The organism is Ruegeria sp. HKCCA4633, assembly GCF_013034605.1.
Classification (GTDB): domain Bacteria; phylum Pseudomonadota; class Alphaproteobacteria; order Rhodobacterales; family Rhodobacteraceae; genus Ruegeria.
In genome coordinates this window covers 681,955-739,625 of record NZ_WQGJ01000001.1, presented here as the reverse complement: position 1 = coordinate 739,625, position 57,671 = coordinate 681,955, and the positions used below count along the sequence as shown (strand labels likewise).

Here is a 57,671-nt window from a genome sequence, read left to right as displayed (position 1 = left end):
TCAGGCGTTAATCCGCAGTGCCGCCAAAACCATCCAAAATGATACAAGATACACATTGGAAGATTACATCGGTCGTTCGGCAGGTAGTAAGGTCAAACTCCACGAACAGATTGCCGCCAATGATGTTCAGGTTCGGTGGAAGCAAGAACTCGGTAAAGTCATCCGCAACGTGATCAAGGTTGGTGGTCACGGTGGTGAAATTATGGACTTTGAAACGCGACTTTATACGTTATCCGCTGTGGGCAAAGTTCTGGAAGGTCACGAGGTACGAGATCAAAAGATTGACGATATCAAAGATAAGGAACGTCCTATCTACGCCTTTGTCGGGGAGATGACACCTACCGATCTGAACGGGATTGACCCCAGAACTTTCAACGATGGAAGTATGTCCAGATACCTTTGGGGCATGGCAAAGGTAAGACCAACTTATAACGACGAAGAAAATCCGGACTACGACAACAGTTTGGATATTCAGGCAGTCGCCGGTTTGTTTGAATACACCATGACGGTTCAAAGTGATTATTATCGAGTTCCTTGGGGTCCAGATGCGAGAGAGTGGTACCTGAACCGTCGCCGTCTTTGTAACAAGAAAAGTGATGAGTGGTGGAACGCCGGAAACGAGATCGGCGCAAGTTGTATGAACAGATATGTTGAGAACTTGATAAGGGTTGCCACTATTGCCGCTGTTTGCCGTCACCAACATGATCCCCAGAACCAAGAACTCGCGGTGTTGGTAGAAGATCTAAGATGGGCAAGCACAGTTGTGGATTACAGCGTCGAGAGTGTTAAAGAACTGACTGGTTCCATTGGACAGATGAACGACGCCGAGCGTGTCAAACGTGTAATCACCATGTTACGGATTTGGATTAAAACAGACGGAAGTAGTCCAAGAGTAAGACGTCCAGTATTTAAGACATATGCCGACGACAATATGCGGTTCTACTTTCCATTCGGTTACATCTCTACAGACGGTGGAACTAAACATTTTCCGGACAAACGTGATGTGACACGGGTTTTAAACGACATGATAGCGTCCGGTTTGATTGTGGAAGTAAACCCAGAACGAAACCTCAAGTGGAGGCAGTTTTACTTTGATCCAGTTATTTTGGAGTAATAGAGTTTCTGGTTTTTCCGGTGCTTTCTGTTGATGGCTTACCAGAACAGAATAGTGTGGAAATATAATGGTTTAGTAGTAATAAACACACACTTCTGGTACATTACTTCTTCTCTCTACTTTTACTCCTTTGGTGGGGTGGGTACCCCGTACCAGAACACCAGAACACCAGAAAATCTCTTTAGTGTTTTAGTTGGGATAGACTGGAACAAAACGCCCCAGAAGTAAGCAACTGTGCTTGATGAAATAGGTGGAAAGTTGCGCTTGCAGCCATCAACTTTTTTTGTTGAGCCGATGCTTTTTGGTGTGGGACGGTAACATAACAAATGGAAACCTAACTCACACAGCTTGATAAATGCCTCGGCAGGGGGAGGGACAAAAAACGCCAACACAGCCTGCTGACCGTGCCTCCATGGATTTGAAAGTGAAAACCGAAATATCACAACCGAAAATAGTCTCGAGCAGCGACCACTTCAGCTGGCCAACTGTGCTCGTATCAGTTTCCGCTCAAACTACTGAGGAAAGGGTAAAACTAGATGAGTAATGTCTTTGGTTTTAGCGATGATCAAGAGGAACGTTCAAACGCCAATACGGTTTTTGAAGCAGGGAGGCCGCTTCCTAGCCCCGTGTACGAAGAGTATGCTCGGGTTCAACTTCAAATTCCCTACCGCTACAGAGGCAAACGCAACATCATCAATCTTTGTGTTCAGTACGCACGCATTGTGCACCAATTGGATGACGTGTCTGCTTTGCTTGCACGGTCAGGTTTTACCACGGTCACTAAATCCGGTAGCGTGAAAGTTCATCCCTTGGTTCAAGCCCAGTTGCAGTTGATTAAGCAGCTGCAATCTCTAGCGACATCACTTCGATTGAATATTTACGAAGACAATGCCAAATTGACATTGGCTGAAAGCAAAAACAAAGCCGTCAGAGAAGCCCAATCAACAGATGCACACGGTCTATTGGCACTCGGACCAAAACAGATCAATTGACTTCCAGTTCGACCAGTCGCGGGCGAAACGGTCTGCAAACGACATCGGGAAACGTCTGCTATGACGTACAGTCAGGACATCTAACAAAATCATCTCAGATGACCGCGTTGACCCGCCGCGCCTCTGGGTTTGAACTCGGAACTCTGCTAAGTCCCCAAGAGCAGCGCAACAAAGGTGCACATCATGAAAATCCATCGAGCCGGGGACCGACCTTCACAATTTCCCGGCAATGAGTATTTCACCGGTACGGTCCGCTTTGATCCCGTTGTGACCGGGAATGATCCCTCCCCGGTTAAGATCCTTGCGGTGACTTTTGAGCCCGGTTCACGGACAGCCTGGCACACGCACCCTGCCGGTCAAACGCTTCATGTTTTGTCTGGCTTGGGCCTGGCTGGGTCTGAAGGGCAGCCAGTGCGTCTGTTGCGCCCCGGCGATACGGTGTGGTTCGCGCCAGGAGAGCGGCATTGGCACGGCGCGTCGCCAGACTGCGCGATGACCCATCTGGCTGTGCAGACGTCTGTCGACGGCAAGACTGCGGATTGGATGGAGCATGTCTCAGACGAGGACTATAGCGCAGCGCGCGCGGAATGAAGCGAGTCAGACGGGTCGTTCGTTCACCACTTTCACCGCACGTCCGTTTTGTTCGCAGAGTAGTCAATCCGGCCATCTTCAACGGACGACCGCTCTGAGCCCTAAGTTCAAATTTCTGCACCGTGCATCAATGCCGAAAGTGCAGAAGAAAGCTGTCGTTGAGTGTTATATTCAAACCGCACCTTCTTCACTTTTTAGGTTGTGCTTTTGCTCCCAAGGGGTGTCTCATACAAATTGTAATGTGATCATTGGATCTTAGCCGTGTTCGACGCGTCGACATACCTCGCGATAACATCGATTGCAGTCATCGGCACTGTTCACGTCTTCTGCGTGTCTTTTTACCGGAGATTCCCCGCCCTAGCAGGCTGGCTTTCTGATTTTTCATCAGGGATCGGACTTGGCTATGCTTTTCTTTTCCTGCTGCCAAAAATTGGTGAATTGTCCACCGGTTTAGCTGCAAGCGGGAAATGGGAAAACTCGCTGTTCGGTTATTCGCTCCTAGGATTTCTCATTTACTACTTGCTGGAGGCCAGTCGCGACGTAGGGGCCGACAACAAGTTGTCGCTTGGCTTGGACACAGTGGCCCTCGGGACCTATAACTGCTTGCTTGCCATTACCGTCATGCAAACGACGGGAACATCACCTGAGCTGTACGCTGTTGGAACGTTGGCCTATTCATTGCATTTGTTTGGGGTGAATATCTTTCTCTATAAGACCCACCCCGGACACATGTCTGGATGGCTACGCGCATACTTTGTCGCGTCGCTTGCGGTCGGCATATTGATCGGTCTCAACGCAGACAAAAGTAGCATGATCTATTCAATTTCGACTGGGTTAACAGGGGGTGTGATAATAGCCCTGTCTCTTCGGGTTAAACTACCCAGCCTTTCGGCAGTGAATACAAAAGCTCTGTTGATTGGTGTGGTGTTTGCTGCGGTCGCAGTCGAGGTCACCCGGTACTAACCCGACGACACTGTTAAGTCTTTCCGTAGTATAAGCCGAGCCATTTGGCTCAGCTTACTAGATTTAGATAATCTGAAATTCATTTACTCAAAGTCTCTGCAATACCTTTCATCACAACCATAGAGTCCAGGTACATAGGTGTATTTTGAACGTCTGGCTGGCTTGATAGCTTCACCATAACCACATTGGCTTTTTGGTTCACATACAACAGCTGCCCATAGACACCAATGCCGTAAAACGCACCTTTTTCTCTGTCTTTCACCCAAACTTGATTACGGTAGTGGAAGCCTTCAAACACCTCCGCGTATGCGCTTTTCTCATAAGCTGCGATAACGTCATCATTTGCTTGAATCGTGTCAGCTATCCAATCTGGAGGAATAACTTGAGTGTCGTTAACCTTTCCGTTGTCCAGCATCATTATGCCAAATCGCAATAGGTCACGAGAGCTGGTAAATAACCCACCACTCGTTTGCACAATCCTTTTGGGTCCTAGTTCGCTATATGCAGGGTCCTGAGCACCGATGTCCTGCCACAACTCGGCCAGTACATCCAGATAGCTTTCTCCAGTCGCCGACTCGATAACCATACCCAGCAGCGCAGATAGCACTGAACGGTAACTATAAACTTCACCGTCTTCTACCAAGGTCTCGCGATCACTAAGAGAGATCATGTACTCCTTAACGCCAGACTCTGTATCACAAATTTCAACTTTTTCAGAGAGGTCCTGACCAAACGCACAGAACAGATCACCGGCGTCGTCTAAGTAGCCGCTAGAAGCATCTTTCCAATCAACAGCAGCGGTCATATCAAGTAGGTGTCTAACCGTTGTATTTTTGAATGCTGGGCCTTCCAACTCTGGCAGGTATTCGGTGATCAGCTTTTTGGGATCTAATTCTCCCGCCTCAACCGCCAGCCCTGCTGCCATACCCAACACTGTCTTGGTGATCGAGTGAATGCGGTGAGGCGTATCAGCTCTCATGCCATTGAAGTACTTTTCAGCGACCAATTTGCCATCGTGATAAATCAAAAAGCTATCGGTATGTGTTTGATGCAACCAATCGTTGATATTCTGTTCTTCATTATTGCTAGCTGTGAAAACAAAAGTCTCAAGCTCAGTTGGGTATGCCGCTTTTTCCAAAGTACGTACCCAATCTGACGGTGGAACTCGTGCCAATTCGCCAAAAACATTTATGCCTTCAAATATCCAAGGGCTTCTATCTACAGACTCAACGGTTTCATCCCAGAAATAACCAGCCTCTGCGCTTGCTGGTTGTGTAGAAGCAGTAAATACCGCACCGGAGGCCAAAAGAGCGATAGCAATAGCGGAGGTCACTAACGGCTTGTTTGCATGACTTTTCATTTTTGGGGATCTCCGAAGGATTGGGCAATCTCCAAGCAACCCAGCCATGCTTCAGCTCTGGTGTCTAGCCCCTTGTGCCTGGACCACGGAGCGGTCAGACGACTGCGAACTACTCTACGATAGGACAGCTTAGTAGTCGCAAGCGGTTGTGGGCTGATAAAATTGCGCTGGTCGCCTCATGCAATGCCCTCTTGGTCCGCATCTGTGAGGATGTAAAGCCGCCAATCGATCAGAGGCGTCCAGCAACTCCGGTACTTTCACTTCCAGTCCATCTGATCTCGCGTCGTTCGCCACTTGGCGAATTGCATACAATCTCAGAAGCGCCATTGCTGCTTCAGCAATGTTGCAGTGGACGTCAAAGGGGTCAAAGCTATCGTTTGCCACCGTGACAAGAGATCCAATAGCGGTCCTGCCGACTTGTTTGTGTGGTTGTTTTTTAACGAGGGGGTACACGGTTGGATCTAAGGGGTGAGCCCGCTGCCAAGTCTTAATGTAATGGCTTCGTGGCTCACCTCGCATTCGAATACAGTGAAAGCTAAACGTCTCGTACACTGGATGTGCGAGGCTGGTTAACTTTCTCCCGGTACAGGTGGTTTTACCCCCCCCTGTCCGGTGTACCCACCCCCAAAAACCAGTTGAGGTACCCTGTACCCCCTAAAATCGGGGTGTTTTAACCGAAAACGGCGGTTGTTTACCTAAAAATAGCTGGGACGGGTTCTAGGTATTGGTCTTTTCTGGGTGGACATTGCCATCAGCGGCAACCGGAAACCCGTTTTTGCAATTCGTACAACGCGAGCGTGTATCGCTCAGAAGTGTCAAGCGATACAGCTTATTCTCTGCTACTTCACATTGCGGGCAATAGGGTAATCCGACTGGCCTGCCGTCTTTATCATCGTATTTGTAGCCATTGATGGTGATCAAAGACCCTTGCAACTCAGCGTGCTCGGTCAGTTCTTTGATTTTCTGGTCACGCTCTTTCAGTTCCATGTGCGCGTCACTTAGAGCCATCTTTACGTCAGCAAGATTTCCGTAAAGGTCCGCCATCTGCGCCTTGAGCTCATTCTTATCGTAGGCGTGGTTGGTGTCCCGAATTGCTTTGATTACCTCTAATGAGCCAGTAAGTGCGGATATGGTGGCTGCAATGTCTACCAAGTCAAATCTCCATTTGTGTCTTAGCTTGATACTTAAGCAGTTCGAGGCAGCAAGCAATGACGCAAAACGCTATTTTTGCCCGGATAATCTCGCCTAACGCCTGTTCCGTCTTCCCAGGCGCGAGTTAATAAAAGCGGTTCCATTTTAATACCCGTAACTTCAGTCAATTGAATGTGTGGTTCAATGATTGATGTGATCCTGTTTTTTCCTGTCTAGGGACGGGGCTTTCGCCCCAACCTGTTTTTACAGTACCGCTTTGATCGCTTGGACGGCTTCCGGTCGTAGGGTCCACAACCATTTGCCGTCTGCGTCGCGGTCGCAAGCGCCCAACATTACCGACGACCAGAATGGGACGTCGTCTTCAAACCTGCGCGGTGGTTCATCCATCCCGAGGACGTCGCAGATTTCGTGGCACATTTTGCCGAAGGTGCTGTTGACTGTGCCGTAATCTGTGTCTTTCCATTTGTGGGCGTAGGTTTCGACTTTTTCGCCAGGGAATGCCACCATGACTTGCAGCAACTGCTTGCGGTCTTTGGTGAGGTTGATGCCCGACAAACCGTGTACGAGGTCGATGAATTTCATTTTGAGTTTCCTTTCTTGGGACGTCGGTTAAGCCCGACCCGTTACTGTGAAAGAGATATCCAAGCCATCGACAACAACATCGGTGACGTTGAAGACGTAGGCATTGTTACGACCGTTAGTCTGCCCGACGTAACCGTTGGAGGCATGACTATCAGGGGCGTCGATCTGGAAGATGCATTTGCCGGTTGCCTGAAGTGCAGCAACCTGTTTAGCAAACAAAGCCGGAGCGACCCGAGAGGCGTGCAAGTAAGTCATCGGCGTACCGGGTTTGATGTACTGTTTGTGGAAGACCGGTAGAGTGCCGTGTCCGGTAACATCAGCAGTCCACGAATTTCGGGTTCGATGTACATCATAGCTAGTCGGTTTCATTTGTTTGCGTCCTAATCCAAGTGCTTTCCTCTTACACAAAACATATCAGTCTCTTCTCTCTGGGTTACTCAGTCTAAACCCCAAAAAAAGAAGAGTTTTTATTGTTTTGTTGCGGGTGTTTTTTGTCTGAAAGTGACGTAAGTCTTCCGTAGGATTTTCGCTTGTGATTTCCTGCCAAAATTTCACGCAATCAACTTCGATTTGACGTCATTTAACAGTTGGAACGCTTCACTTTTCTTGTCAGCGGAAGGGTTACTGTCTGGGTGGCATAGACCCTAACCTTTTTTGAGTTGAATTGGTCGGGGTGAAGTTGATCTATCAGATCCTCATTTGGATCAGGGGTAATTGGGGTCCGGGGTTTCGTAACATCGCCCTTTCCAAGAAGTATTCCAGTGGGGGTATTTTCAGGGACGGAAACTCGACCTCTGCGATCATGGAACCGTCTTTCTGTAAGGTGGTCTTTCGAAGGAGGTACCCTTTTCCGGTCAACCTGATCTGTAACCGTCGGTTGATCCTGCGTCTCAGGGGGTCGTTTTCTTGGACCTTTTTCTTATACCAGTCCCGGAACTTCTTCTTCATCTCACGGAAGTATTTTGTAATAGGGGCTAACCGTCCCGGAATGATCCCGTCTTCACGATACCGTTCCAGAGCCAGATCATCCAAAAGTTGGTCCACTCGAAGTTCGTGGTTACGAATCTTGAGTTCCGTGATTTTCACCTTGGATCGTTCGATCTTTTGGTCGCGATCTTTCTTCCGGAGTTCGTATTCTTCACCAACCGGATCCCCGATCAAACCAACCTGATCCGGTCGAATGTCGGGGTCTGGTATATGGCGTTCAACTGGTTCCGGATCGTCTTCCAACGGTACTGAGATCGGGTTGTCGGTGATCGTCACCTTTACCCCGGTGATACGTTCGATCTCATTCAACATGTCTGGGATCAGGGATAGTTGTTCTGGACTACCCCTTATTTCTACGACCGTTTTTAACGGTTGATATGTTGTACCGTCGTTGGACATTTGTAACATTATTATAACGTTTTAAACGTTTCAAAACAACACAAAAACTGTATTATTAGAATGACTTAGATTACAACGGCGGTGGGGGAGTAGGTCTTGAAAACCGTTGGGCGTGAGAGCGTCCCCAGGGTTCGAATCCCTGTCTCCCCGCCACTCATACCTGTCTCACTTCAGCTGTATTTTCTAATCCGGAATTGTGCCGCAATTTCCGCGAGTTGGCGCATGCGCTTTCAATCAGAGACGAAGCAAACCGTACATTCAGAGGACAATTCAGGCGCCAGTCTCAGTGTCGCATCTTAGCGGGGTCGCTTTGGGCTGGATTTCCCTGATAACCTGCAATTTACAGGGAATTTTCGCAAACCGGGACTGACTTCCGTCATTTCTTCTATCAGAACTGTATGTTTTTCAGAGGTTAATGCTGCAAATTCCCTAAAAGGTGGAACAGGGAATTTTCTCGTGGGAACAGGGAATTGTGCCGACGGATCAGGGAGGGCGAACCCTGTATCAGGGAAGCAGGATCTGGAGCTATCAAAAGCCGAACAGGCGTTCCTGTTCGGACCAATCAAGTGGGTGGGTCTTGCTGACCAGACGCTTGAGTGTGAGTTCGGGCGGCTGGGTCCCGTCGAGAATCGCCGTTTGAATCTTTGGTGAGAGAAAGGCGAGCTGAGCACGGGTGCGGATGAAGGCGTCAGGGACGCTTTCGCGGCGGGCAATCTCCATCAGTTGAACTCCGGCCTTCAGATCACGGGCCCAGCCATGTGCGCGGATCAGCATGGACCGGAGGTGGGGATCAGGTTGGGGTGCCATGTCTCCGGCGATGACCTTGGCCTCGACGCCGCGGCGGCGCAGATCGAAAGATGCGGTGACGTGGGTGAGATCCGGGTGCAGATGATCGGCCGCGATGCCAAGTGCGCTTGCCAGAGTTTTGGGGTTAAATTCGAGGTCGATCTGTCCTCGTGCAAGTTTGCCTTTGGCCAGAAGAGCAGCGCCGATCTGACAGCCATGGCCTAGAAGCCGGGTTACTAAATCCGCAACTGAAGTCTGAACTGCCTCGGCTGACCCGGCCTCCGGCTGCGCCAGTACTTGGTGCGCCACGGCGGCGTCTTGCAAATGTCTGACGATGACATCAATGACCGCGTTTTCCAGCGCAGGGCCGGGCAGTCGCCAGCTAGAGATATCCTTGCCGCCTGAGATCAGTCGATTGGAGATATAGTAGCGCAACCGTCGGCCTTTGCGCGTGGTGTGGGTCGGCGTCAACCGATCACCAGTTTCGTCATACAGCAGACCGGTGAGCCAGGCCCCGGGGTCAGTGGAGTGTTGGCGCGCATCGGAGTCGCCGCGTGCCCGCGAGCGGTTGGAGGCCTGTCGCATTTTTTCCTGCACCCGGTCCCAGATGTCCTGATCGATGATCGCCGGATGTTGTCCGTCCCAGATCTTATCCTTGTGGCGGATTTTTCCGAGATAGACCGGATTGCGCAGCAGGTAATAGATTTGACCCCGTGACAGCGGACAATCCCCCTTCACACTGCCATCTGTCCGAACAACCCGTTTTGACCACAGGTCTTCTGCCGTTGCCCGTTCTTCTACTTTGCGCAGGCAACCAAGCTCGTCATAAAGCCCAAAGAGATGCCGGACCGTTCTGGCCTCCTCTTCATTCACCACCAGCGTTCTTGCCTTCGGATCGGGGTGGCGATCATAGCCCAGGGGCACATTGCCACCCATCCAAAGCCCCTTCTTCTTCGACGCTGCAATCTTGTCGCGAATACGTTCGGCGGTGACTTCCCGTTCAAACTGAGCAAAGGACAACAGCACATTCAGCGTTAACCGGCCCATGGAAGATGAGGTATTGAAGGACTGAGTGACAGACACAAAAGAACAGTTTGCCTGTTCCAGCCGTTCGACCAGCTTAGAGAAGTCGGCAAGCGACCGGGTCAGCCGGTCAATCTTGTAGACCACCACCATGTCAATACGCCCGGCATCGATCTCTTCAAGAAGGCGCTGAAGGGCGGGGCGTTCGAGTGTACCGCCGGACAGACCGCCGTCATCGTAGCGCCCGGGTAGTAGGGTCCAGCCTTCGTGTCGCTGGCTGGCGACATAGGCTGCGCAGGCCTCATATTGCGCGTCCAGCGAATTGAAGTCCTGATCCAGACCATCTTCTGAGGACTTGCGCGTGTAGATGGCGCATCGGATTTTACGGCGCGGGCTCATTTGGCCGCCTTGCCGGTGAGCCCAAAGAAACGCGGCCCTGACCAATGCGCGCCGGTAATCTCTCTGGCGATGGCGGAGAGCGAGCGATAGGACCGACCGTTCCAAGTGAAACCGTCCTCTGTGGCGTCGACTACATGTGTCACGCCATTCCACTCACGCAGCAGGCGCCCACCGGGTTTTAGGGCAGGGCATGTAGGCTGGGGTTTCTTCCCAGAGCCCTTTTCCAGCGTGGCTTTGACTTGCCGGGGTAGCCTGCCATGACGGCGGGACTGCATCTCAAAGGCGATAAAGCGGCGCAGGAAGGGTTGGCTGAGCATGGCGGGGGCTGGTTGATCAAACAGTTGCTGCCAAAGCGTGACCAGATCCGATCGTCCCATGACGGCCAGATCGGCAACATCGCTAGTCTTGGTCATGACTCTTCTCCTGTTCCCACCGTCAGGTGATAGGTGGAAGAACCATCTGGTTTGTCGGATGCCCGCCTTTCAATTGTGACGCCTTTTTTCTGCAGGCCGCTGAGAGCCGCTCGGACCGAATGAGGCTGCCACCCCGTTGCTTTGCAGAGCGCCTCAAGGCTGGCGCCGCTCGGGCGACGCAACAAAGCTTGAACCTTGTCAATTTTGGTTTGCTTCCGTTTGGACATGAACTGTCTCCTTTGATCTTGGGTCAGCGAGATGCCGAACCCCGGTACCGAGGAGCGCCCGAATGGCTCGGGCGTGGGTTTAGTGATGCGTGGTTGACGGCAACAGTCCAGCTCTTTCTGAAACGATTACTGGAGGCGTGTGTTTTGAAGGGCGTCGATGCCGTACCCCCGATTATTCGTCAACAATCTTAATTGGTTACTTTTAGTTTGGGGGGTTGCGTCTCGTATTGATGGCACCTACATTCGACCTAATCGCCCGGACTATCAGGGCGGGAAACTGCTCCCGCAGGCAGCACTCATTGGAAACACAGGTTTCCGCAGAGAGCATTCAAAGGAGCAACGTCTCGGATCGTTTGGTCCGGGGAGTTGCGATTTGTGCTCTCTCCGATTTTCCAACGCGATCCCTCCATCTCGACGTCCGCGCGGCGTCACGCAAAAGGAGGCGGTTATGCCTGCCAACAAAACACAAAGTGACGCTCTGGCGTCCAATACGCCGATCTGGATGGCGGAGAAAGTCATCCAATTGAAGATCAGCCAGATCAAGCCCTACGCCAACAACAACCGCGTGCACGCGGCCAAGAATATCGACAAGCTTAAGGCATCGGTGGCCCAGTTTGGCTTTGTCACTCCGATCCTCGTGGATGCTGAGGGTACCATCATCGCGGGTCATGGCCGCTGTGAGGCCGCTAAGGCCCTGGGGTTGAATTCCGTACCGACTGTTGTCGCGGATCACTTGTCAGATGCAGAAGTTCGTGCTTTGCGCATTGCGGATAACAAGCTGGCGGAATTGTCCGACTGGAACGAAGCGGCCCTTCAGATTGAATTTGCGGAGCTGATGGATCTCAGCCTTGATGGCGAGCTGGATTTTGATCTGGAAATCACGGGGTTCGAGGCACCGGAGATCGACATCATCATCGATAGTGCGGACGAGGCCACGGAGACGGAAGCGGAAAGTGTAGAGGCCCCGGACCCTGCGGCACCCGTAATCACGGAGCCGGGCGATCTTTGGGTTCTTGGAGATCATCGCATCTTCTGCGGGGACGCCCTTCAAGCCCAGAGCTACGACACCTTGCTGGAAGGCGAGACCCCGCAGATAGTCTTCACCGATCCGCCTTACAACGTACCGGTCAATGGGCATGTGCGGTCCGGCAATAGCGCCGAACACCGCGAGTTTGCCATGGCGTCGGGAGAAATGTCGGATAGCGAGTTCCGCGGCTTTCTTTCAGGCGTGATCACCCAGTTGTTTGGCCGTCTGCCAGACGGGCGTATTGCAATGATCTGCATGGACTGGCGTCATATCGAAGAACTGATTGCGGCGGGCAAGGCAGGTGGCTTTGATCTCATCAATCTCTGCGTCTGGAATAAAACTAACGGAGGGATGGGCAGCCTTTATCGTTCCAAGCACGAGCTGGTTGCGATCTTCAAGAAACCAGGTGCTGCGCATGTCAACAATGTCGAATTGGGCAAACACGGGCGCAACCGGACCAATGTCTGGGATTATGCCGGTGTGAACAGCTTTGGGGCAGGGCGCGAGGCGGATCTCTCAGATCATCCCACGGTGAAACCGACAGCTCTGGTTGCAGATGCCATCATGGATGTGAGCCACCGCGGCGACGTCGTGCTGGATGCCTTTTGCGGGTCCGGCGCGACCTTGCTGGCGGCTGAGAAAACCGGGCGCCGGGCGCGGCTGATTGAGCTCGACCCGGTTTATGTCGATGTCGCTATCCGACGTTGGCAGGAGATGACTGGTGAGAACGCCGTGCATGCGGTGACAGGCCTGACGTTCGATGCGCGTTCTGCGGCCAGCGACACCACCTCGAAGCAGGAGGCGGATCATGTCTGACGATACGAAAGATTACGAAGTGGGCTACGGCAAACCGCCCAAAGCGACCCAGTTCAAGAAAGGCAGATCCGGCAATCCAAAAGGCCGGCCGAAAGCGTCGAAGAATGTTGGGTCGATGCTTGAGGAGGTCTTCTTTCGGAAAATCTCAATCACCGAGAATGGATCACGCCGCGAGGTCACGATGCTGGAAGCAATTCTGCGCCAGTTGGTGAATGGGGCAGTCAAAGGCGAGATGCGCTCGATTGACCGGGTGCTCAAACTGTTGCCCGCGGTTCAGGAGGCACGCGCCGCAGAATTGGCGGGTGGCGAAGGCGCAACTGCGGCCGACCCCGGTTCAGACCTGGCCGCCCTGGAAGTGCTGGCAGATATGTTTGGCAGCGATCCGGATCAGCTTTTTGCAAGCATCCAGGGAGGCATCGACGATGAATGCCCTGAATTCTGATGATCGCAAAAGGCTGGCAGAGGCTGCGATGCGTGAAAACCTCTACGCATTCCTTGCGGGCAGTTTTGCTATCTTGTGTCCGGGCGAGAAGCTTGCCCGGGCCCCTTACCTGGAGGCCATGTGTTATGCCCTTCAACGCGTGGCCTCCGGTGAGTGCCAACGGTTGATGATCTCGATAGCCCCTCGCCATCTGAAATCGATCTGTGGATCTGTATTGTTGCCAGCCTTTGAGCTTGGACGCGATCCGACAAAGAAAGTGGTTGTTGTCAGTTACGGCAAAGATCTGGCGCGAGAACATGCGGAACAGTTTCGTCGGCTGGTGACCAGCCCGTTTTATCAGCGCCTGTTTCCAAAGATGAAGGTCGATCCCAAACACAACCGGTTCGAACATATGAAAACCACTAAAGGCGGCGGGCGCAAATCGGTCTCTCTTGGCGGTGGTATCACCGGCTTCGGTGCAAACCTCATTATCATCGACGATCTGGGTAAACCCTCTGAAATGCGCCACGATACGTACCGGCAGGAGTTGCGTGACTTCTTCGACCAGACCCTGTTCTCGCGGCTGAACGACAAGCGCACCGATCGTATTGTCTCGATCCAGCAGCGTCTGCACCCGGATGACTTCTCGGCCTACCTCTTGGAAAAGGACACATTTGACCATCTTTGCCTGCCGTCGATCGCGGAGATCCCGGAAGAGATCCCGCTCTACAACAACCGTGTGCTGAAGCGTCGGCCAGGGGACTTGTTGAACCCAGAGCGGGAACCGCAGGAGGTTCTTGATCGGATCAAGGCCGACATAGGCAATTTTGCCTTCCAAGCACAGTATCAACAGAACCCCACGGACGGTGAAAACGAATTTCTCTCAATGTCCGATTTGCATCTAGTGGAAACCTTGCCGGACGAAGACGTGTTCGTCCGGCGGGTCCAAAGCTGGGATACAGCCGCGAAGGATAGTCCGCGTTCTGACTTTACGGTGGGGCTGACCTTTGGGTGGCATGCGTATGAAGAGAGATGGTATTTGCTCGACGTCTTTCGGGCTCGAACGAACTATACTGAGGTGCGCAACGCTGTTCTTCGATTGCGCAAACAGTGGCGCGCGGACCGGGTCCTGATCGAGTCCTCGGCGATGGGTATCCACCTTTTGGATGAATTGAAACGCACCGCTGCAGGTGTTTACATGCCCGTCAACGTGGTCACCGACAAACTGGACCGCTTCATCCCACAGACCGACTGGATAAAATCTGGTAAGTTAGTCATCCCTACGGACAAGCCCTGGTTTGATGAGTTTCGTAGGGAACTGCTGGCGTTTCCGGATGCTGTCAAAGATGATCAGGTAGATGCCCTGACCCAGTTCGCTGAATACATGCGTCGAAGGCAAGGGACGTATCTCGATACAGATCCTTACACCGGCCGCCGCCAAGGCAACTATCGACCCGAACGACCAAGAAGGGAAGATCGCATGCGGTTCTGACGCCAGCGAGGGCGTTTTCCAGCGACCTTGGGTTGGATACCAAGTCTTCGACCTCGAACGTCTGCGATGGAGCGCAAAGCTGCCGTTAGGGCCAACTGCAGCGAAGGTCCGCTCGAGCCCATTGTTGACGTTCGGAGGGTAAATTTCCTCGGTCAAGTAGCGCGATGAGAACGCACTCACTGCGTGAACCCACACATCACAAGTGGGGTCAAAATCGGAAGCTAGCTTTCAACATTCGCGGCAAAATCTGTATGACGGCTAGACCATCTGATTGCCCAGAACATATTCGCCAATTGGCGCAAGTATCAAGCTCCGCGCATTCGAAGGCTATGGGTGAACTTGCGATCTTCCTTTGAATAATGCTTGCAATGGTGCTTCGTTTGGATCGCACTGATTTTGTCGCTCTGCAAAAATCCTTGCGAAACAAGTGTTAGAGTGGTCAGACTTACATAGTCACAAAGAGGAAAAGCCGTACCGAGACCGGTGAAATAAGAAGATGCCACAATTAAGCGTGGCCGCCCTCACAGGTGACATGACAGTTCCCGGCTCAAAGCTGGAAGCTGGATAGTTATGGGAGGAAAGACTTTGAAAAAATTGACAAACACACTTGCTGGCTCACTGATCGCATTCGCCGCTTCCATGGGTGCTGCGCAAGCCGACAAGCTGACATTCTACTGTTCGGCGCAGGAAGACTGGTGCCAGCTGATGGCGCGCAGTTTCGAGGACGCCACCGGCATTGACGTGAACATGACTCGCAAATCCTCTGGCGAGACTTTTGCGCAAATCCGTGCGGAAAGCTCAAACCCAAAAGGAGATGTCTGGTGGGGCGGCACTGGTGACCCGCACCTTCAAGCCGCCGAAGAAGGTTTAACTATGGAATATGTCTCGCCCATGCGTGACCAGTTGCATGACTGGGCAATTTCACAGGCCGAAAGTGCTGGCAACAAGACCATCGGTATCTATTCGGGTGCGTTGGGCTATGGCTACAACTCTGACCTCCTGGCGGCCAACAACCTGCCTGAACCCGCCTGCTGGAAGGACCTGCTCAAGCCTGAGTATAAAGGGCACGTTCAGATGGCGAACCCGAATTCGTCCGGAACTGCTTACACGACGCTGGCGTCGATGGTGCAGATCTTTGGCGAGGACGAGGGCTTTGAGTTCATGAAAGGCCTTCACGCCAACATAAATCAGTACACCAAATCCGGTTCGGCGCCCATCAAGGCCGCGGGTCGTGGCGAGAACACGATAGGCATTGTCTTCATGCATGACGCGGTCAAGCAGGCGGTATCGGGCTTCCCTGTAAAGGTTGTCGCCCCGTGCGAAGGCACTGGTTACGAGATCGGTTCGATGTCGATCATTGAAGGCGCTCGCAACGAAGAAGAAGCCAAAAAGTTCTACGACTGGGCGCTGAGCGCCGAAGCGCAAAACCTCGCGCTTGAAGTCAATGCCTTCCAGGTTCCGTCCAACAAGGGTGCGCAAACATCTGAAAGCGCCCCGGATATGAGCCAGATCAAGCTGATTGACTACGACTTCAAAAAGTACGGCTCCTCTGATGAACGTAAGCGTCTGCTGCAAAAGTGGGACGAAGACGTTTCGGTTCTGCCGCAGTAAGTGACTGACACTGCGAAAACCAGGACCCACCCGGTATTGATCTTCTGGATCATTGTCGGGTGGGTCGGCTACGTCCTGCTGCCATGGTACATGGTTGAGGATGGCCTTTGGTCATTTGAATGGCTCTTTAACGGCTATCCGTATGACGAAGATTTTGCGCCCGCTCTATTTCTGATCGGGCAGGGTGAAAAGCTCTGGCTTGCACCCTTGCTGATACCGCTGGCATTGCCAATTCTGGTGCTTGGGAAACCTAAATCTGATCCGATCTACGCTAAGATCCTGATACTTGCGGGTGCACTGGGCTTTGGCTGGCTGATTGCGCAAGGCTTCGGGATCGGCATTCGCGGCTTCAACTTCGACTGGCTCAAGGCCCTGTTTGGCGCGCAAAAAATCCGACAGTTCGGCATGGGGTATGGCGCGATGCTCTGTGCGTCGGCCTTCCTGTTCCTGCTCACGCAGGGCATCGCGGCGCGCGGTGCAGTCAACGGCGATGTGTTTGTCGTCAGCGCCATCGGCGGTGTCATTACAATTGTCACCGCCTTCGTGTTCTTTCCAATTGCCAACATGCTGTTTTCGGCCTTTGTGACCGAAGACGGCGCCTATTCGGTATCTGTTTTTGCCTCGAAGTTCTTTGATGATCGTCTCTGGGGATTGGGGTGTTTTTGGGGTGCGAAATGCGGCGCCGCGTGGAACTCCCTCTTTTTGGCCATTCTCGTCGGCCTGATCACCACGGTTCTGGGACTTTGTTTTGCGCTTGTGGTCACCAGGTCAGGGTTTCGGTTCAAGCGTGGGATGCGCGCGCTGACTGTTTTGCCAATAATCACGCCTCCCTTCGTAATCGGGCTGGCCTTGATCCTACTCTTCGGTTTGTCCGGGTCGGTCACAGTCTTTTTCGCTAATCTTTTTGGCGTGCAACCGTCGCGGTGGCTCTATGGAATGCCGGGCGTCCTGATCGCCCAGACGCTGGCCTTCACTCCCATCGCATTTCTGGTGCTGATTGGTGTTGTCGAAGGCGTGTCGCCGTCGATGGAGGAAGCCGCCCAAACGCTGCGCGCCAATAGGTGGCAAACCTTCCGAACGGTGTCGCTGCCCCTGATGAGACCCGGTCTGGCGAATGCATTTCTGCTCGGCTTCATCGAAAGCATGGCCGACTTCGGCAACCCGCTTGTTCTAGGCGGTAATTTTGACGTTCTGTCGACCGAGATATTCTTTGCCATCGTCGGCGCGCAATATGATCAGGGTCGGGCCGCCGTGCTGGCCATGGTACTGCTCTTCTTCACGCTGTCTGCTTTTTACGCGCAGCGCGCCTGGCTCGGTAGGAAAAGCTACACCACCGTTTCCGGCAAGGGGGACGCCGGGGTGCATCCGCTGATGCCCAATGGGCTGGCAATACCCGTGCTGGCCATCGCGACCATCTGGGCGCTGTTTACAGCGGTTGTTTACGGCATGATCATTTACGGCAGCGTCGTTGAGCTTTGGGGTGTCAACAACACGCTCACCTTCAAACACTATTTCACCGCCTTCTCAGTTCGCTTTGAAGAGGAAGGTATCCGCTGGACGGGTGCCGCATGGGACAGTTTCTGGACCACCATCAGCATTGCGGCCATAGCGGCTCCGCTGACGGCAGCTGTAGGACTGGTGACCGCCTACTTGCTCACGCGCCAAAATTTCTCCGGAAAAAACGCCTTCGAATTCGGAACGATGCTGTCCTTCGCCATTCCCGGTACCGTCATCGGGGTCAGCTACATCCTGGCTTTCAACGTTCCCCCGATTGAAATCACAGGCACTGGTGTGATCCTCGTGATCAGCTTCATTTTCCGCAACATGCCCGTCGGCGTGCGTGCGGGCATTGCATCCATGTCGCAACTGGACAGGTCGCTTGATGAATCCTCGCTGACTCTGGGTGCAAACTCGTGGCAGACGTTCCGACGCGTGATCCTGCCCCTGCTCAAGCCCGCCATCCTAGCGGCACTCGTCTACAGTTTTGTCCGCGCGATGACCGCGATCTCGGCAGTCATTTTTCTGGTATCGGCCGAATACGACATGGCGACCAGCTACATCATCGGGCGCGTCGAGAACAATGACTACGGCCTTGCCATCGCCTATTCCACCACGCTGATCTTCGTGATGCTGGCATCTGTAGGGCTTTTGCAATTCCTCGTGGGCCGCGTGCAGATCGGACGGCGCACCCAGATCGGAGCGGAAAGAACGACATGACGGATACCAACATTGCTAGTAAAGCCGCGCCGGTTCGGTTCGAAGGAGTGTCAAAAGTATTTGGCAAAGATGTCGTGGCCGTCGACAACATCGACCTGCATGTGGAAGCAGGTAAACTGGTGACGCTGCTGGGACCATCGGGCTGCGGCAAAACAACGACGCTGCGCATGATTGCCGGTCTGGAGATGGCCAACTCGGGCAGGATCGTGATTGGCGATCGCGACGTGACCAAGCTGCCCGCGACCGATCGCGATGTGTCTATGGTGTTTCAGTCTTACGCCCTGTTCCCACATATGAGCGTGCTGGAAAACGTGATGTACGGTTTGACATTCTCCGGCTTTGCTAAGAGCGAGGCCAGATCGCGCGCGATCAAAGGGTTGGAACTGGTGGGCCTCAAGGGCTTCGACAACCGTTTGCCTAGCGAGCTGTCAGGAGGCCAGCAACAACGTGTCGCAGTCGCCCGCGCGCTGGTGCTGGAACCGCAGGTGCTGCTCTTTGACGAACCCCTTTCGAACCTCGATGCCAAACTGCGCCGACAGGTGCGCGAAGACATTCGCTCCATTCAGCGGGACCTCGGACTGACGGTTGTCTATGTAACCCATGATCAGGAGGAAGCGCTTGCCGTGTCCGACGAGATCGTCGTCATGCGTAACGCCGCCATCGCCCAGATCGGCACACCACGGCAACTCTATGACGCACCAATCGACCGCTTCGTGGCTGACTTCATCGGTGAAGCGAACCTGATCGAGTGCAAAATCGTCGAAGTCGATGGCGATCAGGCGACAATCGACATCGAAGGTCACCGCCACAGCTTGCCCTCTCGCGATTTGCTCGTGGGTCCGGCAACGCTGGCGGTGCGTCCGTCCCGCATCCTGATCGGATACGAAACCGGCATCCCGGCAAAAGTCTCCAAAGCTACCTATGTCGGCGTGCGCATGGAATATACGCTGACCGGCGCATTCGGACAGGTGTTTGCCGTGCAGGACGACGTGGATGATCCGTTGCTACCGGGCGCTGACGTCAAAATGGCCTTTGCAGACCGGGGACCGGTTTTGCTGCCGAAGGGCTGACATTGCCGAAACTCGTTATCATTTCGCACCCGGAAGTGGTCGTGAACCCAGAGATCGCAATCACCAACTGGGAACTGAGTGAGGTGGGCCGCACCCGGGCCGAAGCATTTGCAAATGCGCCGATCATGGCTTCGGTCAGCGCCATCTGGTCCAGCACCGAACGCAAGGCAGAACAGACAGCTGCGATCCTGGCCAAACCGCACGGCCTTGAAGTGAAGGTAAACCCGGCGCTGGGCGAAAATGACCGCAGTGCCACCGGTTTCTTGCCACCGCACCAGTTCGAAGCCGCCGCCGATGCATTCTTCGCTGCACCCGACGTGAGCTTTCGCGGCTGGGAAACCGCGACAGATGCTCAGGCCCGGATTGTCGGGGCAGTCACGTCAATCATGGACGCGCACGATGGTGGTGATCTTGCCATCGTAACCCACGGCGCGGTTGGGACGCTGCTGTGGTGTCATCTCTCCGGGGTGCGGATTGATCGCCAGCACGACCAGCCTGGGCAGGGGCATTTCTGGAGCGCTGATTTGGACACGCTGTGCTGCAACCCCGGCTGGCGGGCTATCGCCTGACGCAAATCAGACGTGCCACGCCTTCTCGCAAATTGCTTTGAGATCATCAAAGATCTTTGGCGTACCGGCAATGACACGGCCACCATCGCGGATCATTTCATTCACGTCCTGTTCTTCGACGACGCCGCCCGCCTCTGTGATCAACAGCTGACCGGCAAGACAGTCCCACGCGTTCATATGCTCTTCGACGTACCCCAACAGCCGGCCTGCTGCGACATAGGCAAGCGACAGCGCGCCGCTTGCATTGCGATGATACATGGCCCCGCGTTCGATGATGGCTGAAATGATTGGTATCACCTTTGCCGCTTCGATGCGGTTCGAATATCCGACCGAGACGGTCCCGCTTGCCATATCGACGCCTGATGCGACCTGCATTGGCTGCCCGTTGAGCGTTGCTCCCGCCCCCCGCATGGCGACATAGGTCTCAGCCACGTTCGGCTCGTGAATGACACCGATTTGTGTTTGTCCCTCTGAAACAACCGCCAGGACGATCGTCCACGCCGGAATGCCGTTTACGAAGTTCGTGGTGCCGTCAATTGGGTCTATTACCCAGTCAAACCCACTGGACCCTGATTTCGCAGCGTGCTCCTCTCCGAAGATTGCGTCATCGGGATAGGCCTCGGCTATTTTTTCGCGAACATACGTCTCGACATTCCGGTCGGCTTCGCTGACCCAATCCTGAGCACCCTTTGCATCCACCACCAGAGTGTCTCTATTGCCAAAATATTTTATAGCCAATGCACCTGCTTCTTCAGCCAATTTGGTGGCGAACATACTTCGATCAGAGATGCTATGCACTCGACCCTCCTGCCGTTAAATTCTGTTTCTGATTATGAACAATAGGCGGTGCCGGGGGTCAGCACCACTAAGCAACATTGAAACCCGTTTCGTCGGTTTCTTCAGATACATATTACGACAACGAAATGAAGCCCCAAACCAATCGTGGACAGCGGACCTATGCATTTGATGTCTCTTACGTGAAGGCCCGCTTTGAGCGCGTTGTAGCCCAAAGCCGATTAATTTCCGACGGTACAGCTTAAACCCATAAAACCTTTGACCGACCATAAATCTAGCGACTGCCTTGTCCGCAGAGCGGTCATTCAGACGGAACGCAGCGAACGACCGCTCTGAGCCAAAATTTACCGATGTTGCTTACGCGCATGCCAGATTTGGTGCGATCCATAGCAACAAAAGTTCGAAAATTCCGGAGGTATTGTCAAAAGAACTTGGGTTGAGCGGGACAGGGGCGTCATGTCATTCTCCGTCGACCGCGAAGAGGAAAACGCTCATCTTTTCAATTTCTTAATTCGGTACGAGGTTTCGGAAGCTGATTGTGCGAGACGCAATAATGCCCGGACCTTGTACTCTACCAATCTGGAAAACGTGTCGTGAAATAGCTGGGGAGTCGGACTGTAAACAGCCGTTTCAGCGTGGATCTTAAGACAATGCCCACTGTTGTTTTCGCGGGGCATCCGTCCTTTGGAGAGTAGCCAATCGCTTGCCGCGTTTCGGTGATGTCCCAGCGCATCCCCGGGTTATCTGACATTAGGTTCAGGGCTGCGAAGGAAATGTCCTTGGCATCTATTGCGGCGCGCATTCCGCCTAAAAAGTCCCGATCGCTGAGCCACATCTCCTGACCCCATCGGCCCATCGCCATATGCGTGCCGGGCTGATTGTCATGAGTCCATTGCGTCCATCCGATGCGCAGGCAGATGACCGACAGTCCGTAATGCTCGGCGAAATAGGCCCCTATCCGTTCACAGAACAGCTTTGACACGCCATAGGCGTTTACTGGACCTGGTGTTGTCGTGCTGTTGAGAACGTCGTGCGTGAACCTTTTGTCGCCGTGGACCCAGTTGGAGCTGGCAAGAACTACCCGGCTGACGCCCATGGCTGCCGAATGGTGATAGAGTGAAAGCGTTGCATCCATATTGTGTTTGATCGCGGAGGCCCAGGTGGCGGAGGGCTCTCGGTCACCAGCTAGATGCACGACAACGTCCACTCCCTTAAGCAAACTGACCCAACTGCTGTCGTCGGACAGGTCTGCGGTGTGAATGTCGGGATGATCAACGGGGCGAATGTCGATGCCAGAAACGGTGTAGTCGGGGTCGCTTTCTAGCGCGTCAAAAAGTTTGCGGCCGAGATGCCCACCAGCGCCTGTAATCAGGACATGCATGACAGGAATTCCTTGTTGTTTGTGAGCCCCAATGGCATTTGGGATGCATCTTCCTCCGCCAAGACGCGGAACGTCTGCCGAAAATTCAGCGTTTCATTCGGTGCGAGGTTGCGTGCCGGGGAGTGCCACTCCGCTTCGCAATAGGCGTAATCGCCCGAGTTAAAGACCTCAAACGGATAGTCGTGTGCAAATTGATCGCCCTGTTGTAGTTCTGGTACTGAACACATCAGCAGAGGGCCATCAGCGCCGCACCGCGCCACTGTACGTCCGTTTGGGTTCGGTAGCCTGACCTTGAATTCCTGCTGTCTGTTGCAATCCACGACAATGCCTTTGCCGTGCGTAGCTATCATCCCTTCGGCAGAGCCAAAAACAGGATGATGTGCAGGGTCTACCAATTCGACACCGATCTTGGCAGGGGTGTTAAGCATCATGACTGACCAAATGCCGGTGAGGCGCAAGGAGGTCCCATGGTTGGCAACGATGTGTTCTATGTCCCAGCTCTCCGCGGAGGTTAGTGTGATACGGCGCGACACCGACAAGCGCGAGGTCGGGCATACTGCGCTGGTCATGTCGACATGAGTGCTGCTTCTTGAAGTGATCTGGTAAGCGCCGCTGTCCAACACGGGAAACGGAGCGCCGTTTACCCAGGATGCATCCGGGGCGATCCACGTCTTCTCTCCGCCCCAGAGCGGAAAACCAAATTGTGGAGAGCGTGTGGGCAGATCAGTAAGCTGCGTGTCATCGACCTCCAACCCGTCGAGATCTGTGTTTTGAAATAGGAGGGAGCGCCCCTGGAAAGGTCTTGTCAGAAGAACTTTGCTTGAGGCGGGCAGGGTGGTTGCGTAGCTTTTGCCCATGACCAGACCCATGTCTTTCAAATACTTTAAAACCAGTCCCGAGATCATCCGCTTGGCGGTTATGCTGTACATCCGTTTCCCGCTCTCGCTTCGGAATGTCGAAGATCTGTTGCACGAGCGAGGCATCGACGTTAGCCACGAAACTGTCCGATATTGGTGGAACAGGTTTGGTCCAATGTTTGCAGCTGAGATCCGACGGAAGCGTGTTCAGCAACTGCGCGCCTTCTCCAAATGGAAGTGGCACGTTGACGAGGTTTTCGTGAAGGTGAATGGCAAGCGGCATTATCTTTGGCGGGCTGTTGATCACGAAGGTGAGGTGCTGGAAGCCGTTGTCACCAAACGCCGAAACAAAGCTGCAGCACTGAAATTCCTAAAGAAATTGATGAAGCGACACGGTTGCGCCGAAGAGATCGTCACAGATCGCTTCGCTTCCTACAAGGCTGCGCTCAGAGAAATGGGCGCGCTTGAAAAACAAAGGACGGGCAGGTGGCTCAACAACCGCGTCGAGAATTCGCACCTCCCATTTCGACGACGCGAACGCGCGATGCAACGTTTCAAACGCATGCGAAGTTTACAGAAATTCGCCTCCGTCCATTCTTCCGTCTACAACCACTTCAACCGGGAAAGATCGCTAGCCAGTCGAGATACCTTCAAGCTGACCCGCGCCGCCGCTCTTAGCGAGTGGCGTCAGCTTTGTTCCGGATAGGTTCGCGGTTTCCGCAGCAAACTGAGACTGGTTCGAATTAGTCTGACAGCACCTATTCTTCTTTGCGCGCGTAAAAATAGTTGATTTGTTGCATTTTGGAATCAAGTATCCGCACGCGTGGTAAAACTGAATTACCTGTGTTACTTACGCATTCGCCAGACTTTTCTGGTCGCCTCCTGGAGATGTAAGTGAGTGGCGTCGCCAGGAGGCTGCTGATATATTGAGCGGGTCGTTACAGGGAAACTATGAAAGAAGCGATTTTATAGTCAGAAGAGATATGTGACTCGCCTTGAGCAATGTCGCTTATTTCGGGATTCCCAGAGATTCTTGTTCGACGTCACAAGGAAACATTCAAACATCAGCATAATTCTGGATTTATTGCGTCAGTACGTGCTTTCTTCGACCGTTAAGGAAGTAGGGGAGAGCCAAATGAAACAGGAGCTGAGAACGTTGACGATTTGGTCATTCCTTTGGTTCACGGCATTTTCGATTGCTTTTCCCATCGGCGCGCAAGAAACTGAGGCTGTCGAGGTCGAGAACGACGATCTTATTAATGCAGCCGTAGATGAGATGATTGCGGCCGATGATCTCGAAATCCTACTTGTTCCCTGAAGTGAGTTAAGAGACGGTATGTGCATAAGCCGGAAGTGTTGAATGCGGTGCGTCAAGCATGACAGAGTAGAAGGGAACCACTAAAATGCCGTTAAACAGATACCGCGGACAATAGTTGTTCTTTGCCAATTTGGCATTTGGATCCGCATAGAAGAGGGGTGCCTCGCTCGAGAACCAAGAATTCATCGCCTAACGAATAAGCAAACTCAAAAAACTGCTCGACCAAAATTATGGCCATTTCGCCTTGATCGCGTAGCAGGCCGACGACTTCCCCGATCTGTTTGATAATGTTCGGTTGAATACCTTCGGTCGGCTCGTCCAAAAGCAGTATCTTTGGCTTCGTGATCAACGCACGCGCAATTGCAAGCTGTTGCTGCTGACCTCCAGATAAGTCGCCCCCGCGCCGAGAAAGGAACTCTTCTAAGATCGGAAAAAGCTCGAAAATATAGCCGGGGATCGCGTGATCGCTGCGGGGCAGGCAGGCGAAGCCTGTTTCGAGGTTTTCGCGAACCGTTAAAAACGGAAAAATCTCGCGCCCTTGCGGAACGTAAGCCACTCCTTTTCTGGCGAGTTCAAAGGAAGTGACATTGCCGATTATTTCGCCGTTCAGGACATAGTCGCCACCGCTGCGGGGATGCGCGCCGGATATAGCTTTCAACAGGCTTGTTTTTCCAACGCCATTGGTGCCCATGACACAGGTCACTTGACCTTGACGCGCGGTGATGTCGACACCGTTCAAGATCTGGCTGCCTCCATAGTGAAGGGTCAGATCGGAGATGTTCAGAAAGTCAGCGGCCAAGATAAACCTCGATTACTCTTTCGTTCTGGGTGACATGGTCCAACGATCCTTCGGCCAGAACCGACCCCTCATGCAGAACGGTTACTTTGCAGTTGAGGCGGCTGACGAACTCCATATCGTGTTCTACGACGACCACTGCTCGGGTTTTGGCCGCTTCAACAAGGATGTCGGTCGTATGTTCGCGCTCTGCCGGGGTCATCCCTGCCGCAGGCTCATCCACCAGCAGCAATTGCGGATCCTGGGCCAGCAGCATCCCGATCTCGAGCCATTGCTTTTGCCCGTGGCTAAGTTCACCGGCTTTGCGGTCCAAGGCGCTCTGCAGACCGATTTCGTCGGCCAGCGATGCGACTTTCTCATGATCTTGCTGACGCGCCCGGAACCGCAGCACGGCCAACGGCCCGCGTTTGTTTTTCAGGGCAAGAATCAGGTTTTCGCGGACACTTTGGTCTTCGAACACAGTTGGTCTCTGGAACTTTCGCCCCACTCCGGCCTGCGCGATCTGACTTTCGCTCATCGACAGTAATGAGACAGATTTTTCGCCCCACAGAACATGACCATCGTCCGGCTTGGTTTTGCCCGTGATGATGTCCATGAACGTCGTCTTTCCCGCCCCGTTCGGGCCGATGACAGCGCGCATTTCGGCGGGGCCGATTTGGAACGTGAGGTTGTTGATCGCCTTGAAGCCGTCAAAGGATACTGAAACGCCAGAAACTTCGAGAAGTGTGCTCATTCATTCGCCTCCTTTTCGCGCAACGATCCAAGGTCCGGTCCCAGGTCGGCCCCATGTCGGTCCGGTGCGCGGCGTTCCGTAAGCTTGTCGATCAGTCCCCCTATGCCGCGGGGCGCGAAAAGCGTGACCGCAACAAACGAGAACCCAAGCAGGATGGTCCACCAATCGACCCATTGGATCGTGTAGAACCCCAGCGAGATGTCGGGGGCCTGCCCGCCTGTGAACCATGTCGACAGCAACGAGACAAAGGCCGCACCGATCACCGCCCCGTACAGCCGTCCGCGCCCGCCGATCGCCACCCAAACGGCCAGATAGATTGACGCAATGGGCGCAATTTCGGCCGGGTTAATGATGCCCGCCTGTGGATAGTACAAAGCTCCCGCGATACCACAGATCACGGCGGTGAAGGTAAAGATGAAAAGCTTGTAGGCCTCGACCGAGTATCCAAGGAACCGGACGCGGCTTTGGTCGTCGCGGATGGCGCGAATAACCGATCCGAATTTGCCAGACACCACCCATGCGCAGACAAGGTAGCCAAGGCCTAGCGCCAAGGCGGACGCCCAGAAGAACAGGATCGAAACCGTTGATTGCGGCACCGAGTCCAGCCCTGGCAGGTTCTGCAGCCCCGACAAACCGTTGTTCCCGCGCAACCCGCTGTCGTTCTGGAACAGGTACAGGGACAGCGCCAGTGTCATCGCCTGCGTCAGGATCGACAGGTAAACCCCGGTCACCCGGCTGCGAAACGCCAGCCACCCAAAGATAAGTGCCAGAAGACCGGGCACCAACACGACGGCAGCCAGTTGCAGCGGCAGGGAATGTGCAAAAGCCCAGATCGGGGGGAACTCGGATGCGCCGACAACGCCGAAAATCTGGGTGGCAATGCCATCCGAGATTTCCTGGGCCGTCGGCGGCAAGGCAGAGGCCGCGAGGCTGTCGACCACGATAATCTCGGTACGGGCGTACATCAGCCACATACCGATGGCATAGCCGCCAATGCCAAAGAACGCCATGTGCCCCAGCGACAGGATACCTGTGTATCCCCACACCAGATCCATCGCCAGTGCAGCAAGACACAGGCACAGCGTTTTGCCCAAAGTTTTGATAAAGCTGGTGGAAATCAGCCCGATGCCAAACCCTTCGCCCAAAACGGTGATGATGGCAGTAAACAGGGACAGGAAGATCAGAAAGATCGCGACAGAGGGATAGCGCAGCACCAGTGGCTTGCGTATCGGTTCGACTGTAGAAGTCATGTCAACCATATCACGCTTCCGCCGCCCGACCTTTGAGCGCGATGATGCCGCGCGGTCGGAATTGAATGAACAGGATGATGAAAAGGATCATGTAGGTCTGCGCCGCCAGCGTATTGGACGGGTTGAACCACTCGATCCCCTTTTGCAGCGTTCCAACCATCGTCGCGCCCAGCAGCGTGCCCCAGATGTTGCCAACGCCGCCGACGACCACCGTCATAAAGCTTTGCACGATGTAGTCAGAGCCCATCTCGGACGTGACTTTGGCGTACAGCCCGATGGCCACGCCGGCGATGCCAGCAATGCCCGAGCCCAGACCGAACGTCAACATGTTGATCCGGTCCGGGTTGATCCCCATCGAGGATGCCATGCGGTTGTTCTGGGTTACGGCCCTCACCTCAAGCCCCAGCCGAGTTCGGTTCATGACGATAAGGAATAGCGACAGAAACAGCAGCGCCAGAACGAAGATCGCGATGCGGATGTAGCTGATCGACACGATGTCGTTCAGAACCATCGACCCATCCAACCATGCCGGAGCCGTCAGAGGACGCGCCTGCGTGCCGAATATATTCTTGGCCAGTTGCTGCAAGGCAATGGAAACGCCGAAGGTTGCCAGCAACGTCTCTAGCGGGCGGTGATACAGCCACCGAATGACCAGCCGCTCCAGCAGAACTCCGGCCCCGAAGGTCACGAGAAACGCGCAGGGAATGGCCACAAGTATCGAAAGCGTCAGGTCAGGAATGAACAACTGCACCACATAGCCGGTATAGGCGCCCATCATGATAAACTCACCATGCGCCATATTGATCACGCCCATGACCCCGAAGGTGATCGCAAGACCGATCGCCGCAAGGAAATAGATCGAGGCCAGAGACAGCGCGTCCAACACCAGATCCGCTGTCTGGTTCAAAGCAACCTGCGTTTCGATGTTGTCCAAAGCCGCCTGCGCAGCAAGAGCGATGGGCAGGGGGGCTGAGACGTAAACCTTGAAAAACTTATGCTTTTGAACAGTTTCGGCAATATCTTCCTGTGTCACCAGCGGGGTCGCAAGACCTTGCTGGGCCAACACCTGATACGCGGCCTCTCGGGCGGCGTCCTCGTCAAGGCTCGCCACTTGTACACCCGCAACGGTATCGCCGTTTATGTTGGCGATCAGGGTTTGCTTTACCGCTGCGGCATCCACCGGTTCCGGGGCCAACCCATTTGCGACAAGAAGTTTATAGGCCTGGTCCTGCGTCAACTCGTCTGATCCGACCTCAATGCCAACCGCACCGTCCGGGATTTGATCTGCGACCTTGATTTCGGATGAAACCAAAGGATTGAGCGTTGCCCTGACATCTACACCCAGATCGCCGGCAAAGCTGTCGATTGCAGCAAGCCTCGCAGCCTCATCCTCATCAAAGCGAATGGTGAGCAAGCGTTCCAACCGGTCTTTGCGCGCCTTGAGGTCGGCGTCTTGTTCAGCTTCGATGGAACCCCGCAGGGCAGACAGGTGCGACGCCTCGTCGTCTCGCTCAATCGCTGTCAAAGCAGCGTCGCGTGTCCTGGGATTGGGGTCGTTCAGCTGAAACTGTACCAGGGCAGACGCGATCAACCCGCGAATACCAGAATTGGGTTTGAGTTGTTTGTATTCCTTCTTATCGACAACTCCGATCTCGACACCGTCAGATACATCAAAAATCTGCAACCCACCGTCAGCCGTTGAGGCAAAGACAAAAAGACCGGTTTCTTTGTTGAACCACATGTCCTTGGCCTGCCAACGCTCCAGAACGGTCTGCGCTTCCGGCAGTCCACTTTGCGCCAACGCGTCAATCGCGGGGCCAATCGTCTTGCGAGAGGATTTCTGGATCACCTCCGCGTGGGACCGCAATATCTGCTGAACCGGGGCGTCTGCGGATTGCGCTTGCAAAAGGGTAGGGGCCACAAGGACCAGCAGGGCAAGCACTGCCCGCCTGAACGGAAGCGTCATTTAGGAATACCTTTGTTTTGAGCCTCGGGGCACAACTCGTGCGCCCCGAGGAATTCAGGTTCTTAGTAGTTGGACTTGATCTGTACGCAGCTCTCAGTTTCGGTGTTGTACATACCGCAACCCAGCTGTTTCCAATCCGACACGAGAATGGCGGATTCAGGCAAATAGTCGGTCCAGGCGTCGCCCGGAACTTCTTCTGTCTGGCTGATGATGTCGAACTGACCGTCTTCCTGGATTTCACCGATCAGAACCGGCTTGGCCAGATGGTGGTTGGGCAACATCACAGCGGTGCCGCCTGTCAGGTTCGGGAATTCCTGACCGTACATGGCGGTCCGAACGGCGTCGACATCGGTGGTGTCGGCAGCAGTCGCCGCGTTCACCCACATATTGAAGCCGATGTAGTGGGCCTCCATCGGGTCGTTGGTCACACGGTCTTCACCCATGCGGGCTTTCCACGCTTCGACCCATGCCTCGTTCGCATCGCTTTCGGCCGACTGGAAATAGTTCCAGGCCGCCAGGTGACCGACGAGGTTGGTGGTATCCAGACCGGCCAACTCTTCCTCACCGACCGAGAAGGCGACAACCGGAATGTCGTCAGCCGAGATACCGGCGGCAGCAAGTTCCTTGTAGAAACCGACGTTCGCATCGCCATTGATGGTCGAAATCACTCCGACTTTCTTGCCGTCTGCGCCAAGCGCGACCACGTCGGCCACAATCTTGGACCAGTCCGAATGACCGAACGGCGTGTAGTTAACGAAAATGTCCTCTTCCGCGATGCCCTTTTGCTTCAGATAGCTTTCGAGGATGTTGTTCGTGGTTCGCGGATAGACGTAGTCGGTTCCCAGCAGCGCGAATTTTTCAACTTCCAGCTCATCCAAGAAGTAATCCGTGGCTGGGATCGCCTGCTGGTTCGGCGCGGCACCTGTGTAGAATACGTTTTTCGAGCTTTCTTCGCCCTCGTACTGAACCGGATAGAACAGCAGTCCATTCAATTCTTCGATTACCGGCAGGACGGATTTGCGGGAAACAGAAGTCCAGTTGCCAAAGATCACGTCAACTTCATGCACTGTCAGCAACTCACGCGCCTTTTCGGCAAACAGTGGCCAGTCCGAGGCCGGGTCTACAACGACGGCTTCAAGCTCGCACCCCAAAAGACCACCGGCTTCGTTTTGCTGTTCGACTAGCATTTCCATTGTGTCTTTCAGCGTCGTTTCCGAAATGGCCATGGTGCCAGACAACGAATGAAGGACGCCAATCTTGATCGGGCAATCGGCCAGTGCAGGCAATGAACTGGCCAACAGGACTGCGGCGGTTGTGGTGAGAAGTTTGGTGTGCATCAGCATTTCCTTTTATGCGACGCGCAGCAGGGTTGTTCGGGGCGCTTAAACGTCCCATATACCCACTACGCATAATTGCGGTGTGCGAGGGCGTCTTCAGGTTCCTAGGCCGGGCACCTTCGCACATGTTCCAAGCCGTCTTGCGGCACTCCATATTGCTAGGATAGTTCTCCACAACACTCAGAGTCTCATGACCCGAGTTACTGGACAGATTGAGGGTATTGCCTGATTTTGCGGCAGCGCAGCATGTCTCGCTTAAAAATGCGGCAACGCAGCGAAGCGACTCTTATACACCGCCCAGGATCAACAGATTACACTGATCCAAATACTGCTTGGCGGCACGGCGCGCCGCACTTGCTTTCACCTCATCCGAAGCAAAGGTCGCGGTTTGCAGCAAACGTGCATGCGCGTGTTTGGAATTCACCCTGTGGCTTAGGACAAATTCTGCGTTGTCCGCTGTCGTAGTCGCTTCCAGCAATGAGATAAATCCGCCGCGCCGCAGTTCATAGTCCTGAGCTTTTGGATCGTTCAAGAGCCACGCGTGTTCCATTTCAGCCGAGAATCGCCCTGCACAACCCGCAAAGGACTTTACGATCCCAATTTCCGCATATAGCAACCCAGAAGACACCAGGGTGCACAGATTTGAAAGCAAAAGTGTTCTCAAAGCGCTCATAAAATAACCATCATCAATGGAATTGCGCCCGTCAAGGCAGCGCTCTGAAATTAACTGTGTTCAGTTTAGGGCTTACTTGAAATAGTATTTCCCGCCTTTTTCGAGCTCAGATTTGGTTAATCATAGCGGTTCCTCAATGAACGGCTGAGCTCGCCCTAAACTTCTGAAGAGGACGAGTTGACGCTTACTATCGGCTTCAAATAACTAAAGCGTCGCATTGGTTGGAAGTTTCAAAGTCTGAACTGAGACCCGCTTGAGACTCTCGATCCGCTAACCAAGACCAAGATTGAGCACGCTCAAGCAGTCGTTCACTCAAACCAAACGTGCTGCAATGCAGCTAACGACAGCTTTGTCCGCACAGCGGTCATTCATGCATTACGCGGCGAAAGACTGCTTTGAGCCCATGACCGCCATTGCAATTTCTCGCTGCGCGCGCTCACAGCACGAAAATCGCCGCGTCCGCATCATTCTCAGCGCCGCTGCGCGGCGTGAAAACCAGCCATTCACGCTGAGCGCGGCGAGACCTAATACATCAATGAGCAAGTCGCGGGACTTTGCTGCCATTGTTGCTCTCGATTCGAACGGCAGCTTAATGTAGTATCGCGTTGGCGGGGTGCCTTGATACCTCGAAGAAAACTCTACTTTTCACTACGCTGATCACGCACCTTGACACGAAGGTGTTCGGCGAATGCAGTCACCCGGCGTGGCTGTGCTCTCCCTGGTGGGAACATCACCTGCAGTGGATTTGGCGGAGGTAAGTCGTCTTCAAGCAATGATACCAGGGCTCCGGAGCGAATGTCTTCAGCGACATCCAACTCTGATTTCAGGACGATCCCGTGTCCGGCCAGCGCCCAAGACCGAATGAGCCATCCGTCATTTACAACCCGACTTCCACGAACCGTGACCCGGTGACGCTTGGGCCCTTTGCCGAAGTCCCACACGTTGTCCAAGGTCTCGCCAAAGCGCATCACGAGGCAATTATGATCTGCAAGATCGTCAGCTGATTGCGGTTTACCATGCTTTTCTAGGTACGCCGGTGCCGCACAAACGAGGCGCTGAAAGGCCCCGAGGCTTCGCACCCTGAGAGTGGAGTCGGTCACGTTGCCAAAGCGCACTGCCAGATCAAATCCCTGACCGACTAGATCGACGTATCCGTCGGACAAAGACAGTTCGATGGAAACGGCTGGGTTCTCTTGAGTGAACGTCGATATAGCCTGCGATATAATGGAACGCCCAAGATCAACAGGTGCTGAGATGCGGATCGGTCCAGAGAGCGTGTTGGCCCCGTGGCGAATGCGTGTTTCGAGGTCAAAAACCTCGCTCAGAACTGACTTGGCTCCATCTAAAAGCGTACGGCCCTCCTCAGTTAAGCTAATTGAACGCGTTGTACGGTTGAACAGAACCACGCCATAGTAGGCTTCGAGAGCCGCCAAGCGTTCGGAGACAGTTGTTGTGGATAGGCCGGATTCGCGCGCCGCTGCAACGAGGCTGCCTTTCTCAGCAATGGTCAGGAACAGTCGCAGGTTGTCGATAAACATTGGCCGTAAATTCCGGATTATGATTTTGGTATATGGCCGTTTATCCCGAAAAAGCGGGTTCGTAAATTGCCGTCATCGACACCGAACAAAGGATGATTCCAATGGCCAAGCTGACCATCGTCGCCAACATCAAAGCCAACCCTGACAAGATCGACCTGGTAAAAACCGAGCTTCTTAAGCTTATCGACATCACGCGGGCCGAAGAAGGCTGTATCAACTACGATCTGCATCAGGACAACGAAAACCCGGCGCATTTCTTGTTCTATGAGAACTGGGAAAGCCGTGAATTGTGGCAGACGCATATGGGTGCGCCGCACCTGGCCGCCTACATGGCAGCGACCGATGGGGCTGTCGAAGAGTTCACGTTGAACGAGATGAGCATCATCGGCTGATCAGACCAGAAGGAGCACGCCATGAAAGCTGTCGGATATACCGAGACGGGCCCGATTGTTCGACCCGATGCATTGATCGACTTTGATGCCGATAAGCCCGGCGCGACTGGACATGATCTGCTGGTGAAGGTGGAGGCGATTTCAGTCAACCCTGTGGATACCAAAATCCGGCAGCGGCGTGCTCCGACTGGAGGGACACCAGATATATTGGGGTGGGATGCCGCCGGTGAGATTGTTGACATCGGTGATGCCGTCAAAAATTTTTCGGTCGGTGAAAAAGTTTACTACGCAGGTTCGGTGAACCGGCCCGGAACCAACTCCGAATATCATCTCGTCGATTCCCGCATCGTCGGCAGAGCGCCGGGTTCTATCCCGACCTCTGCGGCGGCGGCGATGCCCCTGACAACGCTCACTGCCTATGAAATGCTGTTTGACCGGCTCCGGATCGATAGCCCGGTACCCGGCGGAAGGAAGACACTCTTGGTAATCGGCGGCGCGGGTGGCGTGGGGTCCATCACCGTCCAGCTTGCTCGCACGCTTTCCGACGTGACCATCATCGCGACGGCCTCCCGGCCCGAGACAAAAGCTTGGGTCGAGGAACTCGGGGCGCATCACGTCATCAGCCACGCAGAACCACTTGGCCCTCAGATTGAGGCCCTTGGCGTTGGGAGCATAGATTTCGTCTACTCGACGACGCACTCGCATCTGTATTCGGAGGAAGTCGCCGGGATCATGACGCCGCAGGGTCGATACGGCCTGATCGACGATCCAGAGACATTCGACATCATGCCTTTCAAGTCCAAGGCCATCTCGGTCCATTGGGAGTTCATGTTTACGCGTCCGATGTTCGAGACCGCCGACATTGGGCGACAAGGCGACATACTGAACGAGGTCGCCGCATTGATCGACGCGGGTAAGGTTAAGTCCACAGTTGCCGAGAGTTTTGGCACCATCAACGCGGCCAATCTGATCAAGGCCCATGCACTGCTGGAGAGCGGCAAGTCTAAGGGCAAGATCGTGCTGGAGGGTTTCTAAGATGCCTATCCGGCATCTGGATCACGTAAACGTCGTGACGGCCAAGCTGGACGAGATGGTCGCCTGGTACGAATCCGTTCTTGGGTTGCGTGCCGGGCATCGACCTGACTTCCCGTTCGGAGGAGCGTGGCTCTACGCCGGTGACGCGCCAGTGGTGCATTTGGTTCAAGAAACTGGTCAGGATCGCACCGGGTCGGAAGCCGCCCTAAAGCTGGAACATTTTGCGTTCTCGGCAACGGATGCTGCAGAATTCGAGAGAAGGCTTAGAGAATACGGCGATCCGTTCAAAAAGGTTGAGGTTCGAGGCGCTGGCCTCGTCCAGTTCCACATGTCCGATCCGGATGGGAACCATGTGCACGTGGACTTCGATCTGAACGAGTAGAATGACGAGGCAAACAAGTGATCGAGAACGCACACCATCTGAAGGTCATTGAGCAGCGTCTCTTGTGGCTCAGCCACTGGATGATCCACAACGCCAACCACATTCGCCCCAAGGCGGATGGGATTAAGGTTGGTGGGCACCAAGCGTCGTCTGCATCGATGGTGTCAATCATGACGGCGCTCTATTTCTCGGCGCTACGACCCGAGGACAGGGTGGCAGTGAAACCCCATGCGTCCCCGATCTACCATGCGATGCACTACCTGATGGGCAACCAGACCCGCGAGAAGATGGAGAACTTCCGGGGTTTTGGGGGCGTGCAGAGTTATCCCAGCCGCACCAAGGATATCGACGATGTGGATTTCTCCACCGGATCGGTGGGTCTCGGAGTTGGCATCACGGCCCTAGCTTCATTGGTTCAGGATTTCATCAAGGCCAAGGATTGGGGCAGTGACATTCCACTTGGTCGCATGGTCGCCCTAGTGGGCGATGCCGAGCTTGACGAAGGGAACGTTTACGAAGTCCTCCAAGAAGGCTGGAAGAACGGCCTTCGCAACACATGGTGGATCATTGACTACAACCGACAGTCTCTCGATGGGATCGTTCGGGAAGGCTTGTTCGAACGGGTTGAGAAAATCTTCGATGCCTTTGGGTGGGATGTCGTTCGTGTCAAATACGGTGCTTTGCAAAGGGCTGCCTTTGAAGAGCCGGGCGGCGAGAAACTGCGGGATTGGATCGACGCTTGTGAGAACCAAGAATACTCGGCGCTGACCTACATGGGTGGAGCCGTCTGGCGGCAACGGCTCATGGATGACCTCGGGGATCAGGGGGATGTGTCTGCCCTGATTGACCGCAGAAGCGACGATGAAATTGCAGTGCTGATGGAAAACCTAGGCGGCAACTGCGTAGAGACTATGGCCGAGACTTTTGCCGCCATCGATCATGATCGTCCTACCTGCTTTCTGGCCTACACGATCAAAGGTTGGGGTACGCCCATTGCTGGGCACAAGGACAACCACGGTGGATTGATGACGAAGGCCCAGATGGTCGAGTGGCAGACCCAGATGAGTGTGCCAGAAGGCCAAGAATGGGAGCCCTTCGCTACGGTCGAAGACGTTGAGGCTGTGCAGTCTTTCCTGGAGGAAGTTCCTTTCTTCAAGAAAGGCCAACGCCGTTATTCGGATGATCGGCTGCCGGTGCCCACAGTCACAATCGGCACCACAAAAGACACCTCTACCCAGGCCGCTTTCGGCAAAATACTCGATGAGCTGTCCAAGGGGTCTTGTCAGAAGAAGTTGTCTTGAGGCAGGAAGGACGGTCGCATAGTTTTTGTCTATGACCAAACCTGCCTCTTTCAAGTACTTTAAAACGAGTCCCGAGATCATCCGTCTTGCGGTGATGCTGTACATCCGTTTCCCGCTCTCGCTTCGGAATGTCGAAGACTTGTTGCACGAGCGAGGCATCGACGTGAGCCACGAAACCGTCCGATATTGGTGGAACAGGTTTGGTCCAATGTTTGCAGCTGAGATCCGACGGAAGCGTGTTCAGCACCTGCGCGCATTCTCGAAATGGAAGTGGCACGTGGACGAGGTTTTTGTGAAGGTGAATGGCAAGAGGCACTACCTCTGGCGGGCTGTAGATCATGATGGCGAAGTGCTGGAAGCAGTCGTCACCAAACGCCGAAACAAGCAGGCCGCATTGAAATTCCTCCGGAAATTGATGAAGCGCCATGGCTGTGCGGAAGAGATTGTGACGGACCGCTTCGCATCGTATCGGGCCGCTCTCAGAGAGCTTGGGGCTACCGAAAAACAGCAGACGGGCAGGTGGCTCAATAACCGCGTTGAGAATTCACACCTCCCGTTTCGAAGACGCGAACGCGCCATGCAACGTTTCAGGCGCATGCGAAGTTTGCAGAAGTTCGCCTCCGTCCACTCCTCTGTCTACAACCACTTCAACCAGGAAAGATCGCTTACTAGCCGAGAAACCTTCAAGCTGACACGCACCGTCGCTCTTGCCGAGTGGCGCGGTCTTTGTGCCGAATAAAGGACAGCTCTACTGGCCTAGCTGAGACTGGTTCGAATTTGTCTGACAGCACCCTTTCAAGTACTTCAAAACCAGTCCCGAAATCATCCGCCTTGCTGTGAAGCTGTACATCCGTTTCCCGCTTTCGCTTCGAAATGTCGAAGACTTACTTCACGAACGCGGGATCGATGTCAGCCATGAAACTGTCCGCTACTGGTGGAATAGGTTCGGTCCGATGTTTGCTGCTGAGATCCGAAGAAAGCGTGTTCAGTAGCTGCGCGCGTTGCCAATACATGTAATTGGCGAACTGACGGGTTTGAAAACCAGCGACTTCCAAGCATTTGATGTTGCAGGTGGTGAATTTGAAAGCATGGCCGCACGAAGAGAGGTAAACGGACCAGAAGATCTGGGCCTCTGATCAACAACATTCTGGAACAGCGATAAACGTGAGGGAAAAGTTCGCGCTAAACAACTGTTTTGGATTAAAAAAATTTAGCTCAGATTTTGCTGGTGAATGTTGGGGCGAGGGGCGGCTACGGAGACCCAACAATCAGGTGCGACCCTGATCAGAAGCGTTTCAAAGGGATTTTGAAGGCTGGCAGACGCACGTTTAGTAAACCCACAGCATTCAATAGAAATCGATTTGACACGTCTCCGCGTGTACCTTCCTGCAGAAGACTGATGGGCCGAGTTTTGGTTTCGAGCGCGCGCTGTGGTATGATTTCGTATTCAGATACGGGATTATGGTATGTTCGAAGGATTGAACCCCATTATCGTTTTCCGTATGTCCGAACGTCTGCTGCTGACCGCAATTGTTATCGTCGTGGCATTGGTCGTGCTCGTCGGCTTCTGGAAAACTGTGCAGCGAGTGACGCTGAAGGATGGCGGTTCGCTTGGCATCACGGGTTCAGTGGCGTTGTCTACGCCGGTCTTCGCACTGTTGGCGGTTATTCTCTACGCCTGGGTAAGCTTGTCGCACCCGATTTCCTACAGCGCGCCACCTCCTGCTAGTGAAGCCGTTTCCGGGCAGACCGCCGCTTTGGAAGCAACTGCTCCGGGTCAGTTCACGGGCGCTGTCAACACCCAAACGCATGACATCGCCGCGGCTGGGGTCAGCAGCTACGCGCGCCAGCGTGTCCGCCACCAGATTTGGACGCTCAACTGCCTGGCGGCCTCGACCACCGTACGTCCACCTGCGCAATCTGAACTGACAGAAATCAAGCTGAAGCTCATGCGAGAAGTTTGGGACAGCAATTGGGGTGCCGTGCTTCAGTTCGAAAACTGGGCGCGCAATCCCAACCTGGGCACCAATCCGACACCGGAAGCGATTGAATTCTTTGATGGAAAACACACCGGATGCTAAAGAAGGTCTTTTTCCTTTGGATTGTCACCGCGGGTTTTTCGACAGCCGAGGTCGTCTACAGCCCGGCAGAAATTCAACGTGTTCGAGAACGTACGGTCCCTTCGATCCAGTCTGTGATGTGGCAGGATATCGTGCCTCGCCTGCCATCCGAGTACAGAGCCCGTGCCAGCGACGTAAAATTGATATTTCCCGAACGCGGTCCGGGCCTGATGTCGTTCTATGCGGCACCTGCGAGGCAGGAGATCCATTTGCCGCTGACATCTTTGCGCTTCTATGACGACATCGCGACGTTGCACGCCTGGTTTGAGTCCCGCTCATGTCCGCAAGAGTACATTCAGACCTACCTGGCGGCGCTGCTTCGAGCCGATGAAAACCTGCCTGCGCCACTCGTCGCGTTTGGGCTGGATCGAGACAAGTTGTTCGCTGACAATTACACCTACGATCTCAGCGGAAAGATCTTTTCGTCAGGTGTGCAGTTTCTTTTGGCACATGAATTGGGGCATATCCTGCTTGATCATCGCACTGGGGTTGAGGGTGCAGAGAGTCAGCGGCAGGAAGCCGAGGCGGACACCTTTGCGCTTGATCATTTCGCGCGGCTGGGCGGCAATCCGATGGGCATCTTCTGGTACTATCAGGCTGCCTGGTGGCACGACCCGGCAAGCGAGAAAGGGCGGCGGGAGAATTCACATCCCGTTTCGGCAGAGCGTATTCGGGCGATGGCCACGAGGCTGATGGATAACCCAGGCGAATTCGCACATGGAGAGGCCGATCCTGCGCGTGAAGCCAATTTAATCTCTCAGCTAGGGATGATGACCGCGGCCTTCGCTGATCTAATAGATGACGACAGTTTCCTGAATTGGATCGCGCCTGCGATGTTCAATGATTTTCCAGTCTCCAACTTGCGCAACTCATGCCCGCATTAGGTGCTTTTTTAGAACTGGTCGGTATGCATAAAATTTCGTGGGGGCTTCGGAGCCAGAATGGTTTTGTCAGAAGAACTTTGCTTGAGCGGGGCAGGGCGGTTGCGTAGCATTTGCCCATGACCAGACCTGTCTCTTTCAAATACTTCAAAACCAGTCCCGAGGTCATCCGCCTTGCGGTGATGCTGTACTTCCGATTTCCGCTCTCGCTTCGGAATGTCGAAGATCTGCTGCATGAGCGAGGCATCGACGTAAGCCACGAAACTGTCCGATATTGGTGGAACAGGTTTGGCCCGATGTTTGCATCAAAGATCCGAAGAAAGCGTGTTCAGCACCTGCGCGCCTTCTCCAAATGGAAGTGGCACGTGGACGAGGTCTTTGTGAAAGTGAATGGCAAGCGGCATTATCTTTGGCGGGCCGTTGATCACGAAGGTGAGGTGCTTGAGGCCGTCGTTACGAAGCGTCGAAACAAAGCCGCAGCACTGAAATTCCTCAAGAAATTGATGAAGCGGCACGGTTGCGCCGAAGAGATCGTCACAGATCGCTTCGCTTCCTACAAGGCTGCGCTCAGAGAAATGGGCGCGCTTGAAAAACAGCAGACGGGCAGGTGGCTCAAAAACCGCGTCGAGAATTCGCACCTGGTTTCGACGACGCGAACGCGCGATGCAGCGTTTCAGGCGCATGCGAAGTCTACAGAAATTCGCCTCCGTCCTTTCCTCTGTCTACAACCACTTCAACCAGGAAAGATCGCTAGCCAGTCGAGACACCTTCAAGCTGACCCGCGCCGCCGCTCTTAGCTAGTGGCGTCAACTTTGTTCCGGATAGGTCCGCGGTTTCCGCAGCAAACTGAGACTGGTTCGAATTCGTCTGACAGCACCGCCACTCATACCTGTCTCACTTCAGTTGTGTTTTCTGATCCGGAATTGTACCGCAATTCCCGCGAGTGTCTTGCCAGAAAAACTTGTCTTGGGACAGACAGGTGCCTTTCGCAGCCTTCGCGAATGATTGAGCAATCGCCATTCAAGTAATTCAAAACCAGTCCAGAGCTGTTAAGAGTGATAATCTGGCCCCGGTGTTGACCAGGTATTTCGATTTGTTCGAAGAGGCTTAATGCTGCCTCGATGAACTGTCAGAGACCGGGTGGCATTCCTCCGACAACATGGATTAGACAGCAAGCGGAGCTATTCCACCTGCGAATGAAGCCAAAATGGGTGCAACGATTGCCAGCCCTGTGCGCAAGATCTCACCCACACCTTCTTTCAACCCGTGCGCAGTTTTCCAGTCTTCGATATCAAAACTCTGTTTGTTCATCTCACCTTTGCTGACCATGAGGCTAAGGTTTTTAATCCTGCTATCCAAAATCAGCGCGACCGGAAGGTAGAAACTCAGCATAAGCAGACAAAAATAAGTTCCGGTAAACAGCGCCGATGCTGTGATGAGCGAACTGTACGCGGCTTTTTCAGTTTCTGAGATCAAAGGCAGAGGCCAATACATCCAGCTCGACGCAAAGAACATTCCAAAGGTCAGAACCAGACTGGACAAGTATAGCTGCTGCCGCATCTGGTTAAGGCTTCTGGCTAGTTCTGCAGCTGTTTCTTCAACACTTTCGTGATCACTGCTCGCCAGGCACAGGATCATACCAACTATCAGTGAACCGACCGCAAGTCCGGCGAGCGCGTTGATGATATCCAACACCCGCATAAACATTGTAAAAACAGGTATCTCTCCGCACGTGCCCAAAAGCCATTGATCGTCAGGTTCTAAACACCCTGGCAGCGTTCCAAGTGACAGCGCCGTTTCGAAGACAGCTTTCCCGACCTGGTGGTAAATTCGAGGTGTGGCCGAAGTCATATATTGTTCGATAGTTGGGACCACCGCTAGCGTGAATATGGCAAGTACCGTGGCAATTGCAGCAATTCTTGTTTGTTGCGCCATTGGTTTTGCCAAGTTGCGGACAAGCAGAGCCACTGCCAACACGGCAAGAGACGCAAAAAACCAAGACGCCGCAAGAAACCGAAATCGGCCAACGGCTTCCAGCCACGTAACTTCATCATTCAGGATTTCGAGCGGCACGTTCAAATCTGTTGCAATCAGGTGATGGTGGATCAGCTCATGCAAGCCGAAAATGAAAACCGGCACCAATGCTATTGAAAAATAACGCAGTTCTACACGACTGTTAGACAAGTCCGACCTCTTGCGTTGCTGAAAGTAAAAAAGGAAACCATAGCACATATTGCTGCTGTCGGCACCGATCTCAGACACGATTACCTGAGGGACCTTTGTTTCAGAAACTAAAGGGAAACTTTTTTGCTCGCTTTTCAGCTCGAATTATTTGATTGGCGGTCTTGCCGGAGGAACTTGGATTGAGGCGGGCAGGGTGTCCGCAACCATTTCAATCGGAAAGGATCGTTCTGCAGCCGAGACACTTTCAAGCTGACTCGTGTCCCGCGATCACTTAGTGGCGCGGTCTTCGCGCGACCAAAAATTCAGCCGTTTTGCCCTAATTGAGAGTGGTTCGCGTTCGTCTGGCAGCACCCACGTGACAGCTCCGTCGATAAGCTCATTGATCCTTGTCAAGATTGGCGGGGTCAACGCGTGTTACAGTGTGTGCCAAAGCAATGAGGTGGATATGGAAGACTTAGTTGAAATCGGAAGATCATTCGTTCAGGCCATGCGTGAGCGCAGGGGCCTTGCAAGTGTTGATGAAATGTATGCCGAAAATGCACAGTCGATAGAGGCAGTTGTGCCTCCTGTTCGACAATTTCGCGTTACAAAAGGCCGGGAAGGCATCAAGGGAAAAAGAGAAGATTGGTTGGCATCGCACGAAATACAAGAACTCGATGTGGATGGTCCTTACGTCCACCCACCCAACCGTTTTGGAGTGCGGTTCAGGGCTGAAGTGGTTCAGAAGGCCACAGGTGAGCATATAACCTTGCGTGAGATAGCGGTGTATTCAGTGGCAGAAGGCAAGATCGTTCTCGAAGAGTTCTTCATGATGCCGAAGTAAGAAGAACGATCAGCAATATTGCCTCTGTGTTGATTGAAATAGCGCGTTCAACCCCTGAGCGTTGTGAAGCCTAGTACGGAGGCCAAGGATGCAACACAGAACTTCGACGTATTATCTGGGAGTTAATACGGACGATGCGCGCATTTTGGAATGTGCCGAAGCAGCACGTAACCAGAACGGTCATTTGACGTGTATTTTGGTTGCCGCTTTACCCAACCTACCTTACCTAAAGTATGGCTCAAACAGGTTCGTTGAGGCCGGCCTTCCTTCAAACTGGTTGGATCTTCTGAAGGCTAAAAACGTAGCCTTAAAGTCTCGAGCTGCTGAGGTTGAAGCGCTTCTGGAGCGACAAGGTGTGTCGACAAAAGTAATCGCCTTTATCGGATCTGGATTAGAGTTACAGCACCTTGTGGCACAGCAAGCCAATAGCTCGGATATCGCTTTTCTAGACGCCGAATTGAGAAAAGACCCCGACTTGTTTCATAGGATTGCGTGCGGAGTACTGTTCCATTCACCAATCGCCTTGATGATAAATGGGGATCCGTTTGTCCGGCGCGACTGCATTTTTCTGGCATGGAATGATGGCTTGCCTGCCTCTAGGGCTGCGCATTTAGCTTTACCCTTTCTTCGCGCAACCAGCAAAGTTGTGATTGGGTGTTTTGATTTGCCGCCGCCTGACGACTTAGAAGGTCAAGTGCGCGGAACTGACATTGCTGGATGGCTCAGCCATCATGGGTGCAACGTGACCGTGTCGCAGTTCCCGCGTGGCGGGAATTCAATCGAGCACTGCATTCAAACGCGCGCGCGAGAAATTGGGGCCGACCTGGTTGTGATGGGTGCTTATGGGCATTCCTATATGCGTGAATCAATTTTTGGAGGAACGACGCAAGCAATGTTAGAGCAGACTGGGATGCCAGTGCTTTTCGGGCACTGAAAATACAAGCCGACGACTGAAATTTAGCTGGGCAGCCACAGCTTGCAGTCTTTTTTGTGAAATGCGGGGCAGTTGATGTTCTTTAAGACTTAACCTGCGATTGATGCTGGTCTGCCTGACCTTTTTCACTCAGGAAATCCAACACAATTGACGTGAGTTCGTCCCAATCAGTGAATTCCCGCGCCCCATCTCGTGGATCGATTTTCCGCCCCAGCAAAACAACGTGTCGGAGGATTTCTCTCTCAAAGTACCCATAGTTTTCGGGCCTCACCGCACCCGCAATCAAAGCGGTAGCGTCAGGTTGGAAACCTGTTCGCAACAGCATTTCGGTAAGATAGTCGCGCGCTTCTTCACGACCCGAAGCAAATGCTGCTTTCAGACCAACGGACAGCACAAGAGATTTTCGTTTCTCTAAGGTATCCCTGTGTGAGGAGATAAAAGCCTCGAATGACTCGGGGTGCCGTCGCTCGTGGACAGGAGCCAGAAGAATGACCTTGACCACATCACCCAGTGACACGCGGTCGGACATTTTGTCGGTATTGACCAGATTTGTGTTGAAACCGGCTTCCTTGGCAATTTTACCGACGAACCGCGCGATCTTTGCGGTCTGACCTTCGACTGTAGCGAAGGCTATGAGTACGGTCATTCCGATCCTCCCATAAATCGGCCTGAATAGATCCTAGAATATGAATGAATGGTGCGTGTTTGCCCTTGATCTCAATCAAAAGCGTTTTCCGGATCAATGAGGTGGTGTTGTGGCACATTTTTTCTGCGCTCAGTACGGCGTGAACAAAGACGCTTTGTGATGGCTTAGTTCAGCCACTCAACGCTAAATGGTCTGCTTTGCTATCGCAGAGAAAAGGCCAAAACAGCGAAGCAAATTAAAGTATTGATGACCCAGAAAGCCAATCTTAATCGTCGCCGCGCAGTTTGGTTTCTGAACCGATCAACCATAGTCGAACCTTTCGGACAGAATCCGCTCTGACGAAGCTCCTCGGGCGATCAGGTGTTCTTCGACACTGTCCATCATTGCAGTTGGGCCGCAGAGCACAAACAGCCAGTTCTCAAAATGCTCCGAGGACAAGTTGCGGTCCAAAAGAGGACCGTCGATCAAACCTGTTTCTCCTTGCCAATCCTTTGGGGGTTCGGAAAGAACAAACACCGCGTCCTCTTTGGACAGCTCCTGGCGATAAACAATCTGTTCCTCGGCCCGGTTGCCATAGATGAGCTTTAGATCGTGTTGTGTTCCGTTAAGCCTGACTTGACGCAGAATGCTCAGCATCGGTGCTATCCCGACACCACCTGCGATCAGAACGACGCCTTTCTCAGGCTTGTTTTTAATCGACAAGTTTCCGTGAGGGGCGTCCAGGTATGCGTGGGTCTGCAAAGTGATCTGTCCGAGATTGCGTGTGAAATCCCCAAGCTCTTTTATGACAAATGAAACTTCGGGGCCGTCGGCTGGTGCTGAACTGATTGAAAATGGGTTCTCGTTTAACGAGAAAGCACTGTGGCCGACGTTGAGCCAGGCAAACTGACCTGCTTCGAAGGTTATTCCTTTGTGACCATTGGGCTTGAGGCGCAATTCCCATTGCCTCGGTGTCAGTCGAGACACAGAAGTGACGCGCCACGGGTTTTTCCTCTGACGCAAAGGGCGAACCAGATAGACATATTGAAGAGTTCCCACCGCAACACTGCTCAGTGCCAGCCAGAAATAGGTCAGTGACGGATGTCCGCCGTAGCGTCCGGCATACACCGTATGGTGCAAAAGCAAGCAGGCCAGCACTAAGGCGCCCAGTCCGTGCAAGAAGCGCCATGTCTCGTACTTGTATTCAAGGGATTTGCGCGCAATCGCCGAGACGACCAGTATGAACAGCAAGAAGTAAGCCCCGATACCCGATGCCAGGGTGGAAAGGTCGGTTGTAATCGTCAGTTGATGCGTCACGTCCCAAGGGCGGTGTCCACCAGTGGGTGTACCCTGATACAGAAGCGGATGTATCAAAGCAAAGCCCAATGCGGTGCGCGCCATCAGTTGATGCACTCGCATTGTCACATCCATACCCAAACTGGAAGAAATGAATCTAAACCTTCCAGACAACAGGAATTCCACCAGGATTATTGAAAAAGCAAGCATTCCAAGTCCGGAAGCAAGCTCTTGATGAAAGGACCGCGGGGACCAGCCCAAAAAACCAGAAATACCCAATGGGGCTAGGATCAGCAAAACGTAGACCAGTACCAAGAACGGCCATTTCATACGGATTTGCTCCGCGGTTCTATAAGTGGGCAACTCGAACTCATTAAATTCAAACGGTAGGCGGACCTGTGAATCCGATCAAGACTTCTGAAATTATTCGTTCCTGTGGGGCGACGGGGCTGTCTGTTGGCGGGTTGTTCTTCATTCATCAAGCCCGGTAGGTGCGCTCAATGCTGTCAATGCCAAGAGTGAATGCTTGCGCAAGATCAAGGTCTGAGACGGTGTTTGCTGCCGCAGTGTTGTGCGCGAAATCGAACCAAGGAAAGACGGCGCAGAGGGTTGGCCATCGGTAAATTCTCTTTGAGTTGCGGTCCGGAAGCAAGGACGGGAATGAACTTGGTCAGAGATTGCAAGAGTCTAATTAGATTGGAAAAATTTATTGCGCGAGCGGTACGATGAGTTTCGTGCTGAGGCGTGTTAGAATGCGTACACGCGTCAAGAGAGGTGGTCGAAATGCGCAAGCCGGGCGAGAATGGTGTCGCGCCCTCGAGTACTGTTGACAGAAGGGAAGTGCGGGCTTTCTTAGAGAGCCTCACCGGACCATCGCGTGGTAACGTAAACTGGCTTGCTGACAATGCTCTGACCGTATCTGTTGGTGAAGGCAGAGCGTTAAGCGTTCGCCCCAAAGACGACCTGCCCCCGCATGATAACGATATCGCCACCCTTCAATGGGCAGATGACGGATATGCGATAAACGTGTCAGCGGGACGAAATGTGTGGGTGAACGGGCAAGAAATCTCTTCAACGCTGCTTGTTCATGGCGACATGATCGAGTTCGGCGAAAAAGGTCCGATGTCTCGGTACAGGTTGTGCAATCACTCGTATCCTGTTCGCCATACGGTTGAAGATATCCTCAGTGATGCATACGCCTATACTCGTACTAGCCGGCGACCGTTCGCCAAGAAAATGTCTGGCGCGTTGCGCGACAGCGGGCGTCGGCTTGTGTCCCAGACCACATTTCTGTTCAGGATCACAGTCGTAGCTGCGCTGCTTGTGATCTTAGGCTTTGGGTTCCTGCTTTACCAAAACGACAGACGCTTGGCGGACAGCATCGAACAGGAATCCCGTAAGATCGAAGCGGTTGCAATTATGCTTGCACAGACTCGGGAAGACGCACTCACGCCCAAGGATTTGGCCTCGTTGCGAGAAGCATTCGAAAGCCAAGTTTTGTCGGCTGAGCAGCGATTAGGGACGCTGGAACACAGAGCAGGAGCGCCAACCCGAGTGATCGCAGCTTCGACTCGATCCGTCGCTTTTATTCAGGGCGCTTATGGGTTGCGGCACTTGGAAAGCGGGAAGCTTTTGCGGCATGTATTGGGGCCGAACGGAGAAAAGCTGAAAACCCCTTTAGGCCAGCCTTTGATTGAACCGGGTGCGATGGGCGAACCCGCTGAATTTCAGTTCACCGGCACCGGCTTTCTGTTGGAAGGGGTTCCGTTAATGGCCACCAATCGTCATGTCGCTTTACCTTGGACTTCGGGAGACAGAGAGCAAACTCTGAAAGACGCGGGCCTTAGGGCAGAAATGTTGAGGTTGTTGGCCTATCTGCCGGATCAAGCTGAACCAATAGACGCTCAATTGGAAAGGTTCAGTGAAATGGCAGACTTGGCGATATTGGCAGTTGATCCAGGTAAGGTACACGGCTTGGGGATGCCGTTGGCAGATGCCGCTCCGCAGGCCGGAGAAGAACTGTACTTGCTGGGATACCCAACAGGTTTAAAGGCTTTGATCGCCCAAGCGGGGCCGGGCTTTTTGGAAACGCTTGAGAAAGATGGAACCCTGAATTTCTGGTCCATAGCGTCTCAGCTGTCTGCGCAAAGCAAAATCCAACCCCTCGCCAGCCGGGGGATCGTTGCGCGGACCAGCTCGGGTGCCATCGTCTATGATGCTGAAACCACAACCGGCGGAAGCGGAGGGCCTGCGCTCAATCGGCGAGGAGAGGTCGTTGCCATCAACGCCGCGATCCTGCCTGAGTTTGGGGGTTCGAATATTGGTGTTCCAGTGGCACATCTCAAAGCTTTGCTGAGAGAGGTCGAAAGCCAGTAATCACTCGCTCGTTTGGAAGCGAGAGCTTTGAACAAAGAACACTGTCACCAGCGGAACGATCACTGAGATCAACGCGACTGAGATCAGCAAGTATCCAAGCTGACTGTAGTCTGCGGTAGAGGTGACAGCGCCAGTTTCTGGATTTGTGACAGCGCGAGTGACGATAAATGTTTGGTTGAGGTATTTGGTGCCGAGACTGCTTGCCGACAATGCCATGTTGGTAAACGATGCCATCACTGCAAAGAAAGTCGCCTTTAACTGAACGGGAGCATTGCGCGCGATCCAAGCCAACATCGGGACCATAGCGATCTGTCCGAGTGGAGACTCAACAGCGGTGTCGAGAATGGCAATAAATCTTGCGTCTACAATTCCGCCGGTTCGCTCCGCTGTCCATTCATGAATGCCGTAGTAGAGAGCAAGGTTAGGCAGGGCGAGTATGCCTGCCGCGATTGTCAGCAATATCACTACATGCGCAATCGAGCGGTTCGCCATGAAGGGGCGCAAAACGATTAATCCGAGCAACGCCAGCAGTGACGTTAACAAAGCCAAGATTGCAAGGAACTGTTCATCGAACCCCAGTTCATCGATTTCGAACCAAGTCAGACCAGGCCCAGGGAGAGGCACAGCGCGAAACACAAAAATGATTGTGGCCGTTCCAATCAGAGCCTTGGCCTGAGCCGGTTCCAACTCTTTCAGCAGACGCGACATAAGGTACAGGATCACCGTCAGGGAAACGGCAAAGACTGTTTCTTGCGCAAATTCGAAGTCCGCGGTTCCCAGTACAATGCTGAGAACAACGAATGCGAGGCCGCCGAGTAATATGGACCACTTGACTTCGGTGGCGCCCTCTGGCGCGTGTGTCGGGTGGCCCCGCCGGATGCGCTGCCGCTGTATCAAGCTGTGAAGAACAACGCCGCTCACGGACAACACCGGGATTGCCAGCGCTATCAGGTAAACCTGGCCATAAAGCGCGAGGCGATCGGATTTTTGAAGGTTTTCTGTTCCAGAGAAAATCCAGATGTTCACAGCCGCAACCGCCGCAAACCCGGAAATGATCGCGACTCTGCCCAGAGTTTGCATTGTTGTGTGCTGTGCACGGGTTTCTTCAGGCGTAAACGGTTGGCCGTGCTGGTCAACCGTTGGAACCGCCTCGACCGTCATGGCGTCAGCAACGACATCCTGAATGGCATAGCCCGAGGGTGCCAACAGCAGCGCAACAACATACCAGTCTTCCAGCGGCATCGTGGATGCCATCTGCGCGGGTGCTACCACGAGCCGATACATGATGAGCAACGATAACGCGATGAGGGACGCGCCAAACAGGATCAGCAGGGATTTCCAGCGCCAAAACAGGTCCACGACATGACCAAGCGGCATTTTAAGAATCCAAGGGATACCCGCCCAAAACGCGAGCCCTGCAACGAATGAGGCGGACAAGTTGAGATAGTCTTTCAAAAAAAAGGCTCCGACGACCGAGGTCAGCCCTGATACACCCGCCGCGAAGTAGACCATCAAAGGCGGCAGATAGGACCATTGCAGCTGCTGAGCCAGATCCACGAAGGTTCTGTGCCACCAGACTGAAAGGCGCAATCCTATGGACGGTCGACTGGTAGTCATATGGCTAGAGAAACCCTGCTCCGAAGAGCATTGTGCTTGTGATGACTCCAAGGATGGGCACGAAAAGTGGAACTTTGAAGTGCTCTTTAGTATCGCTTGGCTTCATCTTCAGCAGGATCAGCGCGATGTTGACAAGCACAAAGACGCCCAGAACGATCTGAGACGTCCGTTCAGCCAGAATACCTATCGGCAACGTTTGGGTTAGCAAAACGATGATCGCCACGACCAGCAAAGTAGCGACAACCGGTGTCTGCGTTGCTTGAGGTACTGTTGCCAGGACTTTCGGCAGGTGATCCCTGTCAGCAAGCCCGTAGATCACCCGTGATGACATGATCATCTGGATTAGTACCCCATTGACCGTCGCCACAATCGCGACTGCAGAAAAGCCTTGTTTGATCACCTCAGGCGCATTTGAAAACACAAGCGCAAGTGGTGCCGAGGACATTGAAAGAATATCAATTGGAACAACAAGCAGAACTGTCATTGAGGTCCCAAGATACAACACGGTCGCCAGAACCAGCGTTAGCAAAATAGCCTTTGGGATGGTGTGTACCGGGTCTTTAACCTCTTCTGCGACATTGGCCATGTCTTCAAAGCCAACAAAGGCAAAGAAGGCGAGAAGCGATGCTGCAAAAATGCCTCTCCACGCGTCAAGTTCAAGCGGGGGAAGCATTGAACTGATCCTGTATCCTTGCGGATCCTGAATGGTCATGCCCCAGCCAATCACAAAGAGAAGACCTGCGATTTCGATGATCGTAATGATTGCTGCAACGAGAACCGACTCCGTTATTCCCCAAAGTGCAATAGCGCCCATGATCAATACTACGCTGATGGTCAGTAAAGGGATGGCTAAGCCGGTCAATGCGTGCAGATAGGATGCTGCGCCAATTGCAACGGCCGACGCGGAGATAACGCCCGAGGCTGCCACCGCAAGTCCAACGAAAACCGCCATCCATTTTTTCTGGAACCCCGCCTCAACATAGGCTGCTTCACCAGCACTCACAGGAAATCGTGTTGCGAGCTCTGCATAAGAAAGCGCGGTTAGTGATACGACGAGCGCGGCTACAACGAATGACAACGCCGCGAAAGGTCCGGCAATGTCTGCTGTTGCACCGACTAAAACGTAAATGCCAGCTCCTACCGTTACGCCAAGGCCATAAAGCGTCAGCAACGGGGTCGTAAGGGCCCGTTTAAGTTTCTGTTCTTTGGGATCAACAGAGTTCATAGGCGCTTTTCACCGACTGGTCTGTTTGTCTGTTGCCAATAATGCCATTCTCCTTACGGTTAGCGATTTGCGGCTCACCTTGTCCCCGCAGTTGAATCCATCGAATTCGATTTGTCTCAACGTTCGGGCGAATTGGGCGCCAATAAAAAATTCGGGGCTCGCCATCACTTTTGCCGAGCCCCGTGGGTGGAACTTCCACTCCTCCAAAATTCCGTTCGCCTCTTTGTTTGGTTTGGGGACAGGTCGGCGAACGTAGACTACGCTAAAACATTCTTATTTCACTATGTGAATCTTGTTGCTGCTTTGATCTATATCAACCAACGCGTCACATCGGGTCTGCAAGGCTGAAAGTGGGCCGCAGTCTGTTGCTCGCGGCCCTGAGGGTACAGCGAACGTGCCCGTCGTACATTGGCTAAGCGTGGCAAGTTGTTTGTGATGTTCTGGAACCTATTACCAGCATTTGGCGGCATCGGTCTCTTCCTGGTTGGAATGCTGTTGATGACGGACGGGTTGAAGGCATTGGCTGGTGCGCGGCTGCGCGATGTTCTGAGCAAGTTCACGTCCACGCCTCTTACGGGTGCGGTGACCGGCGCTGTCACGACAGCTGCAATACAGTCGTCCAGTGCAACCACTGTCGCGGCCGTGGGCTTTGTCGCGTCTGGTTTGCTCACGTTCCCGCAAGCGCTTGGGATCATCTTTGGAGCCAATATCGGAACGACCATGACAGGTTGGCTGGTCGCGCTTTTGGGGTTCAAGCTGGACCTTGGGCAAGCGATGTTGCCTGTTGTTTTTGTTGGCGCATTGTTCGCGCTTTCGGGCAGGAAAGCGGTTTCTAACTTTGGGCTGGCGTTAGCCGGGTTCAGCTTGGTTTTCATAGGAATCGAACAACTCAAGTCCGGCCTGGACGCATTTCGTGGCGTAGTTACGCCTGCTGATTTTCCACCAGATACACTTCTAGGCAGGCTGAAGCTTGTCTTGATTGGTGTCCTGATCACGATGGTGACGCAGTCTTCGAGCGCCGGTGTCGCCACGGCCTTGGCGGCACTGAGCGCTGGTGCTGTGAGCTTCCCTCAAGCGGCGGCGTTGGTCATTGGAATGGATGTGGGTACGACGTTTACGGCCGTTCTGGCTACTTTGGGCGGGGGCACGATGGCCCGCCGAACCGGTTCTGCCCATGTGATCTACAACGTGATGACAGGAGTAATGGCGTTTTTTTTGCTGGGGCCATTTACTTCGGTCTTTGTAAGCGGGGCGGGGGCCCAAAACTCTTTGACCGCGCTTGTGGCATTCCACAGTTTCTTCAACGCCTTGGGGGTGGTTTTGATCCTGCCGTTCGCCAAGCCGTTTGCCAGATTTGTCGAGGCGCTTATACCCGATCGAGGAGCTGAGCTAACAAAATCTTTAGATCCGCTCGTGCTAGGGTTGCCGGAGATAGCGGTGGATGCGGCAAAAGCCTCAGTCGATCAAATTGTGCTGGCCGAAGTGGCGCACCTTCGGTCGTGTATGGGTGTGCGGCTGCCAGGCGAAACCGACTACGGGCGGGACAGCATTGAGACGGCCTTGGCCGAAGCGCGCGCGTATCTAGACAAGATAGAGCTTTCCCGCGAGTCCGATGTCGAGATTTCCAGGATCAAAGGTATGTACCACATACTCGATCATCTGGATCGGTTGCTTTACCGATGTAGCCAAGTTGACAGGATCAGCGAGTTACCAAAAGACCGGCGTTTGAAACGGCTTGCTTTGGTGGTGATTGCGGCAACTGACAGTTACTTAAAAATCGATGACCAAGAGGAATGTGAAAACACGCTGAACCGTGTTCGTCGCTTTCTGCGACGACAGAGGAAACTTCGCAGAGACTTGCTCATTTCCGACGCTGCGACTGACAGTTTGCCGGACGAGGTGGTCTGGGCTCGGTTGGATTCTCTGAGATGGATGCATCGAGTGTCTTATCATCTTTGGCGAATTCGCTGGCATTTGAATGCACTGGAAGGAGCCTCCTTTGGAGGCAAGCGTGGCGAGGTCCATGCCGAGGCTGCGAAGTCGGAGGTCGACGCAGATTAAATCAGGCATGTGCTCCAACGCTATAAAGCTGAAACACCAGCGTTCGTCTTGGCGCATACAACATGAGCGAGGTCAAAGAAGTTTCTTAAGTATGCCATTTAATGGGACCATCATCGGAAGCAGCGAATTGGAGGAGCAAATGCAGTTATTTCACGGGGTATTTTTGACGCTGTTCGTCACCGGCTCTGCACTGGCGCAGGACGTAAGTGTGAGCGACGGAAGCGATTTGTACCGGACGTATTGCTGGCAATGCCACGGTTTCGAAGCGACTGGCGATGGGCCGATGGCCGAAATGCTTGCTATTCAAACACCTGACCTCACCAAGTTGGCGGCCGAAAACGGCGGCGTGTTTCCGATAGATCGCATAGCTCAGCAGATTGACGGTCGCTCGCAATTGCTTGCGCATGGGGGCGAAATGCCAATCTTCGGCGCGGTTTTTGAGACGGACCAACAGATCGCTGTCGCTTTGCCTAATGGCCAACCTATGATGGTGGGCCTGCCGCTGGCGAATTTGCTCGTCTTTCTTGAATCGGTTCAGGCTGAATAGGCTCCGAACGAGCGTGCAGCTACTCGGTATCCGCGGTGCGTCTGATCGACATAAGCGTCAGTGGCGGCCCAAACACTTCAAATGCCACCGTACTGGCCAAGGTAAAGGCCATTATGGATGCCGCCCAATTTGGAAACTGTTCCCCGGCGACCAAAGCCATCCCCACTGCAACCCCTGCCTGCGGCAGTAAAGCGGGGCCACACCAGTAAGCCTGACGGCGTGGTAAGCCTCCTAGTCTTGCGCCACAAAAGCCGCCCACAAGTCGTGCAATGGTTCGTAAAAGCAAGAAAAGGGCTCCGGCCCAGCCCATCAAGCCAAAAGCCTCAATATCCAATGAGGCTCCGGCCAGCAGGAAGAACAGGATCATGAATGGCCATTGAATGTGCTCGATTTCGTGAAAGGCTCGGTCATGGTGGCGGGCAAGGTTCCCGATCACGGCTCCGGCGACCATGCCTGTTACAAGGAACGAAACTTCCAGCCAGAGCGAAAGACCCGCTGTCAGAAAGACGATCCCCACCGCTTCGGCCTGCATTGGTTCACCTGGCTTTAATCGACCGGTCAGGTAAGCGGACGGAATGCCCAACACGCCGCCCAGAACAATTGCGCCCCCGAAATCCCAGATCGCTGTGGTCGTGACGGTGGCCCAACCGTCCGAATGACCGGCCAGAACCAAGGCGATGCTGAAAACGATCAGACCCCAAGCATCATCAATTGCGACAACGCCCTTTAAGGTCTCGGTGAAATTGTTGGATACCCCAGACTGTCTAATTACGTCTGTCATGGCAGCCGGAGCCGTAGCTGTAGCAATTGCCGCCAATACGAACGCCAACCCGAAAGGTACGCCAATTGCGGTCAGTCCAACCGACACAATAATGAGGGTGGCAACCACGATCGAAATGGAAATTGCCAGAATAGCCCGGCCATGTCGAACAAGGTTCTCGCGGGTTAAGGACCCTCCAAGAAGAAACGCAACCATGGTCAAAGCCACGATGGATACCTCATCGAACCACATTGCAACGTCAAGCGGGATCAACCCCATTCCGGCGTTCCCGGCGATCATGCCGAGGAAAAGTAAGGTCGTAACCCGAGGAAGATGCGTGGCCCGACCAAGCTGATCAGCCACCAATCCGGCAAGGAAAAGGACGCCAAGAGTAATCAGAAAACCCGCAATGTTCATTTGAAACCAAGCGTTAAGTTCTTGCTTGATCTACTTTAACTCCAATCCTGCCATCTAGGAACCGATGTCGAAAGGTTAGGAGTGTTCTCTCGCGGCGTAAGCCAGGAAGTATGAAAACAAGGAATATTGATCTGTATTAAGGCGAAAGCTCGCTGCAGGTGGGACAATGGGTCATCAGGGAATGAGGAGGAATTTTCGATGTCGACAAAGAAATCTAACCCTAGGCACCCGGCTTCACTGATGGACGTATTCAAGCAAATGCAGCCGCCCGTTTCTGGCAATCCAGCTTTCGGTGCCCAGATCGAACAGTTTTGGGACGCGCAAGAAAAAATGTTAGAAGAAACAGAAGCCTTTGCGCAGCATTGGTTCGAACGGCGTCACGAGGCGGTCCGGACGGCCCTGCAAGCTGCACGTAAAGTATCTTCCGCCAACCCGTCTGAACCGACAAAAGCCCTTCAGAGCATGACGGAATGGCAACGCCATTCGGTTGAGCGGTTGGTTGCTGATGCTCAGGAATGGTTCGAAACTGTGGCCCGTTGTGCCGCATATGTCGCGGAAACCGAAGCTGAAGCTGTCGAGAAAACCGTTGATGATGTTGCGACCGCAACGAAGAGTGCTGGCAAATCATCGAAGTCTGAACCTGTGTAGGTTTCCTGCTGTCGCAAATTTCAGGCTGACGTCGATGGAGCTGTAGATAGGAGACCAAATGTATAAGAACATCCTGATCCCGGTTGCTCTGGACCAAGAGCACGACACGCGCGCGTCCTTTGAGGCGGCGCGCCAATTGGCCGATGAGGACGCTGTTTTCACTGTGATACACGCCCAGGAACCAATCCCGGCCTATGTAGGGTCTCAGATTCCAAGTGAGGTGCTTGCGAACACGCGGCATGAAATCCTGGAAAACCTACATCAGACGGCCTCTGAGATTCCAGGAGCGAAGACGCGACTCATCTCGGGTCAAGCAGGTAGAGCGATCGTTGATTTCGCGAACGAGAACGATGTGGATTGCATTGTTTTGGCATCGCACAAGCCCGGTTTCGAGGACATATTCCTCGGATCAACCGCAAACAGGGTTGTGCATCATGCGAAATGTTCGGTTCACGTAATTCGCTGATCCAGAGTGGGTTGGGTCACGTCGAAAGAACTTAACTAATGGCGAGCGAGAGGCTGTCGTAGCTTGCGCGTATAAAAAGCTAATCGCCAATCAAGTTTTTGTAACCCGCTCCGAGAAAATCCGTTTTGCAGTGATGCAGTACGGTCTGTCCCCATTGTCGCTTCGAAAAGAAGAAGGTTTGTTGTACGAGCGTGTGGTCTAAGTGAGCCATGGGAATGCACGATGCATGTGAATTCGCTTGATCGTACTACTGTTTCGCGGTGACACAATCCTGGCAAGGTGTGAAAAAGCACTTAGTTGAAGGGGCTTACGCTGGTAAAATTGGTCTGAGAGCGCTTTTCACAGTTTGGCCAGACTAGATTGTACCGGGAATTCCTGTTTGCTAACGTCAAGCACGCGCTGGGGAGGGCGTGGACACCCGAATGTTGGACTATTCGCACAATGTGTGGCTCGTGGCAGCGTCTCTGGCCGTGGCGCTGATGGCTGGGTTTACCGGCCTCTATCTGACTCATGGCGCGTCTCGCCTGGACACGCAGCGGCGCAAACTTGTGGTCGCTCTGGCAGCAGTTATTCTGGGTGGTGGTATCTGGTCGATGCACTTTGTTGCCATGCTGGGCCTGCAACTGCCGATCCTGTTCTACTATGATGCCTTGATCACTCTGATTTCCGCGCTGGTCGCAATCCTAATGGTTGGGCTGGCGCTGTTGTTGCTGCATTTTCGCCCACGCACGCCACAGACGATGATTGGATCAGGGATGATCGTTGGGCTGGGGATTGTGTTGATGCACTATATTGGCATGGCCGGAATGCAGCTGTGTAGTCCTGTATATAATGTTCTGGATGTATTCGTGGCGACACTGGCTTCGGTGATCCTGTCCGTGGCGGCCATCTGGGTCGCTTATGGAAACCGCACACAGCGCAACATATTGCTTGGGACAGTGTGCTTTGGGCTGGCTGTATTTACCATGCATTTCGTAGCAACCGGTCTGACCGACTTTGTCGCAAGCGACAGCGTCGGTGGTGCAGGGCCTGCGTTGGACAATCAGGTTCTGGCGATGGGCGTGACCGTTTCGGTGTTTCTGATATGCGGGGCGTTTCTGTTGACAGGCATCTCGTTTATTGAGCCCACGGAAACACCCAAGCCCGAACCCGCCTCGGAACCGGCCGCATTTCGCGCCGGTGTTCCGTTCGAGCGAGAAGGTCAGACCTTTTTTACAGAACCTGCAAAAATCGCAGCCATCAGGGCCGAGGGGCATTATTCTGTTCTCTATATGGGTGCCGAAAAACTGTTTTGCCCTTGGTCGATAACCGAGGCCGAAACGCGACTAAAGCCAGATGGTTTTTTACGCGCTCATCGCAGTTATCTGGTGAACCCCAAACACGTCTCAGGCTTTGAGCGTCACAAGGACAACGGCACATGTTATTTCGACGGTGTCGACGCCCTGATCAAAGTCCCGGTAAGCCGTTCCCGTCTGACGGATATTCGCGAGGCGCTCGGTCTCTGATCGCAGTTCGTGCAGCTTATTCGCATTTCGTGAAACAAGCCGCGCGCTCTGTTGTTCGCTGCTGGAACGGCTGGCTGCATAGCTCTCTCCTTTCCCCAGGTCCCCCAAGGCATATCGCTCGGACCCAGGGAGGAAAAACATGATACCAGCCGGTTTTGAGTATCACCGGCCAGGCGACATCGCCTCGGCCATTGGCATTTTGCAGGAGCACGGAGATGAGGCGCGCGTGATCGCGGGCGGGCACAGCCTGATCCCGATGATGAAGCTGCGCATGGCCGAGATGGGCCATCTTGTCGATTTGCAGGCTATCGACGAACTCAAAGGGGTCAAGATCGGTTCCGACACGGTGTCCTTGGGGGCGATGGTGACGCAGCACGAGATGATTACGCATGACGGTCTGGCCTCGGCAATCCCTTTGATCCGCGAAGCTGCTTTGCAGATCGCCGATCCTCAGGTGCGGTACATGGGCACCGTTGGTGGCAACGTGGCCAATGGGGATCCTGGCAATGACATGCCGGGTTTGATGCAATGCCTGAATGCCACGTTCGAATTGTCGGGGCCTGACGGCAACCGCAGCGTAGCCGCCCGTGATTTTTATGAGGCCGCATATTTCACTGCGCGCGAAGATGAAGAGATCCTGACCCGGATTTCAATACCTGTTCCCGCTGCCGGCGTTGGGCAAGCCTATGAAAAGCAAAAGCGCAAGATTGGCGACTATGCGACGGCCGCTGCCGCGGTGATGTTTGGGCAGGGAACCGCTTCGGTTGCAATGACCAATCTGGCCGACACACCCATTTGGTCCGCAGACGCGAGCACCGCTCTCGCAGGTGGTGACGTCGAGGGCTGCGTTGCCGCTATGCTCGATGCGATCGATCCCGTCGCCGATAATCGAGGACCCGTTGAATTCAAGAAACACGTGGCCGCCGTAATGCTGCGCCGCGCCATCGACCGTGCGCAAAGCCGCGCAGGGTGAGGAGAGAAAGCAATGTCGAAAATGCACGTCAAACTCACCGTGAACGGCAAAGAGGTCGAAGGTCTGGCCGAACCGCGCACGTTGTTGATCCATTTCCTGCGGGAAGATCTGAAAATTACCGGCCCTCATATCGGTTGCGAGACCAGCCATTGTGGGGCCTGCACCGTTGATATCGATGGCAAATCCGTCAAGTCCTGCACCACCTTTGTGGCCCAGGTGAACGGGGCAGATATTACCACCGTTGAAGG

General features: G+C 53.7%; 54 protein-coding genes and 3 pseudogenes (2 of these 57 only partly in view). 33 read left to right on the top strand and 24 right to left on the bottom strand.

Annotated elements, in window-relative coordinates; genetic code table 11:
- From GOV85_RS03655 to GOV85_RS03640, 4 genes are all read left to right on the top strand, one after another.
- Positions 1-1,114, top strand: the 3' end of a protein-coding gene (locus GOV85_RS03655) for a hypothetical protein (protein ID WP_171175077.1). Its footprint begins 1,235 nt before the window's first position; 1,114 of the gene's 2,349 nt are visible here — the last part of the coding sequence; the start codon falls outside the window, past its left edge; its stop codon occupies positions 1,112-1,114.
- Positions 1,115-1,650: 536 nt separating this feature from the next.
- Positions 1,651-2,106 carry a P27 family phage terminase small subunit gene (locus GOV85_RS03650; protein WP_171175075.1) on the top strand — a complete coding sequence of 152 codons (456 nt, stop codon included), beginning with the start codon at positions 1,651-1,653 and terminating at the stop codon, positions 2,104-2,106.
- Between the two features lie 183 nt (positions 2,107-2,289).
- Entirely contained in the window at positions 2,290-2,697 is a 408-nt protein-coding gene (locus GOV85_RS03645; protein WP_171175073.1) for a cupin domain-containing protein, read from the top strand.
- 261 nt (positions 2,698-2,958) lie between these two features.
- Positions 2,959-3,660, top strand: a complete 702-nt coding sequence (locus GOV85_RS03640) for a hypothetical protein (RefSeq protein ID WP_170469003.1) — start codon at positions 2,959-2,961, stop codon at positions 3,658-3,660.
- Between the two features lie 79 nt (positions 3,661-3,739).
- Here the strand turns inward: GOV85_RS03640 and GOV85_RS03635 are convergent, their stop codons facing one another.
- From GOV85_RS03635 to GOV85_RS21730, 8 genes are all read right to left on the bottom strand, one after another.
- On the bottom strand, positions 3,740-5,020 hold the full coding sequence (locus tag GOV85_RS03635) for a serine hydrolase (protein WP_170469006.1): 1,281 nt from the start codon (positions 5,018-5,020) through the stop codon (positions 3,740-3,742).
- Positions 5,021-5,737: 717 nt separating this feature from the next.
- A complete protein-coding gene (locus tag GOV85_RS03630) occupies positions 5,738-6,172 on the bottom strand; it encodes a hypothetical protein (protein ID WP_171175071.1) in 435 nt (144 codons plus the stop codon).
- A gap of 243 nt (positions 6,173-6,415) precedes the next feature.
- A complete protein-coding gene (locus GOV85_RS03625) occupies positions 6,416-6,754 on the bottom strand; it encodes a hypothetical protein (RefSeq protein ID WP_171175069.1) in 339 nt (112 codons plus the stop codon).
- 27 nt (positions 6,755-6,781) lie between these two features.
- On the bottom strand, positions 6,782-7,123 hold the full coding sequence (locus GOV85_RS03620) for a hypothetical protein (RefSeq protein WP_171175067.1): 342 nt from the start codon (positions 7,121-7,123) through the stop codon (positions 6,782-6,784).
- Between the two features lie 318 nt (positions 7,124-7,441).
- Positions 7,442-8,053, bottom strand: a complete 612-nt coding sequence (locus tag GOV85_RS03615; RefSeq protein ID WP_171175066.1) for a hypothetical protein — start codon at positions 8,051-8,053, stop codon at positions 7,442-7,444.
- 615 nt (positions 8,054-8,668) lie between these two features.
- Complete coding sequence (locus GOV85_RS03610) at positions 8,669-10,348, bottom strand: recombinase family protein (protein WP_171175064.1); 1,680 nt, start codon at positions 10,346-10,348, stop codon at positions 8,669-8,671.
- Positions 10,345-10,761, bottom strand: coding sequence for a DUF2924 domain-containing protein (locus GOV85_RS03605; RefSeq protein WP_171175062.1), 417 nt, complete (start codon positions 10,759-10,761; stop codon positions 10,345-10,347). Before GOV85_RS03605 ends, GOV85_RS03610 begins: the two co-directional genes overlap by 4 nt.
- The gene (locus GOV85_RS21730) at positions 10,758-10,988 is read right to left on the bottom strand and encodes a DUF3489 domain-containing protein (protein ID WP_171175059.1); all 231 of its coding nucleotides are present in this window, start codon (positions 10,986-10,988) and stop codon (positions 10,758-10,760) included. The genes GOV85_RS03605 and GOV85_RS21730 overlap by 4 nt, the downstream gene beginning before the upstream one ends.
- A 448-nt stretch (positions 10,989-11,436) precedes the next feature.
- On the opposite strand from GOV85_RS21730, the gene GOV85_RS03595 reads away from it, so the two are divergent.
- The 7 genes from GOV85_RS03595 (at position 11,437) to GOV85_RS03565 (ending at position 20,211) form a co-directional block, all read left to right on the top strand.
- The gene (locus tag GOV85_RS03595) at positions 11,437-12,831 is read left to right on the top strand and encodes a DNA methyltransferase (protein WP_254442950.1); all 1,395 of its coding nucleotides are present in this window, start codon (positions 11,437-11,439) and stop codon (positions 12,829-12,831) included.
- Complete coding sequence (locus GOV85_RS03590; RefSeq protein WP_170719166.1) at positions 12,824-13,273, top strand: DUF5681 domain-containing protein; 450 nt, start codon at positions 12,824-12,826, stop codon at positions 13,271-13,273. The genes GOV85_RS03595 and GOV85_RS03590 overlap by 8 nt, the downstream gene beginning before the upstream one ends.
- On the top strand, positions 13,254-14,744 hold the full coding sequence (gene terL, locus GOV85_RS03585) for a phage terminase large subunit (protein WP_171175057.1): 1,491 nt from the start codon (positions 13,254-13,256) through the stop codon (positions 14,742-14,744). Before GOV85_RS03590 ends, terL begins: the two co-directional genes overlap by 20 nt.
- A 570-nt stretch (positions 14,745-15,314) precedes the next feature.
- Complete coding sequence (locus tag GOV85_RS03580) at positions 15,315-16,355, top strand: extracellular solute-binding protein (protein WP_371415275.1); 1,041 nt, start codon at positions 15,315-15,317, stop codon at positions 16,353-16,355.
- The gene (locus tag GOV85_RS03575) at positions 16,356-18,572 is read left to right on the top strand and encodes an iron ABC transporter permease (protein ID WP_171175055.1); all 2,217 of its coding nucleotides are present in this window, start codon (positions 16,356-16,358) and stop codon (positions 18,570-18,572) included. It begins immediately after the preceding gene.
- Complete coding sequence (locus tag GOV85_RS03570; protein ID WP_171175053.1) at positions 18,569-19,642, top strand: ABC transporter ATP-binding protein; 1,074 nt, start codon at positions 18,569-18,571, stop codon at positions 19,640-19,642. The genes GOV85_RS03575 and GOV85_RS03570 overlap by 4 nt, the downstream gene beginning before the upstream one ends.
- Before the next feature lie 2 nt (positions 19,643-19,644).
- Positions 19,645-20,211, top strand: a complete 567-nt coding sequence (locus GOV85_RS03565) for a histidine phosphatase family protein (RefSeq protein ID WP_170660750.1) — start codon at positions 19,645-19,647, stop codon at positions 20,209-20,211.
- A gap of 6 nt (positions 20,212-20,217) precedes the next feature.
- Here the strand turns inward: GOV85_RS03565 and GOV85_RS03560 are convergent, their stop codons facing one another.
- The 3 genes from GOV85_RS03560 to GOV85_RS03550 all read right to left on the bottom strand — a co-directional run bounded on the left by GOV85_RS03560 (position 20,218) and on the right by GOV85_RS03550 (position 23,316).
- On the bottom strand, positions 20,218-20,985 hold the full coding sequence (locus GOV85_RS03560) for an inositol monophosphatase family protein (protein WP_170660751.1): 768 nt from the start codon (positions 20,983-20,985) through the stop codon (positions 20,218-20,220).
- Between the two features lie 592 nt (positions 20,986-21,577).
- Positions 21,578-22,387, bottom strand: a complete 810-nt coding sequence (locus tag GOV85_RS03555; RefSeq protein ID WP_171175051.1) for an NAD(P)-dependent oxidoreductase — start codon at positions 22,385-22,387, stop codon at positions 21,578-21,580.
- Positions 22,375-23,316, bottom strand: coding sequence for a hypothetical protein (locus GOV85_RS03550; RefSeq protein WP_174835205.1), 942 nt, complete (start codon positions 23,314-23,316; stop codon positions 22,375-22,377). The genes GOV85_RS03555 and GOV85_RS03550 overlap by 13 nt, the downstream gene beginning before the upstream one ends.
- Here GOV85_RS03550 and GOV85_RS03545 point away from each other — a divergent pair.
- Positions 23,243-23,950 (top strand): IS6 family transposase, encoded by a 708-nt coding sequence (locus GOV85_RS03545; RefSeq protein WP_171175049.1) that lies wholly within the window; start codon positions 23,243-23,245, stop codon positions 23,948-23,950. The genes GOV85_RS03550 and GOV85_RS03545 overlap by 74 nt on opposite strands.
- Before the next feature lie 429 nt (positions 23,951-24,379).
- On the top strand, positions 24,380-24,562 hold the full coding sequence (locus tag GOV85_RS03540; protein ID WP_171175047.1) for a hypothetical protein: 183 nt from the start codon (positions 24,380-24,382) through the stop codon (positions 24,560-24,562).
- Positions 24,563-24,653: 91 nt separating this feature from the next.
- Here GOV85_RS03540 and urtE read toward each other — a convergent pair whose 3' ends face one another.
- The 6 genes from urtE to GOV85_RS03510 form a co-directional block, all read right to left on the bottom strand.
- Positions 24,654-25,361 carry an urea ABC transporter ATP-binding subunit UrtE gene (gene urtE / locus GOV85_RS03535; protein ID WP_171175045.1) on the bottom strand — a complete coding sequence of 236 codons (708 nt, stop codon included), beginning with the start codon at positions 25,359-25,361 and terminating at the stop codon, positions 24,654-24,656.
- Complete coding sequence (gene urtD, locus GOV85_RS03530; RefSeq protein ID WP_171175043.1) at positions 25,351-26,091, bottom strand: urea ABC transporter ATP-binding protein UrtD; 741 nt, start codon at positions 26,089-26,091, stop codon at positions 25,351-25,353. The genes urtE and urtD overlap by 11 nt, the downstream gene beginning before the upstream one ends.
- Positions 26,088-27,341, bottom strand: a complete 1,254-nt coding sequence (gene urtC, locus GOV85_RS03525; RefSeq protein WP_371732350.1) for an urea ABC transporter permease subunit UrtC — start codon at positions 27,339-27,341, stop codon at positions 26,088-26,090. The genes urtD and urtC overlap by 4 nt, the downstream gene beginning before the upstream one ends.
- Positions 27,342-27,351: 10 nt before the next feature.
- The gene (urtB, locus tag GOV85_RS03520) at positions 27,352-29,307 is read right to left on the bottom strand and encodes an urea ABC transporter permease subunit UrtB (RefSeq protein ID WP_171175041.1); all 1,956 of its coding nucleotides are present in this window, start codon (positions 29,305-29,307) and stop codon (positions 27,352-27,354) included.
- A 62-nt stretch (positions 29,308-29,369) separates the two neighbouring features.
- Entirely contained in the window at positions 29,370-30,644 is a 1,275-nt protein-coding gene (gene urtA, locus GOV85_RS03515; protein ID WP_171175039.1) for an urea ABC transporter substrate-binding protein, read from the bottom strand.
- 286 nt (positions 30,645-30,930) lie between these two features.
- Positions 30,931-31,176 (bottom strand): hypothetical protein, encoded by a 246-nt coding sequence (locus tag GOV85_RS03510; protein WP_171175037.1) that lies wholly within the window; start codon positions 31,174-31,176, stop codon positions 30,931-30,933.
- A gap of 427 nt (positions 31,177-31,603) precedes the next feature.
- Here GOV85_RS03510 and GOV85_RS03505 point away from each other — a divergent pair, with 427 nt between their 5' ends.
- Positions 31,604-31,915, top strand: coding sequence for a hypothetical protein (locus GOV85_RS03505; RefSeq protein WP_171175035.1), 312 nt, complete (start codon positions 31,604-31,606; stop codon positions 31,913-31,915).
- A gap of 40 nt (positions 31,916-31,955) precedes the next feature.
- Here the strand turns inward: GOV85_RS03505 and GOV85_RS03500 are convergent, their stop codons facing one another.
- Positions 31,956-32,855, bottom strand: a complete 900-nt coding sequence (locus tag GOV85_RS03500; protein WP_171175033.1) for a LysR family transcriptional regulator — start codon at positions 32,853-32,855, stop codon at positions 31,956-31,958.
- 101 nt (positions 32,856-32,956) lie between these two features.
- On the opposite strand from GOV85_RS03500, the gene GOV85_RS03495 reads away from it, so the two are divergent.
- From GOV85_RS03495 to GOV85_RS03460, 9 genes and pseudogenes are all read left to right on the top strand, one after another.
- Complete coding sequence (locus GOV85_RS03495) at positions 32,957-33,247, top strand: putative quinol monooxygenase (protein ID WP_171175031.1); 291 nt, start codon at positions 32,957-32,959, stop codon at positions 33,245-33,247.
- A 21-nt stretch (positions 33,248-33,268) separates the two neighbouring features.
- The gene (locus GOV85_RS03490; protein WP_171175029.1) at positions 33,269-34,282 is read left to right on the top strand and encodes a zinc-binding alcohol dehydrogenase family protein; all 1,014 of its coding nucleotides are present in this window, start codon (positions 33,269-33,271) and stop codon (positions 34,280-34,282) included.
- Position 34,283: 1 nt separating this feature from the next.
- Positions 34,284-34,664: a VOC family protein gene (locus tag GOV85_RS03485; RefSeq protein ID WP_171175027.1), complete on the top strand. Its 381-nt coding sequence runs from the start codon at positions 34,284-34,286 to the stop codon at positions 34,662-34,664.
- 80 nt (positions 34,665-34,744) lie between these two features.
- Positions 34,745-35,941 (top strand): annotated as a pseudogene (locus GOV85_RS03480) (1-deoxy-D-xylulose-5-phosphate synthase N-terminal domain-containing protein); the annotation flags it as partial.
- A gap of 55 nt (positions 35,942-35,996) precedes the next feature.
- Positions 35,997-36,704, top strand: a complete 708-nt coding sequence (locus tag GOV85_RS03475; RefSeq protein WP_171175025.1) for an IS6 family transposase — start codon at positions 35,997-35,999, stop codon at positions 36,702-36,704.
- Positions 36,705-36,786: 82 nt separating this feature from the next.
- Positions 36,787-36,948 (top strand): annotated as a pseudogene (locus tag GOV85_RS21470) (IS6 family transposase); the annotation flags it as partial.
- Positions 36,949-37,431: 483 nt separating this feature from the next.
- Positions 37,432-38,046, top strand: coding sequence for a hypothetical protein (locus GOV85_RS03470; RefSeq protein WP_171175022.1), 615 nt, complete (start codon positions 37,432-37,434; stop codon positions 38,044-38,046).
- The gene (locus GOV85_RS03465; protein WP_171175020.1) at positions 38,040-38,969 is read left to right on the top strand and encodes a hypothetical protein; all 930 of its coding nucleotides are present in this window, start codon (positions 38,040-38,042) and stop codon (positions 38,967-38,969) included. The genes GOV85_RS03470 and GOV85_RS03465 overlap by 7 nt, the downstream gene beginning before the upstream one ends.
- A 116-nt stretch (positions 38,970-39,085) precedes the next feature.
- Positions 39,086-39,767 (top strand): annotated as a pseudogene (locus GOV85_RS03460) (IS6 family transposase).
- A gap of 363 nt (positions 39,768-40,130) precedes the next feature.
- On the opposite strand, the gene GOV85_RS03455 reads toward GOV85_RS03460, so the two are convergent.
- The gene (locus tag GOV85_RS03455) at positions 40,131-41,228 is read right to left on the bottom strand and encodes a hypothetical protein (RefSeq protein WP_171175018.1); all 1,098 of its coding nucleotides are present in this window, start codon (positions 41,226-41,228) and stop codon (positions 40,131-40,133) included.
- A gap of 367 nt (positions 41,229-41,595) precedes the next feature.
- Here GOV85_RS03455 and GOV85_RS03450 point away from each other — a divergent pair, with 367 nt between their 5' ends.
- Positions 41,596-41,973, top strand: a complete 378-nt coding sequence (locus GOV85_RS03450; protein WP_171175016.1) for a nuclear transport factor 2 family protein — start codon at positions 41,596-41,598, stop codon at positions 41,971-41,973.
- Between the two features lie 88 nt (positions 41,974-42,061).
- Entirely contained in the window at positions 42,062-42,907 is an 846-nt protein-coding gene (locus tag GOV85_RS03445) for a universal stress protein (protein WP_171175013.1), read from the top strand.
- Between the two features lie 82 nt (positions 42,908-42,989).
- Here GOV85_RS03445 and GOV85_RS03440 read toward each other — a convergent pair whose 3' ends face one another.
- A complete protein-coding gene (locus tag GOV85_RS03440) occupies positions 42,990-43,553 on the bottom strand; it encodes a flavodoxin domain-containing protein (protein ID WP_171175011.1) in 564 nt (187 codons plus the stop codon).
- Positions 43,554-43,853: 300 nt separating this feature from the next.
- Positions 43,854-45,038, bottom strand: coding sequence for a ferric reductase-like transmembrane domain-containing protein (locus GOV85_RS03435; protein ID WP_254442955.1), 1,185 nt, complete (start codon positions 45,036-45,038; stop codon positions 43,854-43,856).
- A gap of 573 nt (positions 45,039-45,611) precedes the next feature.
- On the opposite strand from GOV85_RS03435, the gene GOV85_RS03430 reads away from it, so the two are divergent.
- Positions 45,612-47,204, top strand: a complete 1,593-nt coding sequence (locus GOV85_RS03430) for a trypsin-like peptidase domain-containing protein (protein ID WP_171175001.1) — start codon at positions 45,612-45,614, stop codon at positions 47,202-47,204.
- Here the strand turns inward: GOV85_RS03430 and GOV85_RS03425 are convergent, their stop codons facing one another.
- Both GOV85_RS03425 and GOV85_RS03420 read right to left on the bottom strand, forming a co-directional pair.
- A complete protein-coding gene (locus GOV85_RS03425) occupies positions 47,205-48,821 on the bottom strand; it encodes a hypothetical protein (protein WP_171174999.1) in 1,617 nt (538 codons plus the stop codon).
- A 4-nt stretch (positions 48,822-48,825) separates the two neighbouring features.
- Positions 48,826-50,046: an APC family permease gene (locus GOV85_RS03420; RefSeq protein WP_171174997.1), complete on the bottom strand. Its 1,221-nt coding sequence runs from the start codon at positions 50,044-50,046 to the stop codon at positions 48,826-48,828.
- Positions 50,047-50,481: 435 nt separating this feature from the next.
- Here GOV85_RS03420 and GOV85_RS03415 point away from each other — a divergent pair, with 435 nt between their 5' ends.
- Complete coding sequence (locus GOV85_RS03415) at positions 50,482-52,107, top strand: Na/Pi cotransporter family protein (protein WP_171174995.1); 1,626 nt, start codon at positions 50,482-50,484, stop codon at positions 52,105-52,107.
- Positions 52,108-52,246: 139 nt separating this feature from the next.
- The gene (locus GOV85_RS03410) at positions 52,247-52,654 is read left to right on the top strand and encodes a c-type cytochrome (RefSeq protein ID WP_245223137.1); all 408 of its coding nucleotides are present in this window, start codon (positions 52,247-52,249) and stop codon (positions 52,652-52,654) included.
- 19 nt (positions 52,655-52,673) lie between these two features.
- Here the strand turns inward: GOV85_RS03410 and GOV85_RS03405 are convergent, their stop codons facing one another.
- Entirely contained in the window at positions 52,674-53,831 is a 1,158-nt protein-coding gene (locus GOV85_RS03405) for a cation:proton antiporter (RefSeq protein ID WP_171174993.1), read from the bottom strand.
- Positions 53,832-53,957: 126 nt separating this feature from the next.
- Between GOV85_RS03405 and GOV85_RS03400 the strand changes: the two genes are divergently transcribed.
- From GOV85_RS03400 to GOV85_RS03380, 5 genes are all read left to right on the top strand, one after another.
- Positions 53,958-54,479: a phasin family protein gene (locus GOV85_RS03400; protein ID WP_245224412.1), complete on the top strand. Its 522-nt coding sequence runs from the start codon at positions 53,958-53,960 to the stop codon at positions 54,477-54,479.
- A gap of 58 nt (positions 54,480-54,537) precedes the next feature.
- Entirely contained in the window at positions 54,538-54,945 is a 408-nt protein-coding gene (locus GOV85_RS03395) for a universal stress protein (RefSeq protein WP_171174991.1), read from the top strand.
- 422 nt (positions 54,946-55,367) lie between these two features.
- Positions 55,368-56,450 carry an MHYT domain-containing protein gene (locus GOV85_RS03390; protein WP_171174989.1) on the top strand — a complete coding sequence of 361 codons (1,083 nt, stop codon included), beginning with the start codon at positions 55,368-55,370 and terminating at the stop codon, positions 56,448-56,450.
- Positions 56,451-56,589: 139 nt separating this feature from the next.
- Positions 56,590-57,423, top strand: coding sequence for a xanthine dehydrogenase family protein subunit M (locus tag GOV85_RS03385; RefSeq protein ID WP_171174986.1), 834 nt, complete (start codon positions 56,590-56,592; stop codon positions 57,421-57,423).
- A gap of 12 nt (positions 57,424-57,435) precedes the next feature.
- A protein-coding gene (locus GOV85_RS03380; protein ID WP_170355562.1) for a (2Fe-2S)-binding protein crosses the window boundary here: on the top strand, positions 57,436-57,671 show its 5' end (the start). It continues 259 nt past the right edge of the window; only the first 236 of its 495 coding nucleotides appear in the window; the start codon lies at positions 57,436-57,438; its stop codon lies off the right edge, out of view.

Coding starts and splice junctions, on each gene's coding strand:
- GOV85_RS03650 (WP_171175075.1), top strand. CDS start 1,651: ATGAGTAATGTCTTTGGTTTTAGCGATGATCAAGAGGAACGTTCAAAC.
- GOV85_RS03645 (WP_171175073.1), top strand. CDS start 2,290: ATGAAAATCCATCGAGCCGGGGACCGACCTTCACAATTTCCCGGCAAT.
- GOV85_RS03635 (WP_170469006.1), bottom strand. CDS start 5,020: ATGAAAAGTCATGCAAACAAGCCGTTAGTGACCTCCGCTATTGCTATC.
- GOV85_RS03625 (WP_171175069.1), bottom strand. CDS start 6,754: ATGAAATTCATCGACCTCGTACACGGTTTGTCGGGCATCAACCTCACC.
- GOV85_RS03620 (WP_171175067.1), bottom strand. CDS start 7,123: ATGAAACCGACTAGCTATGATGTACATCGAACCCGAAATTCGTGGACT.
- GOV85_RS03615 (WP_171175066.1), bottom strand. CDS start 8,053: ATGTTGAATGAGATCGAACGTATCACCGGGGTAAAGGTGACGATCACC.
- GOV85_RS03610 (WP_171175064.1), bottom strand. CDS start 10,348: ATGAGCCCGCGCCGTAAAATCCGATGCGCCATCTACACGCGCAAGTCC.
- GOV85_RS03605 (WP_171175062.1), bottom strand. CDS start 10,761: ATGACCAAGACTAGCGATGTTGCCGATCTGGCCGTCATGGGACGATCG.
- GOV85_RS21730 (WP_171175059.1), bottom strand. CDS start 10,988: ATGTCCAAACGGAAGCAAACCAAAATTGACAAGGTTCAAGCTTTGTTG.
- GOV85_RS03595 (WP_254442950.1), top strand. CDS start 11,437: ATGCCTGCCAACAAAACACAAAGTGACGCTCTGGCGTCCAATACGCCG.
- GOV85_RS03590 (WP_170719166.1), top strand. CDS start 12,824: ATGTCTGACGATACGAAAGATTACGAAGTGGGCTACGGCAAACCGCCC.
- terL (WP_171175057.1), top strand. CDS start 13,254: ATGAATGCCCTGAATTCTGATGATCGCAAAAGGCTGGCAGAGGCTGCG.
- GOV85_RS03580 (WP_371415275.1), top strand. CDS start 15,315: ATGGGAGGAAAGACTTTGAAAAAATTGACAAACACACTTGCTGGCTCA.
- GOV85_RS03570 (WP_171175053.1), top strand. CDS start 18,569: ATGACGGATACCAACATTGCTAGTAAAGCCGCGCCGGTTCGGTTCGAA.
- GOV85_RS03560 (WP_170660751.1), bottom strand. CDS start 20,985: ATGTTCGCCACCAAATTGGCTGAAGAAGCAGGTGCATTGGCTATAAAA.
- GOV85_RS03555 (WP_171175051.1), bottom strand. CDS start 22,387: ATGCATGTCCTGATTACAGGCGCTGGTGGGCATCTCGGCCGCAAACTT.
- GOV85_RS03545 (WP_171175049.1), top strand. CDS start 23,243: ATGACCAGACCCATGTCTTTCAAATACTTTAAAACCAGTCCCGAGATC.
- GOV85_RS03550 (WP_174835205.1), bottom strand. CDS start 23,316: ATGTACAGCATAACCGCCAAGCGGATGATCTCGGGACTGGTTTTAAAG.
- GOV85_RS03540 (WP_171175047.1), top strand. CDS start 24,380: ATGAAACAGGAGCTGAGAACGTTGACGATTTGGTCATTCCTTTGGTTC.
- urtD (WP_171175043.1), bottom strand. CDS start 26,091: ATGAGCACACTTCTCGAAGTTTCTGGCGTTTCAGTATCCTTTGACGGC.
- urtC (WP_371732350.1), bottom strand. CDS start 27,341: ATGACTTCTACAGTCGAACCGATACGCAAGCCACTGGTGCTGCGCTAT.
- urtB (WP_171175041.1), bottom strand. CDS start 29,307: ATGACGCTTCCGTTCAGGCGGGCAGTGCTTGCCCTGCTGGTCCTTGTG.
- urtA (WP_171175039.1), bottom strand. CDS start 30,644: ATGCACACCAAACTTCTCACCACAACCGCCGCAGTCCTGTTGGCCAGT.
- GOV85_RS03500 (WP_171175033.1), bottom strand. CDS start 32,855: ATGTTTATCGACAACCTGCGACTGTTCCTGACCATTGCTGAGAAAGGC.
- GOV85_RS03495 (WP_171175031.1), top strand. CDS start 32,957: ATGGCCAAGCTGACCATCGTCGCCAACATCAAAGCCAACCCTGACAAG.
- GOV85_RS03490 (WP_171175029.1), top strand. CDS start 33,269: ATGAAAGCTGTCGGATATACCGAGACGGGCCCGATTGTTCGACCCGAT.
- GOV85_RS03485 (WP_171175027.1), top strand. CDS start 34,284: ATGCCTATCCGGCATCTGGATCACGTAAACGTCGTGACGGCCAAGCTG.
- GOV85_RS03475 (WP_171175025.1), top strand. CDS start 35,997: ATGACCAAACCTGCCTCTTTCAAGTACTTTAAAACGAGTCCCGAGATC.
- GOV85_RS03470 (WP_171175022.1), top strand. CDS start 37,432: ATGTTCGAAGGATTGAACCCCATTATCGTTTTCCGTATGTCCGAACGT.
- GOV85_RS03465 (WP_171175020.1), top strand. CDS start 38,040: ATGCTAAAGAAGGTCTTTTTCCTTTGGATTGTCACCGCGGGTTTTTCG.
- GOV85_RS03450 (WP_171175016.1), top strand. CDS start 41,596: ATGGAAGACTTAGTTGAAATCGGAAGATCATTCGTTCAGGCCATGCGT.
- GOV85_RS03445 (WP_171175013.1), top strand. CDS start 42,062: ATGCAACACAGAACTTCGACGTATTATCTGGGAGTTAATACGGACGAT.
- GOV85_RS03440 (WP_171175011.1), bottom strand. CDS start 43,553: ATGACCGTACTCATAGCCTTCGCTACAGTCGAAGGTCAGACCGCAAAG.
- GOV85_RS03435 (WP_254442955.1), bottom strand. CDS start 45,038: ATGCTTGCTTTTTCAATAATCCTGGTGGAATTCCTGTTGTCTGGAAGG.
- GOV85_RS03430 (WP_171175001.1), top strand. CDS start 45,612: ATGCGCAAGCCGGGCGAGAATGGTGTCGCGCCCTCGAGTACTGTTGAC.
- GOV85_RS03425 (WP_171174999.1), bottom strand. CDS start 48,821: ATGACTACCAGTCGACCGTCCATAGGATTGCGCCTTTCAGTCTGGTGG.
- GOV85_RS03420 (WP_171174997.1), bottom strand. CDS start 50,046: ATGAACTCTGTTGATCCCAAAGAACAGAAACTTAAACGGGCCCTTACG.
- GOV85_RS03415 (WP_171174995.1), top strand. CDS start 50,482: ATGTTCTGGAACCTATTACCAGCATTTGGCGGCATCGGTCTCTTCCTG.
- GOV85_RS03410 (WP_245223137.1), top strand. CDS start 52,247: ATGCAGTTATTTCACGGGGTATTTTTGACGCTGTTCGTCACCGGCTCT.
- GOV85_RS03405 (WP_171174993.1), bottom strand. CDS start 53,831: ATGAACATTGCGGGTTTTCTGATTACTCTTGGCGTCCTTTTCCTTGCC.
- GOV85_RS03395 (WP_171174991.1), top strand. CDS start 54,538: ATGTATAAGAACATCCTGATCCCGGTTGCTCTGGACCAAGAGCACGAC.
- GOV85_RS03390 (WP_171174989.1), top strand. CDS start 55,368: ATGTTGGACTATTCGCACAATGTGTGGCTCGTGGCAGCGTCTCTGGCC.
- GOV85_RS03385 (WP_171174986.1), top strand. CDS start 56,590: ATGATACCAGCCGGTTTTGAGTATCACCGGCCAGGCGACATCGCCTCG.